General features: G+C 69.9%; 51 protein-coding genes, 1 pseudogene and 3 riboswitches (1 of these 55 cut by a window edge). Of the genes and pseudogenes, 19 read left to right on the forward strand and 33 right to left on the reverse strand.

The window, feature by feature from the left end:
- Nucleotides 1–88: 88 nt before the first annotated feature.
- Nucleotides 89–1,834 (reverse strand): proline--tRNA ligase, encoded by a 1,746-nt coding sequence (locus MOQ72_RS16870; protein WP_242184643.1) that lies wholly within the window; start codon nt 1,832–1,834, stop codon nt 89–91.
- Between the two features lie 125 nt (nt 1,835–1,959).
- On the opposite strand from MOQ72_RS16870, the gene MOQ72_RS16875 reads away from it, so the two are divergent.
- From MOQ72_RS16875 to MOQ72_RS16895, 5 genes are all read left to right on the forward strand, one after another.
- A complete protein-coding gene (locus MOQ72_RS16875; protein ID WP_242184645.1) occupies nt 1,960–2,310 on the forward strand; it encodes a VOC family protein in 351 nt (116 codons plus the stop codon).
- A gap of 75 nt (nt 2,311–2,385) precedes the next feature.
- A complete protein-coding gene (locus MOQ72_RS16880) occupies nt 2,386–3,684 on the forward strand; it encodes a cytochrome P450 (RefSeq protein ID WP_242184646.1) in 1,299 nt (432 codons plus the stop codon).
- A gap of 131 nt (nt 3,685–3,815) precedes the next feature.
- Entirely contained in the window at nt 3,816–4,559 is a 744-nt protein-coding gene (yaaA, locus tag MOQ72_RS16885; RefSeq protein ID WP_242184647.1) for a peroxide stress protein YaaA, read from the forward strand.
- Nucleotides 4,560–4,946: 387 nt separating this feature from the next.
- A complete protein-coding gene (locus tag MOQ72_RS16890) occupies nt 4,947–5,804 on the forward strand; it encodes a serine protein kinase RIO (protein WP_242184793.1) in 858 nt (285 codons plus the stop codon).
- Between the two features lie 414 nt (nt 5,805–6,218).
- Nucleotides 6,219–7,844: a DEAD/DEAH box helicase gene (locus MOQ72_RS16895; RefSeq protein WP_242184794.1), complete on the forward strand. Its 1,626-nt coding sequence runs from the start codon at nt 6,219–6,221 to the stop codon at nt 7,842–7,844.
- A gap of 312 nt (nt 7,845–8,156) precedes the next feature.
- On the opposite strand, the gene cobA is transcribed toward MOQ72_RS16895, so the two are convergent.
- From cobA to MOQ72_RS16915, 4 genes are read right to left on the reverse strand one after another with little or no spacing between them, the layout of a single operon-like run.
- Entirely contained in the window at nt 8,157–9,371 is a 1,215-nt protein-coding gene (cobA, locus tag MOQ72_RS16900) for a uroporphyrinogen-III C-methyltransferase (RefSeq protein ID WP_242184648.1), read from the reverse strand.
- Complete coding sequence (locus MOQ72_RS16905; RefSeq protein ID WP_242184649.1) at nt 9,352–10,263, reverse strand: sirohydrochlorin chelatase; 912 nt, start codon at nt 10,261–10,263, stop codon at nt 9,352–9,354. Before MOQ72_RS16905 ends, cobA begins: the two co-directional genes overlap by 20 nt.
- The gene (locus MOQ72_RS16910; protein WP_242184650.1) at nt 10,260–10,877 is read right to left on the reverse strand and encodes a precorrin-8X methylmutase; all 618 of its coding nucleotides are present in this window, start codon (nt 10,875–10,877) and stop codon (nt 10,260–10,262) included. The genes MOQ72_RS16905 and MOQ72_RS16910 overlap by 4 nt, the downstream gene beginning before the upstream one ends.
- 43 nt (nt 10,878–10,920) lie before the next feature.
- Nucleotides 10,921–11,973 (reverse strand): HoxN/HupN/NixA family nickel/cobalt transporter, encoded by a 1,053-nt coding sequence (locus tag MOQ72_RS16915; RefSeq protein ID WP_242184652.1) that lies wholly within the window; start codon nt 11,971–11,973, stop codon nt 10,921–10,923.
- Between the two features lie 77 nt (nt 11,974–12,050).
- A riboswitch (cobalamin riboswitch) is annotated at nt 12,051–12,175 on the reverse strand.
- 487 nt (nt 12,176–12,662) lie between these two features.
- Here MOQ72_RS16915 and MOQ72_RS16920 point away from each other — a divergent pair.
- Nucleotides 12,663–12,932 (forward strand): DUF1876 domain-containing protein, encoded by a 270-nt coding sequence (locus MOQ72_RS16920; RefSeq protein ID WP_242184653.1) that lies wholly within the window; start codon nt 12,663–12,665, stop codon nt 12,930–12,932.
- A 43-nt stretch (nt 12,933–12,975) separates the two neighbouring features.
- Here the strand turns inward: MOQ72_RS16920 and MOQ72_RS16925 are convergent, their stop codons facing one another.
- On the reverse strand, nt 12,976–13,830 hold the full coding sequence (locus tag MOQ72_RS16925; RefSeq protein WP_242184654.1) for a LysR family transcriptional regulator: 855 nt from the start codon (nt 13,828–13,830) through the stop codon (nt 12,976–12,978).
- A 91-nt stretch (nt 13,831–13,921) separates the two neighbouring features.
- Between MOQ72_RS16925 and MOQ72_RS16930 the strand changes: the two genes are divergently transcribed.
- A complete protein-coding gene (locus MOQ72_RS16930; RefSeq protein WP_242184655.1) occupies nt 13,922–14,827 on the forward strand; it encodes a DMT family transporter in 906 nt (301 codons plus the stop codon).
- A 51-nt stretch (nt 14,828–14,878) separates the two neighbouring features.
- Here MOQ72_RS16930 and MOQ72_RS16935 read toward each other — a convergent pair whose 3' ends face one another.
- Nucleotides 14,879–15,580, reverse strand: a complete 702-nt coding sequence (locus MOQ72_RS16935) for a TMEM175 family protein (protein WP_242184656.1) — start codon at nt 15,578–15,580, stop codon at nt 14,879–14,881.
- A gap of 253 nt (nt 15,581–15,833) precedes the next feature.
- Nucleotides 15,834–16,496: a hydrolase gene (locus MOQ72_RS16940; RefSeq protein WP_242184657.1), complete on the reverse strand. Its 663-nt coding sequence runs from the start codon at nt 16,494–16,496 to the stop codon at nt 15,834–15,836.
- Between the two features lie 119 nt (nt 16,497–16,615).
- Here MOQ72_RS16940 and MOQ72_RS16945 point away from each other — a divergent pair, with 119 nt between their 5' ends.
- On the forward strand, nt 16,616–16,984 hold the full coding sequence (locus tag MOQ72_RS16945; RefSeq protein WP_242184658.1) for a winged helix-turn-helix transcriptional regulator: 369 nt from the start codon (nt 16,616–16,618) through the stop codon (nt 16,982–16,984).
- A gap of 60 nt (nt 16,985–17,044) precedes the next feature.
- Here MOQ72_RS16945 and MOQ72_RS16950 read toward each other — a convergent pair whose 3' ends face one another.
- The 9 genes from MOQ72_RS16950 to cobO form a co-directional block, all read right to left on the reverse strand.
- Nucleotides 17,045–18,475, reverse strand: coding sequence for a pyridoxal-dependent decarboxylase (locus MOQ72_RS16950; RefSeq protein WP_242184796.1), 1,431 nt, complete (start codon nt 18,473–18,475; stop codon nt 17,045–17,047).
- 180 nt (nt 18,476–18,655) lie between these two features.
- Nucleotides 18,656–18,859 carry a DUF362 domain-containing protein gene (locus tag MOQ72_RS16955; protein WP_242184659.1) on the reverse strand — a complete coding sequence of 68 codons (204 nt, stop codon included), beginning with the start codon at nt 18,857–18,859 and terminating at the stop codon, nt 18,656–18,658.
- A complete protein-coding gene (gene cobJ, locus MOQ72_RS16960) occupies nt 18,849–20,603 on the reverse strand; it encodes a precorrin-3B C(17)-methyltransferase (RefSeq protein ID WP_242184661.1) in 1,755 nt (584 codons plus the stop codon). The genes MOQ72_RS16955 and cobJ overlap by 11 nt, the downstream gene beginning before the upstream one ends.
- Before the next feature lie 268 nt (nt 20,604–20,871).
- On the reverse strand, nt 20,872–22,074 hold the full coding sequence (gene cbiE / locus MOQ72_RS16965) for a precorrin-6y C5,15-methyltransferase (decarboxylating) subunit CbiE (protein WP_242184663.1): 1,203 nt from the start codon (nt 22,072–22,074) through the stop codon (nt 20,872–20,874).
- The gene (locus tag MOQ72_RS16970) at nt 22,059–23,225 is read right to left on the reverse strand and encodes a cobalt-precorrin-5B (C(1))-methyltransferase (RefSeq protein WP_242184664.1); all 1,167 of its coding nucleotides are present in this window, start codon (nt 23,223–23,225) and stop codon (nt 22,059–22,061) included. Before MOQ72_RS16970 ends, cbiE begins: the two co-directional genes overlap by 16 nt.
- A complete protein-coding gene (gene cobM, locus MOQ72_RS16975) occupies nt 23,209–24,519 on the reverse strand; it encodes a precorrin-4 C(11)-methyltransferase (RefSeq protein WP_242184665.1) in 1,311 nt (436 codons plus the stop codon). Before cobM ends, MOQ72_RS16970 begins: the two co-directional genes overlap by 17 nt.
- Nucleotides 24,513–25,250 (reverse strand): precorrin-2 C(20)-methyltransferase, encoded by a 738-nt coding sequence (cobI, locus tag MOQ72_RS16980; protein ID WP_242184666.1) that lies wholly within the window; start codon nt 25,248–25,250, stop codon nt 24,513–24,515. The genes cobM and cobI overlap by 7 nt, the downstream gene beginning before the upstream one ends.
- Nucleotides 25,250–26,626: a cobyrinic acid a,c-diamide synthase CobB gene (locus tag MOQ72_RS16985; protein ID WP_242184668.1), complete on the reverse strand. Its 1,377-nt coding sequence runs from the start codon at nt 26,624–26,626 to the stop codon at nt 25,250–25,252. The genes cobI and MOQ72_RS16985 overlap by 1 nt, the downstream gene beginning before the upstream one ends.
- A gap of 50 nt (nt 26,627–26,676) precedes the next feature.
- On the reverse strand, nt 26,677–27,291 hold the full coding sequence (gene cobO / locus MOQ72_RS16990; protein WP_242184670.1) for a cob(I)yrinic acid a,c-diamide adenosyltransferase: 615 nt from the start codon (nt 27,289–27,291) through the stop codon (nt 26,677–26,679).
- Nucleotides 27,292–27,481: 190 nt separating this feature from the next.
- Between cobO and MOQ72_RS16995 the strand changes: the two genes are divergently transcribed.
- The gene (locus MOQ72_RS16995; protein WP_242184671.1) at nt 27,482–28,639 is read left to right on the forward strand and encodes an MFS transporter; all 1,158 of its coding nucleotides are present in this window, start codon (nt 27,482–27,484) and stop codon (nt 28,637–28,639) included.
- A gap of 299 nt (nt 28,640–28,938) precedes the next feature.
- Here the strand turns inward: MOQ72_RS16995 and MOQ72_RS17000 are convergent, their stop codons facing one another.
- The 3 genes and pseudogenes from MOQ72_RS17000 to MOQ72_RS17010 all read right to left on the reverse strand — a co-directional run bounded on the left by MOQ72_RS17000 (nt 28,939) and on the right by MOQ72_RS17010 (nt 32,670).
- On the reverse strand, nt 28,939–30,948 hold the full coding sequence (locus tag MOQ72_RS17000) for a putative cobaltochelatase (protein ID WP_242184672.1): 2,010 nt from the start codon (nt 30,946–30,948) through the stop codon (nt 28,939–28,941).
- A gap of 55 nt (nt 30,949–31,003) precedes the next feature.
- A riboswitch (cobalamin riboswitch) is annotated at nt 31,004–31,128 on the reverse strand.
- A gap of 174 nt (nt 31,129–31,302) precedes the next feature.
- Nucleotides 31,303–31,683: pseudogene (locus tag MOQ72_RS17005) on the reverse strand (GNAT family N-acetyltransferase); the annotation flags it as partial.
- A gap of 159 nt (nt 31,684–31,842) precedes the next feature.
- Nucleotides 31,843–32,670: a S1 family peptidase gene (locus tag MOQ72_RS17010; protein ID WP_242184673.1), complete on the reverse strand. Its 828-nt coding sequence runs from the start codon at nt 32,668–32,670 to the stop codon at nt 31,843–31,845.
- A 288-nt stretch (nt 32,671–32,958) separates the two neighbouring features.
- Between MOQ72_RS17010 and MOQ72_RS17015 the strand changes: the two genes are divergently transcribed.
- A complete protein-coding gene (locus tag MOQ72_RS17015; protein WP_242184674.1) occupies nt 32,959–33,591 on the forward strand; it encodes a LysE family translocator in 633 nt (210 codons plus the stop codon).
- On the opposite strand, the gene MOQ72_RS17020 is transcribed toward MOQ72_RS17015, so the two are convergent.
- Nucleotides 33,505–34,731, reverse strand: a complete 1,227-nt coding sequence (locus tag MOQ72_RS17020) for an MFS transporter (protein WP_242184675.1) — start codon at nt 34,729–34,731, stop codon at nt 33,505–33,507. The two genes, MOQ72_RS17015 and MOQ72_RS17020, sit on opposite strands and share 87 nt — an antisense overlap.
- Before the next feature lie 230 nt (nt 34,732–34,961).
- On the opposite strand from MOQ72_RS17020, the gene MOQ72_RS17025 reads away from it, so the two are divergent.
- Entirely contained in the window at nt 34,962–35,867 is a 906-nt protein-coding gene (locus MOQ72_RS17025) for a LysR family transcriptional regulator (protein WP_242184676.1), read from the forward strand.
- 50 nt (nt 35,868–35,917) lie between these two features.
- On the opposite strand, the gene MOQ72_RS17030 is transcribed toward MOQ72_RS17025, so the two are convergent.
- From MOQ72_RS17030 to MOQ72_RS17050, 5 genes are all read right to left on the reverse strand, one after another.
- Complete coding sequence (locus MOQ72_RS17030; protein WP_242184677.1) at nt 35,918–36,724, reverse strand: S1 family peptidase; 807 nt, start codon at nt 36,722–36,724, stop codon at nt 35,918–35,920.
- A gap of 253 nt (nt 36,725–36,977) precedes the next feature.
- Nucleotides 36,978–40,658 carry a cobaltochelatase subunit CobN gene (cobN, locus tag MOQ72_RS17035; RefSeq protein ID WP_242184678.1) on the reverse strand — a complete coding sequence of 1,227 codons (3,681 nt, stop codon included), beginning with the start codon at nt 40,656–40,658 and terminating at the stop codon, nt 36,978–36,980.
- A 48-nt stretch (nt 40,659–40,706) separates the two neighbouring features.
- Nucleotides 40,707–40,840, reverse strand: a riboswitch (cobalamin riboswitch).
- Between the two features lie 106 nt (nt 40,841–40,946).
- Entirely contained in the window at nt 40,947–41,858 is a 912-nt protein-coding gene (locus MOQ72_RS17040) for an NAD(P)-dependent oxidoreductase (RefSeq protein WP_242184680.1), read from the reverse strand.
- Between the two features lie 2 nt (nt 41,859–41,860).
- Nucleotides 41,861–42,472, reverse strand: coding sequence for a bifunctional 4-hydroxy-2-oxoglutarate aldolase/2-dehydro-3-deoxy-phosphogluconate aldolase (locus tag MOQ72_RS17045; RefSeq protein WP_242184681.1), 612 nt, complete (start codon nt 42,470–42,472; stop codon nt 41,861–41,863).
- A gap of 11 nt (nt 42,473–42,483) precedes the next feature.
- The gene (locus tag MOQ72_RS17050) at nt 42,484–43,467 is read right to left on the reverse strand and encodes a sugar kinase (protein WP_242184682.1); all 984 of its coding nucleotides are present in this window, start codon (nt 43,465–43,467) and stop codon (nt 42,484–42,486) included.
- Between the two features lie 440 nt (nt 43,468–43,907).
- On the opposite strand from MOQ72_RS17050, the gene MOQ72_RS17055 reads away from it, so the two are divergent.
- The 3 genes from MOQ72_RS17055 to MOQ72_RS17065 all read left to right on the forward strand — a co-directional run bounded on the left by MOQ72_RS17055 (nt 43,908) and on the right by MOQ72_RS17065 (nt 47,080).
- Nucleotides 43,908–44,453, forward strand: a complete 546-nt coding sequence (locus tag MOQ72_RS17055; protein ID WP_242184683.1) for a YbhB/YbcL family Raf kinase inhibitor-like protein — start codon at nt 43,908–43,910, stop codon at nt 44,451–44,453.
- 189 nt (nt 44,454–44,642) lie between these two features.
- Entirely contained in the window at nt 44,643–45,668 is a 1,026-nt protein-coding gene (locus MOQ72_RS17060; protein WP_242184684.1) for a VanZ family protein, read from the forward strand.
- A 14-nt stretch (nt 45,669–45,682) separates the two neighbouring features.
- A complete protein-coding gene (locus tag MOQ72_RS17065; protein ID WP_242184685.1) occupies nt 45,683–47,080 on the forward strand; it encodes a mycothione reductase in 1,398 nt (465 codons plus the stop codon).
- A gap of 70 nt (nt 47,081–47,150) precedes the next feature.
- Here MOQ72_RS17065 and MOQ72_RS17070 read toward each other — a convergent pair whose 3' ends face one another.
- Complete coding sequence (locus MOQ72_RS17070; RefSeq protein ID WP_242184686.1) at nt 47,151–48,452, reverse strand: CynX/NimT family MFS transporter; 1,302 nt, start codon at nt 48,450–48,452, stop codon at nt 47,151–47,153.
- 49 nt (nt 48,453–48,501) lie between these two features.
- Between MOQ72_RS17070 and MOQ72_RS17075 the strand changes: the two genes are divergently transcribed.
- The gene (locus MOQ72_RS17075) at nt 48,502–49,197 is read left to right on the forward strand and encodes a FadR/GntR family transcriptional regulator (protein ID WP_242184689.1); all 696 of its coding nucleotides are present in this window, start codon (nt 48,502–48,504) and stop codon (nt 49,195–49,197) included.
- Here MOQ72_RS17075 and MOQ72_RS17080 read toward each other — a convergent pair.
- Together MOQ72_RS17080 and MOQ72_RS17085 are read right to left on the reverse strand one after the other, a co-directional pair.
- Nucleotides 49,173–49,415, reverse strand: a complete 243-nt coding sequence (locus MOQ72_RS17080) for a type II toxin-antitoxin system Phd/YefM family antitoxin (RefSeq protein ID WP_242184691.1) — start codon at nt 49,413–49,415, stop codon at nt 49,173–49,175. The genes MOQ72_RS17075 and MOQ72_RS17080 overlap by 25 nt on opposite strands.
- A gap of 18 nt (nt 49,416–49,433) precedes the next feature.
- Entirely contained in the window at nt 49,434–50,966 is a 1,533-nt protein-coding gene (locus MOQ72_RS17085) for a cobyric acid synthase (protein ID WP_242184693.1), read from the reverse strand.
- Between the two features lie 118 nt (nt 50,967–51,084).
- On the opposite strand from MOQ72_RS17085, the gene MOQ72_RS17090 reads away from it, so the two are divergent.
- The 4 genes from MOQ72_RS17090 to MOQ72_RS17105 are packed head-to-tail and all read left to right on the forward strand — an operon-like array spanning nt 51,085 to nt 53,547.
- Nucleotides 51,085–51,522 carry a YbaB/EbfC family nucleoid-associated protein gene (locus tag MOQ72_RS17090; protein ID WP_242184694.1) on the forward strand — a complete coding sequence of 146 codons (438 nt, stop codon included), beginning with the start codon at nt 51,085–51,087 and terminating at the stop codon, nt 51,520–51,522.
- On the forward strand, nt 51,519–51,839 hold the full coding sequence (locus tag MOQ72_RS17095) for a type VII secretion target (protein ID WP_242184695.1): 321 nt from the start codon (nt 51,519–51,521) through the stop codon (nt 51,837–51,839). Before MOQ72_RS17090 ends, MOQ72_RS17095 begins: the two co-directional genes overlap by 4 nt.
- Nucleotides 51,823–52,926 (forward strand): WXG100 family type VII secretion target, encoded by a 1,104-nt coding sequence (locus MOQ72_RS17100; RefSeq protein ID WP_242184696.1) that lies wholly within the window; start codon nt 51,823–51,825, stop codon nt 52,924–52,926. Before MOQ72_RS17095 ends, MOQ72_RS17100 begins: the two co-directional genes overlap by 17 nt.
- Nucleotides 52,927–52,935: 9 nt before the next feature.
- Nucleotides 52,936–53,547: a DUF6346 domain-containing protein gene (locus tag MOQ72_RS17105; RefSeq protein WP_242184697.1), complete on the forward strand. Its 612-nt coding sequence runs from the start codon at nt 52,936–52,938 to the stop codon at nt 53,545–53,547.
- Between the two features lie 328 nt (nt 53,548–53,875).
- On the opposite strand, the gene map is transcribed toward MOQ72_RS17105, so the two are convergent.
- The 4 genes from map to MOQ72_RS17125 all read right to left on the reverse strand — a co-directional run.
- Nucleotides 53,876–54,733: a type I methionyl aminopeptidase gene (gene map / locus MOQ72_RS17110; RefSeq protein ID WP_242184698.1), complete on the reverse strand. Its 858-nt coding sequence runs from the start codon at nt 54,731–54,733 to the stop codon at nt 53,876–53,878.
- A gap of 211 nt (nt 54,734–54,944) precedes the next feature.
- Nucleotides 54,945–55,337, reverse strand: coding sequence for a type II toxin-antitoxin system VapC family toxin (locus MOQ72_RS17115; protein ID WP_242184699.1), 393 nt, complete (start codon nt 55,335–55,337; stop codon nt 54,945–54,947).
- On the reverse strand, nt 55,334–55,606 hold the full coding sequence (locus tag MOQ72_RS17120) for a type II toxin-antitoxin system Phd/YefM family antitoxin (protein WP_242184700.1): 273 nt from the start codon (nt 55,604–55,606) through the stop codon (nt 55,334–55,336). Before MOQ72_RS17120 ends, MOQ72_RS17115 begins: the two co-directional genes overlap by 4 nt.
- Before the next feature lie 56 nt (nt 55,607–55,662).
- Nucleotides 55,663–56,764: the 3' portion of a penicillin-binding transpeptidase domain-containing protein gene (locus MOQ72_RS17125; RefSeq protein WP_242184701.1), read on the reverse strand. The gene runs 686 nt beyond the window's last position; the window shows 1,102 of its 1,788 coding nt (coding positions 687–1,788); its start codon lies beyond the right edge, outside the window — the gene reads right to left on this strand; the stop codon is at nt 55,663–55,665.

Consider the following 56,764-nt stretch of genomic DNA (forward strand, 5'->3'; position numbering starts at 1 on the left):
CCCCCCCCCCCCCCCCCCCCCCCCCCCCCCCCCCCCGCCCCCCCCCCCCCCCCCCCCCCCCCCCCCCCCCCCCCCCCACGACTCGGTGTCAGCCACGCACAACTTCGACGACGTGCGACACGGCGTTGTCGACCTCGATTTCGGCTCGGTCGCCGGAGCGCCGGTCGCGGACCTCGACGACTCCCTTGGTCAGGCCCTTGCCCACCACCAGGATCGTCGGCACGCCGAGGAGTTCGGCATCCGCGAACTTCACGCCGGGCGAGACCGTCCGGTCGTCGAGCATGACCTGCACGCCCGCCGCGTCGAGCTCGGCGGCGATGGCCTCAGCGCGCTCCCGGATGCTCTCGTCCTTGCCCGCGATGACCACGTGCACATCGGCGGGCGCCACCTCGCGCGGCCACACCAAGCCGAGGTCGTCGTGGCTCTGCTCGGCGATCACCGCGACCATCCGCGACACGCCGACGCCGTAGGAACCCATGGTGATCCGCTTCGGCTTGCCGTCCTGGCCGAGCGCGTCCAGCGAGAGCGCGTCGGCGTACTTGCGGCCGAGCTGGAAGATGTGGCCGATCTCGATGCCGCGCGCGGCGACCAGCGTGCCGTGGCCGTCCGGCGACGGGTCGCCCTCGCGGACCTCGGCGGCCTCGATGGTGCCGTCCGGGGTGAAGTCCCGGCCGCACAGCAGGTCCACCACGTGGTGGTCGGTCTTGTCCGCCCCGGTAACCCACGCCGTCCCGGTCACCACGCGCGGGTCGACCAGGTAGCGAACCCCGTTGTCCTGCAACGCCTTCGGACCGATGTAGCCCTTGACCAGGAACGGGTTGGCGGCGAAGTCGGATTCCTCCAGCAACGTCACTTCGGCGGGCGCCACCGAGGCCTCCAGCCGCTTCATGTCGACCTCGCGGTCGCCGGGCACCCCGACCGCCAGCAGGTCCCAGTCCTTGGCACCGGGCTTCCTGGTCTTGACCAGGACGTTCTTCAACGTGTCGGCCGCGCTGAACTTCCGGTCGGTGTTGGCGTTGAGGAAGTCGACCAGCGTTTCGATGGTGGGGGTGTTCGGGGTGTGGTGGACCTCGGCGGGCGCCCGACCCTCGATCGGCTCGGCAGGCGGCGCGGGGGTGATCACGGCCTCGACGTTTGCCGCGAAGTCCGATCCGGTGCTGCGGACGAAGGTGTCCTCGCCGGTCTCGCTCTCAGCGAGGAATTCCTCGGACGCCGAACCGCCCATCGCGCCGGAGGTGGCCGCGACGATCACGTAGCGCAGCCCGACCCGGTTGAAGATGCTGATGTAGGCGTCGCGGTGCAGCTGGTAGGAGGCGGCCAGGCCCGCGTCGTCGAGGTCGAAGGAATAGGAGTCCTTCATGACGAACTCGCGACCGCGCAGGATGCCCGCCCGCGGCCGCTCCTCGTCCCGGTACTTGGTCTGGATCTGGTACAGGATGACCGGGTAGTCCTTGTAGGAGCTGTACTCGCCCTTGACGGTCAGCGCGAACAGCTCCTCGTGCGTCGGACCGAGCAGGTAGTCCGCGCCCTTGCGGTCCTTCAGCCGGAACAGGTTCGGCCCGTACTCGGTCCAGCGGTTGGTCGCCTCGTAGGGCTCCTTGGGCAGCAGCGCGGGGAAGTGGATCTCCTGCGCGCCGATCGCGTTCATCTCCTCGCGCACGATCTCCTCGATCTTGCGCAGCACCCGCAGGCCCAGCGGCAGCCAGGAGTAGATGCCCGGCGCCACCCGGCGCACATAACCGGCGCGAACGAGCAGCTTGTGGCTCGGCACCTCGGCGTCGGCCGGATCCTCGCGCAGGGTACGCAGGAACAACGTCGACATCCTCGTGATCACGGCTGCTCGCTCCTCGTCCGGCAGGATTCGTCAACCGGCAGGGTAGCGACCCGCTCGTGGGCCGCTACCAGCGGATTACCCGCGCTGCCCGGCGGCTGTCGATGCTGGCGCATATCTTCCGGCCCATGGCACTCAGCATTGGCATGGTGACGATCGACTGCGCCGCGCCGCGGGCGTTGGCGGAGTTCTGGACGCGGGCCCTGGGGACTTCGATCGCCGTCGACGTCGGCGATTTCCTGATGCTCGCTCCCAACGAGGAGGCCGGGGTGGCGCTCGGGTTGCAGCGGGTGCCCGAACCCCGCACTGGGAAGAACCGGGTGCACCTGGACATGACCACCACCGATCGGCAGGCCGAGGTCCGTCGGCTCGTCGCGCTCGGCGCCACCGAATTGGGTGAACATGAGGCACCTGGTTTCGCGTGGACCGTGCTCGCGGACCCGGAGGGCAACGAATTCTGCGTCGCGACCGGCCAGTGAGCCGGATGGCCCATTGTCGCACCGCCGCGGGTGCGGTTACCTCGAAGTAGCACGCGCGTCGCGCAGGGGGTGTCGATGTCCGCCAAGCAGGCCCGCGCCGACCACGGCCGGTCGGCCGAACTCGGTCTTCGCCTGCGGTTGTGGGCGCAGGGGGCGATGACCTGGTTCTTCGCCAAGCGCGGCGACGCGATGGCGCGCACGTTGCAGGCCCCGTGGCGGGACGACCCGTACCCGCTCTACGCGCAGCTGCGCGCGCAGGGCCCGCTGGCCCGCAGCAAGCTCGGGGTCGTGGTCGCCACCACCCACCAGCTCTGCGACGAGGTGCTGCGGGACCGCCGGTTCGGGGTGCGCACCAGCGACGGCTCCTACGGAGACCCGACCGCCGCAGCCGTTGACCTGCAGCTTTCGTTGCTGGAACTCGACCCGCCGGACCACTCCCGGTTGCGGCGGCTGGCCGCCCCGGCCTTCCGGCCACGCCGCCTGGAGACCTACCGGGAACGCATCGCGGAGATCGCGCACGAACTGCTGGACCGGGCGGTCGAGCGGGGCGAGTTCGACGTGATCCGGGATTTCGCGGCGCCGCTGCCGATCCGGGTGATCTGCGAACTGCTCAAGCTGCCACCGCTGGACGCCGAGCGGCTGGCGCACCACGGCCGGGTGCTGGCCGGGGCGTTGGACGGCGTCCGCTCGGCTCGTCAGCTTCGGCAGATGCGGGAGTCGTTCGGCGAGCTCGACGCGCTGTTCACCGAGCTGATCGAACAGCGCCGCGCGGAGCCCGGCGAGGACATCGTCAGCGACCTGGTCGCCGCCCTCGACGACGACAAGCTCAGCGGCACCGAACTGGTGCAGATGTGCGACCTGCTGCTGGTCGCGGGTTTCGAGACGACGGTCAACCTGATCGGCAACGGCACCCATGCGCTGCTGAAGCACCCGGATCAGTGGGATCTGCTGCGCGCCGACCCGAACCTGGCCTCGGCGGTGGTCGAGGAGACGCTGCGGTGGGATCCGCCGGTTCAGATGACGATGCGGATCGCGCACGAGGACGTCGAATTGGCCGGACACCGGCTGGGGGCGGACACGGCGGTGCTGATGCTGCTGGCCTCGGCCGGGCGTGATCCGGCGGTGCACGGCGATCCGGACCGGTTCGACATCGCCCGCCCGGACCGCGGGGACCACCTCGCGTTCTCCTCCGGCATCCACTACTGCCTCGGCGCGCCGCTGGCCCGGATGGAAGCCGAGGTCGCGTTCCGCTGCCTGGCCACGCAGCTGCCCGACCTGCGGCGAGCGGGCGCGCCGGTCCCCCGACCGACGTCGATCATCCACGGCCTGTCCGCGCTGCCGGTCACCACCGACCGCACCCTCTCGCCCACCTGACTCTGCTGGCACCGCCGGGGTCGTGAGCGCGAAAACGGGCTCAGGCCGGTTTTCGCACTCACGACTGTTTCAGGTTCCGCTACCCGCACCGCCACGCAAACCACTGCTGAAACAGTCTCTAGGCTGGATGGGTGCTGGTTTTGCTTCCTCCTTCGGAAACCAAAGCTGTCGGTGGCGCTGGGGCTCCGCTGGACCTGGACGGCCTGTCACATCCGGAGTTGACGCCCACCAGGCGGAAGCTGATCGAGGCACTGTCCACTTTGGCCGACGACGTGCCCGCGAGCCTGACCGCGTTGGGTTTGTCGCAGCGCCAGGTGGAGGAGGTCGAGCGCAACGCCGAGCTCTGGGATTCGCCCACCGCTGCGGCGCTTGAGCGCTACACCGGTGTGCTCTACGACGCGCTCGACATCCGGACGCTGTCGGCGGCGGAACGAAGGCGGGCCGATGCCCGGCTAGCGGTCGCATCGGCGCTGTTCGGCCTGGTCCGCGGCACGGATGCGATTCCGGCCTACCGCCTGTCCGGCGGCAACTCGCTGCCCGGTCTGGGCACCCTGCGCAGGGTGTGGCGTCCGGTATTGGAGCCTGTGCTGGTCAAGACCGACGGGCTGCTGGTCGATCTGCGATCCGGCGCGTACGCAGCGCTGGCGAAGATCCCGAACGCCGTAGAGGTGCGGGTGCTGTCCGAGGACCCGACGGGCGAGCGGAAAGTCGTCAGCCACCACAACAAGTCGCACAAGGGGAAGCTGGCACGGGCGCTGGCCCGGTGCGACGACGAGCCCACCTCGGTCGAGGACGTCCTCGACGTCGCCAACGACGCGGGTCTGCGGGTGGAACGCGAGGCCGCCCGCAAGCTCTGCGTCGTCGTCGAAGCCTGACGGCCGATCGCCGGAAAAACCAGTTGCGGCCGGATGCGGTGATTCAGCACACTTCGGTCGACGAGTTGGCACAGCGCAGGAATGAGTGGAGGGAGGTTCGCCGTGGTGACCGTTGCGACGGATGTGCGCGTGCGTTTTCCGCGCGAGAACACCCGAACCCGCATCCCTCCGCCAGCCGCGCGCTGAGACCTGTCTTCGATCTTTTCGTAGCGGCGCAGCTACGCAGAACAGGCTCTGAAAACCGGTGCCCCGGCGGAGGTCTCGCTTGAGGAGCACTCGATCTTGTCTGCGTACGAAGAGTACGACCCTGATTTCATCCGAACCACCAAGCCGAACAAGAACCGCAAGCAGGCGCAGCCGAAACGGCGACGGTTCGATGACGAGCCGATGCGTCGCGGCCGACTCACCGAAGAAGAACGCGAGCGGCTCGCCGCGCTGCGCGACGAACCCGTACCACAACCGCTGCCCGATGATGCCGACCGCTGGTCCACGTGGGACACCGGGGAACGAGGTCCCCGGCCGCACCCGCGTTGGCTGGTGACCGAGTTGGCCGCGGTCGACCACGAATTGGGGGTCCTCAAAACCGGCAAGGAAGCTGACGTGCACCTGCTGCGCCGGTCGATACCCGGCGGGAATTCCTGCCTGCTCGCGGCGAAGCGGTACCGGGACGGCGATCACCGGATGTTCCAGCGCGACGCCGGTTACTTGGAAGGGCGGCGGATGCGCAAGTCCCGAGAAATGCGGGCGATGCGGCAGCGCACCTCGTTCGGCCGCGGCATGATCGCGCAGCAGTGGGCCGTGGCGGAATTCGGCGTGCTGTCGGCGCTGTGGGCGGCCGGTGCCCCGGTTCCCTACCCCGTGCAACGCGTCGGCACCGAGGTGCTGCTGGAATTCCTCGGCACTCCCGACGGCACGGCGGCACCACGCCTCGCGGCGCTGCGGCCCGAGCCGGACGAACTCGACGAACTTTGGTCGCAGCTCGTCGAGGCGCTGGTGGTGTTGGCCGAACAGGGGCTCACCCACGGCGACCTGTCCGCGTACAACGTGCTGGTGCACGAAGGCCAACTGATGTTGATCGATCTGCCGCAGGCAGTCGATCTCGTCGCGAATCCGCAGGGTGTCACCTATCTACGGCGTGATGTGCACAACATCGCGGACTGGTTCCGCGCTCGCGGCGCGGACGAACACCGGACAGACCCGGAGGAACTCACGATCCTCCTTGCAACCGCTGGAAATCTGATGTGACCGCCGTCTCAGAATTTGGCTCCGCACTCGCGTTGCTCTGCGGCGCGAGTGGCGGGCCCCTGCTTTTCCTGTCTCGGTCCGGGATCCCGAAATCATGTGCCAGACCCCTGAAAACCCGCGACAGTGCCGGTTTCGAGGATGGGCCAAGTGGCTGCGCCGCTTAAAAAATCCAGGGATGAGCACTCAGCGCCCAGTCTGCCGGTCGCAGGCCGGACATCGCGGCCCTGCTCGATCGGCTAGACTCGGCGTTGAACCGGTCGGCAAACGACCGACCACCCGCGAGTCGATGGACTCGCGATCCATCCATCGGCGCCGATGCGTCGGGCTCGTCCTCGTGATCGCACGCGGTCTTCCGCGAAGCCTCCCCGTGACGTGCCAACTTCCGGGAGCTCCTTCGTGCCAACCAGTTCCGCCATGCCCGCGCGCCCATCCCGACGGCCGCGCAAACGCCGCACCCAACCGCAGCCGACACCGAAGCGCAGCCTGTTCGACGAGGTCGGCGTCACGGCCGTCGATCCGGCGCCGTTCAGCGAACTCGGCCTGCCCGAACGGCTGGTGCGCGCCCTGGCCGACGACGGGATGGTCGAAGCGTTCCCGATCCAGGCGGCCACCATTCCGGACGCGTTGACCGGCCGCGATGTGCTGGGCCGCGGCCAAACCGGATCCGGCAAGACGCTGGCGTTCGGACTGCCGCTGCTCGCGATGCAACAGTCCAGCGCCCGCCCGTTGCACCCGCGCGGGCTCGTGCTGGTGCCCACCCGCGAACTGGCCGTCCAGGTCACGGACGCCCTCAAACCCCTGGCCAAGACACTCGGCCGGTACGTCCGGGAAGTCGTCGGCGGCACCTCGTTCACGCGGCAAGCCGATACGCTGCGCCGGGGTGTGGACGTCCTGGTCGCGACGCCGGGTCGACTGGCCGACCACGTGCGCCAAGGCACCTGCGTGCTGTCCGAAGTGGAGCGCACCGCAATCGACGAAGCCGACCAGATGGCCGACATGGGATTCCTGCCGCAGGTCCGCGAACTGCTCGACCTGGTGCCCGCCGACGGCCAGCGCCTGCTGTTCTCCGCGACGCTGGACGGCGACGTGGACAAGCTCGTCGAGCGCTACCTGACCAACCCTGTGGTGCACTCGCTGGCGCCTTCGGCGGCCAGTGTGGACAGCATGGAACACCACCAACTCCTGGTGTCCGCAGCGGAAAAACAAGCTGTGCTGGCCCGGATCGCGGCCCGCGAGGGGCGCACGATCATGTTCGTGCGCACCAAGCACCACGCCGACCGGTTAGCGAAGAAGCTGCGCACGGTCGGGATTCGTGCCGGGGCGCTGCACGGCGGCAAAGCGCAGAACGTGCGAACCCGCATCCTCGACGAGTTCAAAGACGGCACGACCGGAACGTTGGTGGCCACCAACGTGGCCGCGCGCGGCATCCATGTCGACGACGTGAGCCTCGTGGTGCACGTCGAGCCACCGGCCGACCCCAAGGACTACCTGCACCGAGCAGGACGCACGGCCCGCGCCGGAGCCGCCGGAACCGTCGTGACGCTCGTCACCGAAGACCAGCGACAGGCATTCCGCACCCTGGCCGCTCAGGCGGGGGTAACGGCCACGACCACCACCGTCAGCCCGGAAGACGCCGAACTCGCCCGCCTGACCGGAGCCCGCGAACCCGATGGCATCGCCATCGCCGAGCCGAAGCGGCGCGAAGCCCCACGCGGTCGCGGCGAAGCGACGCGGAGTCGCGGCGCGAATCAGCAAAGCCGGAGCGCGGAGCGCCCGGGGCACGAAGTGCCCCGGGGCCGCAGAGCGCAAGGGCCGGGGCGCGAGCCCGGCGAACCCCGGAGGGGCCGCAGGCCGCTCCGGGCGGAGCGCGGCAGCGGCGGTCACGACGGCCGACGCGGAGCGGAGGCCGACGGCCGGAGCGCAGCGACGGGCAGCGGAGAGCACAGCGGCCGTGGCGCGCAGCGCCCGTCAGGGCGCGGTGCTCGGGGAAGCCGCGGAGCCCGCAACGGTCGCGACGGGATGCGCCGCGACCGCGCCTAACCCAATCGGTTAGGAGTGAAGGGCACCTTTCACCGAATTAGAGGGTGCGCGGATTGGCTTGCGTGGCGGTGCGGGTAGCGGAACCTCAGAGGTCTTCTCGCTGTGGGATCCCCGACATCATGTATGCCGATACACCACGTCGGGGCTGTCCTCGCGGGGAGAACCCCAGAGGGGTGGGCCGCCGTGAACCCGCGGCGGCGCAAGCTGCGAGGGTGGGAGGAAGCGGCTGACGCCGCTTGCCTGACGACCCCCTCGACATGCCCAATCCGCGCGAGTTCATAGTTGGTAGAAGGTGCCCTTCACTCGGAAAAATCAGGGGTTCTTCAGGGCTGCGACGGGGCCTACGACGATCACCGCCGGGGGTTTGATGTCGTTGGTGCGGACGTCTTCGGCGACCGTCGCGAGGGTGGTGCGCAGGGAGCGCTGGCCGCTGGTGGTGCCTTCCTGGATCACCGCCACCGGGGTGTCCGCTGGACGCCCGTTCTTCACCAGGACCTCAGCGAAGGCTTCGATGCGCTGCACCGCCATGAGCAGTACGAGGGTGCCGCGCAGTCGGGCCAGCGCCGTCCAGTCCACCAAGGACTTTTCGTCGTCGGGCGCGACATGTCCGGAGACGACCACCACCTCGTGTGCCACACCGCGGTGCGTCACCGGCACGTCGGCGACCGCCGGGACGGCGAACGCGCTGGTCACGCCAGGCACGACAGTGACAGGCACGCCCGCTTCGGCGCAGGCCAGCAGCTCCTCGAAGCCCCGGCCGAACACGTACGGATCGCCGCCCTTGAGCCGGGCCACGAACTTGCCCGCCCGCACGTTGTCGATCAGCGTGCGGTTGATGACCTCCTGGTTGGCCGCCCGTCCGTAGGGGATCTTGGACGCGTCGACCACCTCGACGTGCGACCCCAACTCCTCCAGCAACTCGCGCGGCGCCAGGTGATCGGTGATCACCACGTCCGCCTTGGCCAGCAGCCGACGTCCGCGCACCGTGATCAGGTCCGGTGCACCAGGCCCGCCACCGATCAACGCCACCCCCGGCGCCGGTGGCTCCGCGTGCTCGTCGACGACACCGGACTGCAACGCCTCCAGCAGCGCGTCCCGCACCGCCGCGCTCCGCCGCGGCTTGCCGCCCGCGAGCACTCCGAGCAGCAGCCCGTCGTGCTCCGCCACCGCGGGCGTCACCACGCTCCCTTCGGTCGCGCGGTCCGACCGCACGCAGAACACCCGGCGCCGCTGCGCTTCCGCGCCGACCGCGGTGTTCACCGCGTCGTCCGACGCGGCTGCCACCGCGTACCAGGCTCCGTCCAGGTCGCCGTCGCGGTACCCGCGCTGGCTCCAGGTGATCTCCCCGGCGTCGGCTAGCGCCTCCACCGCCGGGGTCGCCGCCGGTGCGATGACCTCGACCGCTGCTCCGGCGCTGATCAGCCGGGGTAGCCGCCGTTGCGCGACGGTGCCCGCGCCGACCACGACGACCCGGCGGCCGGTGAGGTCGAGTCCGGCGAGGTAGTGCTTATCGGATTGAGTGGCCATGTGCGTGTCCGTGTCCGTGCCCGTGACCGTGTCCGGTCGGATCGTCGGGGTGGTGGTGCGGTGTCTGCGGTGCGCCCAGTTTGTCCTCGAAACCCGGCAGCAGCACCCGGTACGCGCAGGTGTCGCAGTTCATCCGGATGTCGCCGTGCAGGGCCTCGTGGTAGCGCTCCACGACGAGGTCGACCAGGGCGTCGCAGTCTCCCAAGTATCCGGCGACGCGGACGTCGATGTCCGGCGCGGCACTCGCGTACTCGCGGGCCTGCGTGACGACGCGCTGCGGCAGCACGCCGTCGAACAGGAAGTACGGGGCGACCACGATCCGCTTCGCCCCGAGTTTGCGGGCACGTTCCAGCCCACCGGGAACGTCCGGCGGTGCCAGGGAGATGAATGCGGTCTCCACCGTGTCGAAACCGCAGGTCTCCTGCAAGAGCCGTGAGACCTTGCACACTTCGGCGTTGGCGTCCGGGTCGGTGGAGCCGCGACCGACGAGCACCACTGCGGTGTCGGCCCACTCGGCGCGCGGCGCCACGGCGTCGATCCGCTCGGCCAACAGGTCCAGCAGGATCGGGTGCGGTCCCAGCGGGCGGCCGAACACGAACGACGTGCCGTGGTGGCGGCGCACTTCCCGTTCCAGCGCCGCCGGGATGTCGCCCTTGCCGTGCCCGGCGGCGACCAGCACCAGTGGCACAGCGGCCATCCGGCGATGTCCCTGCTTGGCAAGCTCGCCCCAGGCTTCGGTGACCGCAGGGGCGGACAGTTCGATGAACCCACCTGCGCTGTCGACACCGGCGGCCGACATCCGACTGTGCAGCCGGTGGAGGAACGCGTGGAACTCCGCCACCCCGTTCTCGTCCACCGTGCCGTGGCCCACGACCAGCAGCGGTTCGGTCACCGGTCACCTCCAGCTTCTGCCCAGTAGAGCAGGGCGTTGATCGCGGCGGCGGCGATGGCCGCGCCACCGCGTTCGGTCAGGGTGCTCACGGCCGGTAGACCGCTGCGGCGCAGCGCGGCTTTGGCGTCGACAGCACCGACGAAGCCGACTGGGACGCCGACGACCAGCGCCGGGTTCAGCCGACCGGCCGCGGCCAGGCGGATCAGCTCGAACAGCGCGGTCGGCGCGTTGCCGATCGCCCACACCGCGCCGTCGGAGTGTTCTTCGGCGGCCAGCCGGATGCCCGCCGCCGAGCGGGTCAGGCCCGTTTCCGCGGCGAGTTCGGCGATACCGGGCCGGTCCAGGCCGATCTCGGTGGGCCGTGCGGTGATACCGGCCGCGACCATGCGCACATCGGTGATAAGCGGTGCATCGTCGAGCAGCGCCGCACGGCCGGTCCGCAGCGCGGCTTCGTCGGCGACGATCTCGCCCGTCCAGCTCGGGTCGGCGGTGGTGTGCACGACGCGCTCGACGACTGCCCTGGTCAGCGGCGGAAACCGGGCGAAATCCGCTCTGCGCCGCATGATCCGGTAGGACTCGGTCTCGATCGGGTGCACATCACGTCTGGAGCTCATACGGGCACCATCTCCCCGCGAGGAATCCCGGCAACACCGTCGCTCATCTGACTTCCGGTTCCTCCCGAGTGGTGAGCTTCCACCACAGCGCCGCGCCGCCCCAGACCGCCAGGAACAGTCCGAGGGTCAGGTAGCCGAGCAGTTCGAACTGATCGCCCAACGCCGCGATCCCGTCCAGGAACGACAATCCGCGCTCAGCCAACAGTCCACATAGGACAACAAAGGCAACTACGACGGCGAGACCGACGGTCAGCGCCGTGGTCGTCACGTTCACCCACAGCCGCCGCAACGGCCGCGCCAACGACCAAGTGTAGGCGCGGGACATCAGCATGCCGTCCACACTGTCCACTGTGCACATTCCGGCGGCGAACAGCAGCGGCAGGCTCAACACCGCGACCGCGGACAGGTGCTCGGTCGGCGACACCATGGCGAGCACGGTGATCTCGGTGGCCGTCTGCATGCCGAGGCCGAACAGCAGGCCGATCCCGAACAGGTGCCAGGAGCGGCCGATGTTGCGCATCCTCCCGCGCAGCAGCCGGGCGAGCAGGCCGCGTCGACCGAGGACGAGTTCGACCTCGGTTTCGTCGACCGCGCCACGCCGAGCTTGGCGCAGCAGCCGCAGGGCATCGCGCAGCACGAACGCGTTGAGCACGGCCAGCGTGCTGAGCACGGCGATCACGATCAGGTCCACGACCGTCGACACCTGCACTCCGGCGTTCTCGGCCCACTGCTGCGCGGCGGGTCCGGCGATGAACGCCACCGCGACCGCGAGGAACAGCACGACGCTGGCGTGCCCCAATGCGAACCACAAGCCCGTCGACACCGGGCGTCGACCGCGCTGCATCAGCAGCCGCGTCGCATCGTCGATCACCGCGACGTGATCGGCGTCGAATCCGTGCCGCAGGCCGAGCAGGTACGCCGTGGTACCTGCGGCGGCCAACCCGCCAACCGCGCTGAACTCGTGCTGTTGCAGCAGGTAGGCACTCCAACCCGCCAAGTGGAGTGCTCCGACCGCGGCCAGCACGACCGCTGCTTTCCGGCGCTCCGCAGCGCCCCAACCGGCGCGCAGCCGGTCCGATTCGGCATCCCAAGACATGGGATCTCCGACCTCCTGGGTTTCCCGCCCGAGGGGCTCGGTGTCCGCACGCCGCGGCGCGGCGCGGGGCCGACGCGCAGTCTCCTGACTCCCGGATCGACGTGGGGCCCCGGCCTTCCAGCTGCTGGCAGCCGTGGCAACGGGTGGGGTCCACTCCCCGGTCACAGTGGCGGGACCGTCCCGGATTCGCACCGGGTTCCTGCACTGTCGGCGGCCGTATCCTTCCCTGCCCCGCAAGCCTTGGTCAACTCGGTGAATTCGATCACGCTCGGAAAGCGGTGGTCCGCCCGCGCAGCGGAGCCTCGGCGAGCGCGGCGATTTCGCGAGAAATCGCCAACTCCGCCGCCCGCACGGACGAGCCCGAGCACTGACTCTTGGCTTGAGCCTTGACGTTTCGAGCCCCATGTCCGCCAGGCGACATGGCGCCCCCAGATCCCCGGATGAGCGGGTTGATCTTTTCCGGGGTCAACCCCAGTGACTCCCCGGCACTCCAGCCTTGAAGCCTTGGAGCGAACGAAACCACGGAGGAACATCGCGCTCGCGGGCGAGCTGCACCGTCCGACCCTTCCACCGATACCCCGGATGGGGGAATGTGGCTCTTTCGCCGCTGTGGTCGGCCAGCGCATTCTTGGGTTACGGCGACCTCAACGGCCTGCCGGAACGCGGGCTGACCAGGACAGGAGGCGACCATGAACGAGACCCATACGATCACGTTGAACCTGCAGGTCGTGGAGGCGGGCGCGAAGACCACCGCCGACGTCGGCTTCACCACTCCGAGCGGTCAGGCGCTGCACGGCCACGGCACCGCGCGACGCCATCCGGACGACCCGGAGGTACCGCAGATCGGCGACGAGATCGCGATCGCGCGCGCCCTGTTCGAACTGGCGCACAAACTGCTCGACAGCGCGGCCCAGGACATCGGCGAACGCCTGCACCGCCGCGTGCACCTACCCGCCTGACGACGTCATGAGCGCGTAGCCCGGCTCCAGCCAGGTTGCGCGCTCACGACTGCGCGGCGAGCACTTCGCGGACCGTTTTCGCCGCCACATCGGCGAGATCGGCAGGCAGTCCTGGGCGGACCCGGACGCGCAGCGGAGCCGGTTCGAGTTGGGGGAGGTCGTCGCGGGCCACGAGTCCTTCCAGGCGCGGCTTCACCGAAGGCAGCAGCGTCACGCCGAGCCCGGCTCGCGCGGCCGCCAGCACCCCGGCCAAATCCGCCGCCTCGCACACCAGATCGGGTTGCCGCCCAAGCGTGGTCACCGCATCGACCGCGAGTCTTCGCATGATGCAGGGCTCGTCGAAAACGACCATCGGCAACGGTTCGTCAGGTCCCGGCGGAACCCAGTCGGGCGCGGCGAACCAGTCCAGCCCGAGGTGACCGGCGTCCCGGCTGCGCCCGCCGGTGGACCGGTCGATCAGCAGCGCGACGTCGATGCTGGCCCGGTCGACCGCATCCGCCAGCCGCGCGGTGCGGTCCAGCCGGAACCGCACTTCGCGCGTGGGCAGGGCCGCCCGCAGCCGGGTCGCCAATTCGGGCAGGAACCGATCGGCGGCGTGCTCGGTGGACCCGAAGACGAGCGTGCGCCGCTCCTCCGCACCCAGGCGGCGCAGCGCCTCGTCGTGCGCGTCGAGAACGCGCCGCGCCTCGGCCAGCAGGGTTTCTCCGTCGGGGGTGAACCGGGCCTGCCGTCCTTCGCGGACGACCAACTTCCGGTCCAGCACCCGCTCCAGCTTGCGCACGTGCTGGCTGACCGCGGACTGGGTCAGGCACAGCGCCGCCGCGGCCCGGTGGAACCCACCACATTCGGCGACCGCGACCAGGCTGCGCAGGGCGACGACGTCCAACACCGCGCTCATGCCGTCAGCATAAACCGATCACAAATCAAAATCGATCGCGATTACTTATCGTCGTTGGACGCGGCTGGTGGCGGGCGACAAGTCTGGAGCCATGAAGAGCGCGAGTTCGATCCCGCTGTCGTTGGCAGTGCCGATCGTGTTCATCTGGGCGAGTGGATTCCCCACCGGAGCGCTGGGCGTTGCCGCTGCGCCGCCGTTCCTGCTGACCGCTGTCCGACTGGCGCTCGCGGCACTGGTGCTCGCGGTGATCGCGCTGTGCTCACGCGCCAGGTGGCCGAGCGCGAAGCTGGTCGGCCACACCGCGATCGGCGGGATCCTCACGTACGGCATGCAGTTCGCTGGTTGCTACGGAGGGCTGAGCGCCGGGGTTCCGGCGTCGGTGACCGCGCTGGTGATCGCGATGAACCCGGTGCTCACCGCGGCGCTCGCCGCATCGCTGCTGCGGGAGCGGCTGAGCCGGATCCGCGTGGTGGGACTCGTCCTCGGCGTGCTCGCGGTGGTCATCACGTTGGGCGACCAGGTCCGTGCCGAGGGGACTCTGAATCCGGGGATCTTCCTCACCTTGCTGGGACTTCTGGGGTTCTCCGCAGGTGGCCTCTACCAGCAGCGGTACTGCGTCGGAGTCGATGTCCGGGCCGGCGGCGCGGTGCAGTCCGCAGCAGCCGCACTGGCCGTCGGCGTGCTCGCGCTGTTCGAACACGGGCACGTCACGCACTGGGCGCAGGCCACGGCAGTGCTGCTGTGGCTGGTTCTGGCGGGGTCGGTGGTCGGGACCGCGTGCTACCTGCGGGCGGTCGCCGTCGGCGGCGCTAGCCGGACGAGCGCGCTGTTCAGCGCCGTGCCGCCGGTCTCCGCACTGCTGGCTTGGCCATTGCTCGGCGAGATCCCGTCGATCGGTGCCTTGATCGGCATCGCGCTCGGCGCGGTGGCGTGCGTGCTCGGCACCCGGTCCGACCCGCTCCGCCAAGCGGATCGCCAGCCCGTGGCAACCTCCTGAGCTACGACTCCAGGTGTGCCAGCCAATCCACAGCCGACTCTCCCAGCCCGCTCACCTGCTCTGATGACGGACGCGGGGCAGTCCTTCGCTGGTGACGAAGTAGAAAACTGGCAGCAGCAGAAACACGCCCAGCGCGATGGCTGGGTGCGTGAACCAGCCAAGCGCGCCGCCGAGTGCGTAACCGATCACGCCAGCGGAAGAACGCAGTCGGCCGTGGCGGATGTAGCGCTCATCATTCCGACTCGTCAGCAGGCCGGGATTGCGGGCGAGATGCGTGTGGACCCACAACCAGCTCGCGCACATGGCTGCGGCGATCAGCGCGTACAGGGCGACGGCGGTTCGCGCGTCCGCGCCGACGGGGTCGGATTGCACGGCTTCGGAGACAACCGCGGTGGGGAAGGCCAGTGCAGCAGTTGTCAGCAGCAGCGTGAGATTGGCTGCGTGCAGACCGCGGTCGACGGTGCGGATGCGCGTGAAGGTCTGGTGGTGGTTCAGCCAGATCACCCCGATGTAGGCGAACGAGGTGACGTATCCGAGGTACACGGGCCACTGATGCCACAGGGCGGGTAGCAATTGGCCGGTGGAGTGCGGTGGGGTGCGCATCTCCAAGGCCAGGATCGTGATGGCGATGGCGAACACCCCGTCGCTGAACGCCTCAACCCTACCGGTGCCCGTGCGGGCAAAACCTTCCTCACCGCGTCGCTCCGATGAGGGGCCGCCGCGCGAGTCGGGATCTGGCGCGTCTGCTGTCATGCCACCTCCGCTTTCGGGTACGTGATCGAAAAGCGGCCCGCCCGCGGGTCTTCTGCACCCACGCTCTCACCGGCGAACCGGTCCTCGCCTAGGACCCGTGCACCATCGAACTCGCCATGCGTGGTCGTATGTCGGCCCGACGATCCCGCCCTCAGCCTGCGTCCGACCCGCGCGATCCGACCAGCTTCCTCCCCCCGACGGCGCGATGCCCTGCGATGTCGCAGGGCATCGCGCCGCGGACCAGCAGGCGGAGTCACTTCTTGGCGAACCCCGCACGCACGTAGTTGACGCCCTGTCCCCAGGCACCTAGGTGCTCGCTGACGATGTCGTTGACGGCGTCATAGGTGTCCACACGGGCCCAGTCACGCTGCAGTTCGGACAGCACGCTCGCGGTGCTGACGGGAACGACGCCCTTCTGGGACATCCGTACGATCGCGGCCTCGTGCGCCGCGGTGCTAGATCCCGCGGAGGCGTCGATGACGGCGAAGACCTCGTAACCCGCCTCGGTCGCGGACAGCGCTGGGAAGGTCAGGCAGACCTCGGTCCACAGACCGGCCATCAACAGGCGGCGCCGACCGGTGGCCTCAACCGCGGCCCGAAAAGCTCCGTCCTGCCACGCGTTGATGTAGGAGCGGTCGATGACCTCGACGTCCGGCAGGGCACGCGTGATCTCCGGGATCACCGGTCCGGCGAAGGTCTCGGCGGCAATGGAGCTCAGCACGGTGGGGACGTTGAACACCTTGGCCGTTTTGACGAGGGTGGCCACGTTGTTCACCAAGGTCTGAGGGTCAGCGCTGCGAGCCCCGAAGATCATCTGGGGCTGGTGGTCGATGAGCACGAGAGCGGTGTCTTCGGGGGTGAACAGGCTGGCGATGGCACTGTCAGGCAGGTCCGGCAGGGTGCTGCTGGCGACCATGGATACCTCTCTGCACGTTTGGAGATTATGCTAGCGACTTTCTTCAAGAAAGTGGCTAGCTGAAATTAACACGCTCGTGTTCCTACATGCAAGCCGCTATCCATTGGTAAGCTGCGGGCATGGCCGCGTACGAGCCTGACTTCTGCCCCCGCTACCACCGGACCGTTGAGATGATCGGCCGCCGGTGGGCCGGGGTGATCCTGCGTGAACTGCTCCGGGGAGCGACGCGCTTCCGGCAGATCGGCGACGCCATCCCCGACATCACCGACAAGCTGCTCTCGGAACGGCTGAAGGGCTTCGAGAGCGAAGGCATCGTCGAACGCCGCGTACTCCCAACCACTCCCGTGACCATCGAGTACCGGCTCACCGAAAAGGGCCGCGCCCTGGAGGCAGCTGTTCGAGAGATCTCGTCGTGGGCAGAGACGTGGCTGCCCGCCGAAGGTGAACCGGATGCGGTTGTGGCCGACGAGAAACGATCCGCTGGCTGACCCGGCGCGCTGATCCCACCTCGCATCGGGCGCTGCAGGCCCTGCGCCGCCGCCGAGCGGTCAGCCCAGCGCCTCCTGGATGCGCTTCCAGGCCGCTAGCACGTGGCGACGCTCGGTCTGCGGCGAGCCGATCGCCAGCCTCAGCACCGTCTTCCCGTCCACTTTGGTGTGCGTCAGGTACAGCTCACCGGCGTCGTTCAGCGACTCCATCAGCCGATATGTCCGGTCGTTGGCGTCCTCGGCGGACAGCTGGGGGAACAGCGGCCGGAAGCAGACCAGCCCCAGCGGATGCGGTTCCAGGAGCTCGAAGCGCGGGTCGTCGCGGACCCAGTCGGCGAACTCCTGCGCGAGTCCCACGCTGCCGCGGATGTGCTCGCGCAGCCCGGCCGCGCCGTACCAGCGCAGCACCGACCACAGCTTCAACGCCCGGAACCGGCGGCCCAGCGGCACCTGCCAATCCCGGTAGTCGATCACTTCGCCCGATGCGGTAGCCGGGTTGCGCAGGTATTCGGGCAGGATCGACAGCGCGTCGATCATGGGCCGCCGGTCGGCCATCCAAAGCACGCTGCAGTCGAAGTTGGTCAGCAGCCACTTGTGCGCGTTGGTGCAGTAGGAGTCGGCGAACTCGGCCACGCCGTCGTTGATCCAGCGCAGCTCCGGGCAAACCGCCGCGACTCCCGCGTACGCCGCGTCCACGTGCAACCAGACGCCGCGCTCCCGGCAAACCTCGCCGACCGCGCGGACCGGGTCGATCGCGGTCGTCGAGGTGGTGCCGATGGTCGCGCACACCAGGGTGGGCACCGCGCCCGCGGCGACGTCGTCGGCGATCAGGGCGTCGAGGTGCCCAGGGTCCATCCCGAGGGTGTTCGGGTCGACGTCGACGATGCGGACGTTGTCCGCGCCGACGCCCACCATCCGGGCCGCCCGCTCCAGGGACGAGTGGGTGTGCTCGGAGACGTAGAGGGTGTGGCGGCGGGTGATCCCCTGGTTGGCGACCTGCCCGTCGCTGACCCGCTGCAATGCCGCGAGGCAGGCGACCAGCGCGGCGCTTGACGCCGAATCCTGGATCACGCCACCGCCGACCGCGTCGGTGCGGAAGTGCTCGGGCAGGCCGAGCAGCTCGGCCAGCCAGTCCACCACGACGGTCTCCAGTTCGGTGCAGGCCGGGCTGGTCGCCCACACCATGCCCTGCACGCCGAGTCCGCTGGAGAGCAGATCGCCGAGGATGGCCGGGCCGCTGGCGTTCGCCGGGAAGTAGGCGAAGAAGTTCGGGTGCTGCCAGTGCGTGACACCCGGCACCAGCACCGATTCGAGGTCGCTGAGCACCCGCTCGAACGGCTCCCCCTGCTCCGGCGGGTGCGCCGGGAGCTGCGCCCGGACCTGTCCCGGCCGCACCTGGGACCGCACGGGATGGGACTCGATACCGGCGTAGTAGTCGGCGATCCAGTCGACGACCTGCTTGCCGAACTCCCGGAACTCCTCCGGCGACATGTGCCCGCTCATCACCCCCAGCGTCGCACGACCCACCACCCAAAACCAGAACCCCCGCTCGGGGTGACGCCAACCGGAGCGAAGGACACCTTCGACCGACATACCCGGTCAAAGGTGCCCTTCACTCCTCACCTGAACGGGGTCGTGAGTGGGTAGCCGGGTTGGAGGCCGGTTGTGCACTCACGAGCGGTGGTGGATTTGCGGGGGTAGCAGGTCGATGGCGTCGGCTGGGCAGATCTCTACGCACTCCCCGCAGGTCGTGCACTTCTCGGCCAGGACCACCGGGCGGCCCGGACCGGGGCGCAGGGCGTGTTCCGGGCAGGTCAGCAGGCAGGCTCCGCAGGCCGTGCAGGCCGCCGAGATCACCAGCGGATCAGGGGGCATCCGTGGCCATCCACCGGTAGCCCCGCGGCGTCACCATCCGGTGACAGACCACAGTGGACTGCGACGATCCGACGAGGACCGTGGTGAACATGTCCACCTCGGCCGGGTCGAATTCCCCGATCGGGGCGCACCACACCCGCTGACCGGCGCGGCTGGCCTGGCGCACCGCGCCGACCGGGGTGGTCGCCGGGCGGTGCTCGGCCAGGATCTCCAGGGCGCGGCCGAGTTGCCAGTCCCGCTGCGCGGAACGCGGGTTGTAGAAGCACACCACCAGATCACCCTCGGCAGCGGCCCGAACGCGGCACTCGATGACCTCCCACGGCGTGTGCAGGTCGGACAGGCTGATCAGCGCGTGGTCGTGCCCGAGCGGCGCACCCAGCAGGGCAGACGCCGCCAGCGCCGCGGTCACGCCGGGCACGCCGACGACCTCGATGTCCACGTCGGCCCGCTCCAACGCCGGGCTCGCCATCGCGTACACCCCGGCGTCGCCGGAGCCGATCAACGCCACCGCGCGACCCTCACGGGCCAGCGCCACCGCTTCGGCGGCACGGGCTTCCTCGGCGCCGAGCCCGGTGGCTCGCACTTCGGTGCCGGGTCGCAGCAGGTGCCCGACCTGGTCGAGGTACTGGTCCAGGCCGACCACGACGGAGGCGCGGCGCAGCTCGGCATCCGCGCGCGGCGTGCGCAGGTCGGCTGCTCCCGGCCCGATGCCGACGATCGCCAGCCGCCCGCGGGGCCGGATGCGAGCCGCCGCGACGGTCACGTTGTCGCCCTTGATCTTGGGCGCGACCAGCTCGACCGGCGCCCCGTGGGCCAGTTCGCCAGCCGCGTGCAGCGCTGCGGCTTCCGCGACGCTGGGCGTGCCGACCTCGGCGCGCACCACTTCGCTCGGGTTGGGGACCTCGATATCAGCCAATGTCTGCGCCGGGTAGGTCAGCAGCGCCAGCTCCTCGGCCCCGCCGGAGTGCCAGAAGCCCAGGTCCTGCACGGCTTCCAGGATGCCGTCCTCGTCTGCCTTGAGGTCGACGCTGGCGACCGCGCGGATCGCCCGCGGGTCCAGGCCGTGCTCGCGGTCCAGCCGGGCGATCGTCTCGGTCACGGCGGTGCGCGATACGCCACGCGCGGATCCGACGCCCACCACCAGGGTGCGCGGGATGAGCCGCAGCGTCCGCTCCTCTTCCTCCGCCGGTCGCCGATCGTCGATCACGACCGTCCACAGTGGCATCTCGACGTCCGGGGCGACGTTGTCCGGAAGCGCGGGGAGCGGGAAGCCGTGCGGGTTGACCAGGCGGACCGGCAGGCCGTCGAGGATCGCGACGCCGCAGGCCGCCAGGTCACCGTCCACAGTGGCGTCGAGCTGGTCGGCGAGCTCGTCCAGCGGGGTGGTGCCGGTGCTGTCGGTGGCGGTGGTGACCACCGGTTGGCAGCCGAGCACGTCGGCGACCTGCTCGGCGAGCGCGTTCGCACCGCCCGCGTGGCCGCCGACCAGCGCGATCGCGAAGCGGCGCGCCTCGTCCACGCAGACCACGCCTGGGTCGGTGTGCTTGTCCCGCAGCAGCGGCGCGACCAGGCGCACCGCCGCGCCGCTGGCCAGGAAGAACACCGCCGCATCCAGGTGGTCCCACAGGCGGCGCACGGCCGAGCCGATCGGGCCGTCGGCGACCACCGCGTCCGGCCCCAGCCGTCCGGCCAGCTCGGCGGCGGCCCGCCGCCCCGCCGCGGTCACCGCGAACAGACCGATCACTGCAACTCTCCTACCTCGTCGACTCTTCTCGCACGCCGCTGATTCCGGCGAGCGCGTGCGCCGGGCCGGGTCGAATCACGATCCCGGCGAAATCGCCAAACCACCCTAACGCCACGCCAGGCCGTGCCAGTCCCAGGCGAAGCCCACCGGCACACCGCACTCCCGACTTCAGTCCCGATACCGCGCGACACCCGACCACAGCGCGTGACCCCACCCACCTGGAGGGCGAGGACGTGCAGGCCCTCACTCCGGAAGCCGGGCGTTGGGGTCACCGCGGCTTCTTGTAGCCCGAAATCAGGACCACCGGGTTGGCCGCCTCCAAACGGGCGGCGCCGTCGGGCAGTTCCGCCAGCCGGGCAGCCGACAGTTGCACTCCGTCGAGCTCGTAGTCCGCCGCGCGCAGCGCGTCGCGGGTGGGCGCGACCCGATCCAGCGCCGCCAGCGCCACCACGATGCGGGTGGCTCCCGCGTGCGCGCACGCGGTGACGACCTCGGTGCCGCCGCCACCGACGAAGATCGCGTCGGGCCTGGGCAGGTTGCGCAGCGCTTGCGGCGCGGCCCCCTCCTCGATCCGCACATCCACGCCGTGGCTGGCCGCGTTGGTGATCAGCCGCACCACCTGCGCCTCGTCGGACTCGACCGCGATCGTCGCCGCGCCCATCCGGGCGCATTCCACCGCGACCGAACCGGAGCCCGCGCCGACGTCCCAGACCAGCGTGCCCGGCCGGGGCGCGAGCTTGGCCAGCGCCACCGCCCGCACCTCCGCCTTGGTGATCATGCCGTCTCGGTGCGAGAACTCGTCCTCGGACAGCGCCCAACCGCTGGCCGGGGGCACCGGCTCGCCACCGGCGATCCAGCCGCGGTGCGGCACGTCGTCGAGTTCCGCCAGGCACAGCACGATGTTCGGCTCGTGCCAGCTGCGCTTCGCCGCCTCGGCCGGTTCGACGGTGACCACCGACTCGTTCGGCCCGCCGAGGTCCTCGGCGACGATCATGGTGCGCCGCCAACCTTCCAGCCCGGAGCCGATCTGGGCCGGGCCCGCCTTCGGCGCGGTCAGCACCACCACGGCCGGTCGCGCCCGGCAGACGTTGATCGCCTGGGTGAGGTCGCGGCCGTGCGCGCTGACCACCACCACGTCGTCCCAGGAGCGGCCGACGCGCGCCATCAGCTGCTGCACGCTGGAGGTCGAGGGCAGCACCGTGCACCGGATGCCGCGTTCGCGCAGCGCGCGGACCGCGCCGAAGAAGCCGGGATCGCCGGAGGCCAGCACCACGCCGCACTCCTCGCCGGACAGCGCGGACAGCGCGTTGAGCGCGGGTTCCAGCGGCCCCAGTTCGAGCTTGCGCGCGTGCTCCGGCGCATGGGCTTCGAGGTGCCGCTTGCCGCCCACCACGAGCCGCGCCGCCTCCAGCACTTCGGCGCTGCCCTTCGGCAGGTCGCCACCATCGACCCCGATCACCGTGACTGCCACTTCACCCACCTCGCCTCGGTGGCCGCCACCACGTGTTCGCCCTGGAAGTCCACCATCGCGACCCGAACACGCAGCCGACGGCCGCATTCCTCGCTGAACCGCTCCAATACTGCTGCCACCTGCTCGCACAGCCGGTGCGCACACGCCGTGAGCAGCCCACTGCGCTGCCAGAGTTCGTAGGCCCGGCGGGCGGTCGCGGCCTGTGCGATCTCGGCGACCTGCGCCGGGTCCCCGCCGAACTCGGCGGTCAGCCGGCCGAGCAGCGCGGTGTCCACTTTGGATCTCGTGTAGTGCGTCATCACGACGCCGGAGGCCAGCTTGGTCAGCTTCCCGATCATGCCGATGAACACGACCTCGTCCAACCCGTGTTCGACAGCGCGCCGCAGGGCCGCACCGGTGAAGTCGCCGACCTCGATGAACGCCACCTCGGGTTCGTCCGGCAGCAGCCGCATCGCGGCCTTCTCGGTGCGTCCGCCGGTGGACAGCACCGCGACCCGGCCGCCCTGCGCGGCGAGCACGGATACTGCCTGCTCGACGCTGGACCGCCACGACGCGGTGGAGAACGGCCGCACGATGCCGGTGGTGCCGAGGATCGAGATGCCGCCGAAGATGCCCAACCGCCGGTTGGTGGTCTTGTAGGCCATCTTCTCGCCGCCGGGCACGGTGATCGTGACATCCGCGCCGCGCTCGCCGAGCGCTTCGCGCACCGCGGTGGTGATCATCTCGCGGGGCACCGGGTTGATGGCCGGACCGCCCACCTCCAGGCCGAGGCCCGGCTTGGTCACGACGCCGACCCCCTCGCCGCCGTGCAGCACGACCTCGCCGTCCTCGCGGGCGGTGACCGCGACGGTCAGCCGCGCGCCGTGCGTGACGTCGGGATCGTCGCCCGCGTCCTTGACGACGACGGCCGTCGCGGGCTCGACCCACCCGGAATCCACCTGGAAGCGGCGGTACCGGCCATCCGGGAACGGAATGTCCACTGTGGCCGGGAGCAGTCCGGTGGCCAACAGCTCGGCGGCCGCCCTTGCCGCCGCGGCCGAGCACGCGCCGGTGGTGAACCCGGTGCGCAGCGCCTTGGGCCGGACCTTCGCGGTGCGCGGCAGATCCGGCTCGCGCAACGGCGGCTGCGCCTCGTTACTCGCCCTGCTCATCCGGCTTCGCCGCGGACTTGCGCTTCGCGGTCGGCTTCGCCTTCGGGGCTGCCGCCCGCTTCGCCGTTGACTTCGTCGCCGCCGTGTTCTTGGCCCGCTTCGCGGGAGCCGCCTTCGCGGTGGCTCGGGCGGTCGTGGTGCGCGCCGCCGAGGTCCGCCTCGGCTTCGCCTCCTCGACGCTCTCCTCGACCGGAGGCTGAGCGGTGCTTTCGGCCGCCTCATCCGGGCGAGAATCCGGTTCAACCGCCGCGACGGCACCTTCGGGGCGGGAGTCGCCCGGAACCGGCATCGCGTCGTCGGCGAACAGCTGCGACTGCGCCGCGTCGACCCTGCGGACTGGGATCGAGCGGTTCGCCGTGTTCCGCGTCGCTGCTCGCGCGCTCTCCTGCCAGTCGCGCACCGCCCACCAGGCGACGTCGGAATCACGCAACTGGGCGCCTTCTCCCGAGTCGTCGGTGCGGGGGTTGCCGATCCGACGGCGCGGGATGGTCGGCCGCTCGGCCCGCAACGCGCGGCGCGCGGCCGGGTCGGCACGGCGGTAGGTGTGGAAGTGCCCGGCGTGGTACAGGTGCGAGCGGGTGCCGCCGCTGTTGAGCCCCTTGCCGACGATGAACAGCGTGTGCCGCCACAACTTGTGCTTCTTGACGGTCTTCTCCAGTTCGGCGAGCGTGGTGCGCAGCAGCAGTTCGTCGGGCCAGGTGACCTTGTAGGCCACCAGGACCGGGGTGTCGTCGGGGTAGCCGCCAGCACGCAGTTCCTCGACGAGCTGACCGGTGCGCGCGGCGGAGAGGAACAGCGCCATCGTGGTGCCGTGCTTGGCGAACTCGCGCACCTTCTCACCTTCGGGCATCGGCGTCTTGCCACCCTCCAGCCGGGTCAGCACCAGCGACTGGGCGACCTCCGGCACGGTGAGCTCCCGCCCGACGGCGGCCGCAGCCGCCGAGAACGCTGGAACGCCGGGCACGATCTCGACTTCCAGGTTCATCCGCGCGCACGCGTCGTACTGCTCCTGGACCGCGCCCCACAGCGACGGGTCGCCGGAGTGCACGCGGGCGACCTTGAGCTTGTCCCGTTCGGCCCGCCGGTAGATCTCCAGTGCCTGCTCGTGGGTCAGCCGGGAGGAGTCGACCAGTTCGGCGTCGCTGCGCGCGTGTTCCTGGATGCATTCCGGGGCGACCAGGCTCGCGGCCCACACCACGACATCGGCTTCGGCGATGCGCCGGGCGCCGCGGACCGTGATCAGGTCGGCCGCGCCGGGTCCGGCACCGATGAACGAAATCCGGCCAGTCACCATTGCTCTCCTCTTCCGCCACGGCGTGGCAGCACCACCACAGTGGACAAGTAGGGCGCATCGTCCACTTCAGACACATCGGACAGTGGCAACACCCGCGCGTCCGGCGTGCCCAGGTGCTCGGCGTAGACCGAGCGCTCCAGGGCTCCGCTTTCGACGATCGCGTCGCGCAGCTCGCCGAGCCGCCGACCACCTTTGTAGGCAACGACCGTACCGCGTGCGCGCAACGCCTCCCGCAGCACCGTCACGTCCCGCATCGCGGGTATCACGGTCAGTGATTCCGCACCTTCGACCAGCGCTATCCCGGCCTGCGCGGCAGTCGCCTGCATGGCGGTGATCCCCGGCACGGTGGCCAGTTCAACCTCGGGCAACAACTCGACAACGGTTGCCGCGAGATAGCTGAAGGTCGAATAGACCGCGGGATCTCCGAGCGTGGCGAAAACCACGCTGCCACCGTCCTCGCGCAACCGCTTCGCAACCACTTCGGCGGCGTCGTCCCAGTGCCTGCGCCGCCGGTCCTGCGGGCCGTCGACCGGATCGGCCAAGGCGAACACCAGTCGCCGCACGCGCTCGTCGTCCCCCAGGTGCGCTCGGACGACGGCTTCCGCGCGGCCCTGCTCATCAGCGGACAGCACCGGCACGAACACCGTGCCAGCCGCACGGATCTCGCGCAGTGCGGCCAAAGTCAGCATCTCCGGATCGCCGGGGCCGACCCCGACACCGACGAGTCTCATCACGCGCACCTCGCCACGAACCGTTCGACCGCGCCGGGTTGACCGGCCGGATGGGTGTGCAGGTAGGAGGCGTGCACGCCGCCTTCGACATATCCCTCGGCGCGGTGCCCGCCACCATCGCCGCGCCAGTGCCACGCGGGCTGCAGCCCCTGCTCGGGTGCCAAGACGGTGCGGTGGAATTCGTGCCCGCGCACGCGTGCTCCTGCCGCGAAGAGGACTGAATCGGCGGCGGACACGGCGTCGCGGTAACCGAGCGTCAGCCGCGGCGCCATCTCCGCCCGCGCCTTGAGCACGCCGCACAACGGGTGCCCGTCCAGTTCCTCGGCCAGGTACAGCAGTCCGCCGCACTCCGCGTGGATCGGCGCTCCACGGCTGGCCAACGCCGTGATCTCCTTGCACAGCGCGGAATTCGCGGACAGCTCGGCGACGTGCTGTTCGGGGAAGCCGCCCGGCAGCACCAGCCCGGCGGTGCGTTCCGGCAGCCGCTCGTCGCGCAACGGGTCGAGCACCGCGACTTCGGCACCGGCCGCTTCGAGCAATTCGACGTGCTCCGCGTAGGCGAAGGTGAACGCGCGCCCGCCCGCCACCGCGACGACCGGGTTCGCCTGCGGCTCGACCTCGTCGCGCGGATCCCAGACCGGACCGGGCAGTTCGGGAGCCGAGCCGGCGAGTCGGACGACCGCGTCGAGATCGACCGACCGGGCGACGATGTCAGCCATCCTGTCGACGGCACGAGTGGCCTCGTCGCCGTGCTCGGCGGCGGTGACGAGACCGAGGTGCCGGGATGGCACGGCGAGGTCGTCGGTGCGCGGGATGACGCCGAGAACCGGAAGGCCCGCGTGTTCCGCCGCGTCGCGGAGCACCTGCTCGTGCCGCTGGGAACCGACCCGGTTGAGGATCACGCCGCTGACCCGGATTTCCGGACGGTAGCTGCGAAAACCGTGCAGCAGTGCGGCGAGGCTGTGGCTTTGCCCGGTGGCGTCGACGACCAGCAGCACCGGTGCGTGCAGCAGCTGCGCGACATGCGCGGTGGATCCGAAGGCGATCTCACCGCCGGGTCCGATGCGCCCGTCGAACAGCCCCATCACACCTTCCACAATGGCCAGATCGGCGCCCGTGGCGCCGTGCCGGAACAGCGCGGCGACGCGTTCTTCGCCGACCAGCACGGGATCGAGGTTGCGGGCCGGGCGGCCAGCGGCGAGCCGGTGGTAGCCGGGGTCGATGTAGTCCGGGCCGACCTTGCCGGGCGCGACGGCGGTCCCCCGGCGCCGCAGCGCGCCGAGCAGCCCGGTCACCACAGTCGTCTTCCCCTGCCCGGACGCGGGCGCCGCGACGATCAACCGCGGGTACCCGATCGGGTGCGCAGTGAAGGGCACCTTTGACCGACTATGCCGGTCGAAGGTGCCCTTCACTCCGGGATCACCCGTTACCACTCGATGCCCTTTTGGCCTTTTTGGCCGGTGTCCATTGGGTGTTTGATCTTGGTGGTTTGCATGACCAGGTCGGCGGCGTTGATCAGTGGTTGTGGGGCGTGGCGGCCGGTGATCACGACGTGCTGGTGTCCTGGGCGGTTGCGCAGGGTTTCGACGACTTCCTCGACGTCTACCCAGCCCCAGTGCAGGGGGTAGCTGAACTCGTCCAGCACGTAGAGGCCGTGGCGCTGTTCGCCGATCCGGCGGGCGATCTCCCGCCAGCCCTCCAGGGCCGCGGCGGCGTGGTCGTCCTCGGTGCCCTTCTTGCGGGCCCACGACCAGCCCTCGCCCATCTTGTGCCACTCGACCGGGCCACCCTCGCCGGTCTCGTCGTGCAGCCGCCCCAAGGCGCGGAACGCCGCCTCCTCGCCGACCCGCCACTTGGCGGACTTGACGAACTGGAACACGCCGATCGACCAACCCTGGTTCCAGCCGCGCAGCGCCAGCCCGAACGCCGCGGTCGACTTGCCCTTCATCTCGCCGGTGTGCACCACGACCAGCGGTCGGTTGCGGCGCTGGCGGGTGGTCAGGCCGTCTTCCGGCACTGTCGACGGCTGTCCTTGAGGCATGTCCCGACCCTAACCAACGCCCTCGTGAGCAGCGGTGGCCGTCCTTGCGACCGGTTCCGCTACCCGCACCTCCACGCAAACCACCTCTGAAACAGTCTTCCGGACGCTGAGGGTGGTCAACTTCACTGCGGGCTGGATCGGTGCGGTCGGCGAACATAGACGGGCGTCCCAATTCCACTGGAGCCGCCTGATGCCGACCAGACCACCGCTGCTGCTGTCCTTCGCCACGCTGATCTCCAACTTCGACCGCTTCGCGGTCACACCGATGCTGGTGCTGATCGCGCTCGGCCTGCACGTGCCGCTGGCCGCCGTGGTAACCGCCGCCAGCGGCTACTTCCTCGCCTACGGCCTTTCCCAGCCGCTGTGGGGACTGCTGTCGGACCGCTACGGCCGCCTGCCGGTCATGCGCGGCACGCTGATCGGCGCGGCGGTGGCGGGCCTCGTGTCCGCGCTGGCGCCGAACCTGCCGGTGCTGATCGCGGCCCGGGTGATCGCCGGTGCCTGCATGGGCGCTGTCGTTCCCGCGTCGCTGACCTACGTTGGCGACACGGTGCCGCAGCAACACCGCCAAGGGGCGCTGTCGGACCTGATGGCGGCCTCAGCACTGGGTACCGGCCTGGCGACCGCGGTCGGCGGACTCCTGGCGGGTCTGGTGGACTGGCGTTCGGTTTTCGCGCTTCCGGCGATCTGCGCCGCGGGGTGCGCGGTCCTGCTCCGCAGGCTGTCGGAGCCGGAGCGCGCCCAGGCCGAAGGCGTGCGCAAGAACCTGATGGCGGTGTTGACCAACCGTTGGGCGTTGCTGGTCTTCGGGTTGGTCTTCGTCGAGGGCGCCGTGCTGCTGGGCACCATGACCTTCCTCGCCACCGCCCTGGTGCACGAAGGCGTCGATGTCGTCGTGGCCGGTTTTGCCACCGCTACCTACGGCATCGGGGTGTGGGTGTCGTCCCGGCTGGTCAAGACGCTGGGGCGGTCGCTGGCGGTCTGGCAGCTGATCGCGATCGGCGGCACCGCGATGTCGCTCGGCTACCTGGTCGTGACCGCCGACGCCAACATCGTGACGGTGGTGATCACGGCACTGCTGCTCGGCGGCGGCTGGTCGTTCATGCACTCGTCGTTGCAGACCTGGGTCACCTCAGTGGCGCCGGAGGCCAGGGGCACGGCCGTGGCGCTGTTCGCCTCGGCGCTGTTCCTCGGTAGCGCGATCGCCTCGGCGGCCGCCGGTCCGTTCGCCGAGCGCGGCTCGTTCACGCTGGTGTTCGGCGTCGCCGCGGGCGTTGCGGTGCCCCTGGTGATCGCGGCTGCCGTCTGCCGCCACCGGTACCAGCGCCGCACCCTGGTAGCTGGATGATGCGTGCCGACCCGCCAGGCCAATCCACTGTGGACGATCATCTGGAAGCCCAGTCGGGGCCATTGCGTGACACGCGTCCTGGAAAACCGTCTTCCGCTGGTCAACTGGTGCAAGAACGGCGGGGGACGGCGGCTTGGAAACCCGAAAAAGAGCCCCCGCACTCAACCGGCCTGGGGGTCGCTGGGAGCGCGGGGGCACTTTGGAAGTCCACCCCTGGGGGTCAGGTGGACGGCAGTCACCGTACCAATCAGTAGGCTGGTTCTGTACTCGCAACGTCCGATCTCGTAACCAAAACGAAATCAAGCGGCGCGCGGCCGATCGGCCTGGACAGCGCGTACCACTCCGGCCACGTTGTCCGCCGAGAGCTCCGCCAAACGCAGGCAGGGACCGCCCAGTGCGGCGGCCAGCCGGACGGCCAACCCGAGCCGAACCGGACCATCTTCGCAATCCACCACAACAGACGCCACGTTCGTTTCAGCGAGCAGCCCCGCCGACCGCAGTGCGTCGTCGACCGCACGCTGCGCCCGAAGCCGTCCGACGACTTCGGAATCCACCGGAACAGTGGCCTTTCCATCGGTCAGCAGCACCACCAACGCCCGACGCTGCGGATCCCGCACCCGCTCGCGTTGCACCACTCGACGCACCCGCAACAGCCCGTCGGCGAGCGGTGTGCGACCGCCGGTGCGCAGCTGGCGCATCCGCGCAACAGCAATGTCCACAGAGGACGTAGGCGGCAACGCGAGCTCCGCGGAGTCACCGCGGAAGGTGATCACGCCGACCTTGTCGCGCCGCTGGTACGCATCGCGCAGCAGGGACACCACCGCGCCGCTGACCGCCGACATCCGCTGGCGGGCGGCCATCGACCCGGACGCGTCCACCGCGAACAGCACCAGGTTCCCCTCGCGCCCTTCCCGCACGGCCCGCCGCAGGTCATCCCGCCGCAGCAGCAAGCCGGGACCGCTGCGCCCACGCGCGATCTGCCGCGGAGCCGCCGCGGCCAAGGTGGCCGACAGGTGCACACCATGACCATCCACAGTGGACGAACGCGTCACCCGGCCGCTACGCGTCCGGGACCGCGACCGCCGTCCCGGCGTGCCCTCGCCGAGCCCCGACACCTCCAGCAACCGCGCCCGGAACGCGGGCGCTGGCGCGCCCGCTGGACGCTCCGCGGGCGCGCGGCCGTCGCTGCGTTCCTCCGCGCCGTCCGATCCTCCGGAAGGCTCCGTCGGCCCCTCCGGCGGCGCACCGCCGCCATCCGGGCCCTCCGGAGGCTCGTCGTCCCCGTCGTCGGCGTGCTCCGCCGCCTCCGCCAGGGCCTGTTGCAGCTGGTCTTCGGCCATGCCGGGCTCGTCGAACGGGTCGCGGCGGCGCCGGTGCGGTAGGGCGAGCCGGGCGGCCGCTTCGACATCCGATTCGGCGACCGCGTCCGCACCGCGCCATGCGGCATGTGCAACGGCAGTGCGCGCCAACACCAGGTCCGCGCGCATGCCGTCGACGTCGAATGCCGCGCACAGCGCGGAAATCCGGCGCAGTTCGGCGTCCGGCAGGAGCACCGAGCCGACCCGGCTGCTCGCGGCCGAGATCCGCGCTGCCAGTTCGGCGTCGGCCTCGGCCCATCGCGCGGCGAACCCGGCCGGATCCGCTTCGAAGGCCAACCGCCGCCGCACCACCTCTGTCCTGGTCCCGACCTCGCGGGACGCCGCGACGTGCACGGTGAGCCCGAACCGGTCGAGCAGTTGCGGCCGCAGCTCGCCCTCCTCCGGATTCATGGTGCCCACCAACAGGAACGACGCCGCGTGCGACACCGAGACGCCCTCCCGCTCGACGTGCGCGCGCCCCATCGCCGCCGCGTCCAGCAGCAGGTCCACGAGGTGGTCGTGCAGCAGGTTCACCTCGTCGACGTAGAGCACCCCGCGGTGCGCGGCGGCGAGCAGGCCCGGTTGGAAGGCGCGGACTCCTTCGGTCAAGGCGCGTTCCAGGTCCAGCGAGCCGATCAGGCGGTCCTCGGTCGCGCCTACCGGGAGTTCGACGAGCTGAGCGGGCCGTTGCGTCGCGGCGGAGTCGTGCGGGCCATCCGGGCACTGCGGGTCGGGATCACGAGGCGCACACCCGAAACGGCAGTCCGCCACCACTTCCAGCGGTGGCAGCAGCGACGCCAGAGCACGCACCACGGTCGATTTCGCGGTGCCCTTCTCCCCTCGGACCAGCACCCCGCCGATACGCGGGTGCACGGCGTTGAGCAGCAGCGCGAGCCGGAGGTCGTCGTGGCCCACGACGGCGGAGAAGGGGAAGCGCGGGGCAGCGGTCATGCCTGGAGTTCCTTCCTCGGGGTTCGGACGCCCCGGTGGCGGGAACAAGGGGCCGCAGTGTCCTGACTCCCGGATCACCGCTGTCCTCCGGCCTTCCCAGGTCACCCCGGTGGCTCGCGGGGGAGGACAGCTCCCCGGTCACAGTGGCGCCGACCGTGCCGGATTCCCACCGGCTTCCTGGCGCACCCCTTGCGTTCGGATCAACGTGCATCGTCGCAGAACACGATCAGCGGACCAACCGGCCGGCACGTGATTAAGCCCCCGTTCCGGAAGGCGCTCCGCGCATGCGGGCCCTGGAGCCGCTTCGGGCGGAGTTGCCGATTTAGCGCGAAATCGGCCCGCGCACAAGGGTCGACGCGGCTCGCGGCGCATGTCGATGTGCGGGATGCCGTCTTCCAGGTATTCGTCGCCGTCTTCGACGAAGCCGAAGGTGCGGTAGAAATCAGCCGCGTAGGTCTGCGCGGCGAGCACGACCGGCGAATGCTGCACTTCCGCGACGGCGGCGCGCATCAGCTTGCGGGCCAGCCCCAGCCCGCGCGCACCCTTCGCGGTGCAGACCCGGCCGATCCGGTAGGTGCCGTCGGGGTCCTCCAGCAGCCGCAGGTAACCCAGCACGTAGCCGTCGGCCGAGTCGATCCAGAAGTGCCGGGTGGTCTCCTCCAGGTCGCGACCGTCCAGCTCCGGGTACGGACACTCCTGCTCGACCACGAACACGTCGACGCGCAGACGCAGCATCCGGTAGAAGTCACCGGCATCCAGGTCTGCCGTGTAAGCGCGGTGGACAGCGGTCGCGAGCGGCTGAAGGGTCACTCTTCCCTGGATACCACAGCCGCGCCGCAAAACCCGCACTCACCAGCACCGGAAGTAGTCAACACCACTCCGGACGGCCACCGGCTACCGCTGCGCCGACAATTCCGCGACGTAACTGGCCAGCCGGGTGTAGACGCCCGGGGTGCCGGGACGACCGCAGCCGGTGCCGTAGGAGACCACGCCGATCAGGCGGCCGTCGGCGACGATCGGCCCCCCGGAGTCCCCTGCGCAGGCGTCGCTACCGCCTTCCGGGACTCCGGCGCAGAACATGCTCCGGGCGTCGAAGTTCGGGTAGGCCGCCCGGCAGGCGTCGTCGGTGTTGATCGGGACGTCCACCGAGCGCAGCGTGTCCGAGGGCGGCCCCGATTCGCTCGTCTTGCCCCAGCCGAAGACCCGAGCCACCGTGCCCGGCTGGTAGGGCGCGGTCTCGTCCGGACCGACCGTGGCCAGCGGGCGCTGCGGCATCGGCGTTCGCAGGGTCAGGACCGCGATGTCGTCGCCGTGCACGTAGTCCTGGTAGTCGGGGTGGGTCCAGATCCGCTCGACCTCGCCGATCACACCTTGGTCGGTGCGCAGGTCGGTGCGCCCCGCGATCGTGCGAACTTCCGCCGGGTTGCGCTGCCCGCCGGTGATCGGATCCACGGTGCAATGCGCGGCCGTGATGACCTTGACCGGGCTGACCAGGGTGCCGCCGCAGAACTGGCGACCGTGGTGATCGGCCAGGGCCACCACCCAGGGTGCGTCATCCGTGGTGGCGTCCGAACCGCCGAGCACCCGTGCTTCGGGCTGTCCTTCGGCACTCGCCGCCACCGGGTGCATCCCGGCCAGCGCCGTCACGGCGCTGGTGACGACCAGTCGCAACAGCGCACCACCGCGAGTCGCTCCGGTCCTGCGATCACTGCCACGCCCCACGTCGCGCCTCCACCTGTATCGGATCTTGCCGACGGCACACCGTAGTCACCCGGATCCAGGAACATCACGAGGCACAACTCACACCAAAGCAGGAAAAAATTTCGTTAAGATGGATTTCAACGGGAAATCTTGCAGAGTAGGTCGCGTTCGGCAACCACTCATCCTTCCCGATCTGAGGCGGACCCGGAGCGCACACAGCGCCCGGGTCAACGACCTGCCCTGAACAGGTGACAGATCTACCCCTGATCAAGTGATCACTGCCGCGTGCCGTCGCGAAGGAGGATTGCTGTGCCCTTGGACCTGACGCCGTTGCCCGCCTTCCTGTTGGCCAGCACGGTGGTCATCCTCACCCCCGGCGTGGACACCTTCCTGCTGCTGCGCGCCTCGCTGACCGCCGGTCGCCGGGCCGGGTTGTGCGCGCTGGCCGGGATCCACACCGCGAGCATCGTGCAGGTGGCACTGGTGATCTCCGGGCTCGGCGCGCTGATCACCAGCCAACCGGCCGTGCTGTCCACGTTGAAGTGGATCGGCGCCGCCTACCTGGGCTACCTCGCCGCGACGATCCTGCGCGGGCTGTGGCTGACCAGGAAGGAATCCGCCGAGGGCGCGCTCACGACGCCCTCTGCCGACCCGGCGAACCCCTACCTGCGCGGGCTGTTGAGCAACCTCACGAACCCGAAGATGCTGCTGTTCAGCCTGGCTTTCCTGCCGCAGTTCGTTGGCACAGCGGCACGACCGGCCCTGCAACTGGTGCTGCTCGGCGCGGTCTTCCTGGTGCTCGCCGCGCTCTGGGAACTCACGATCGTGCTCGGTGCGGCCCGCATCGCCGACCGGCTACAGCACCCCCGCGTCGCGAAGTCGCTGGACGTGATCAGCGCGTCGGCGCTGCTGACCATCTCGGTCGGCCTGGTCGCGAGCTGACACCGCGACGCAGGTCAGCAGCGCCAGCCCGACCAGCACCACCAGCAGCACCGGTGCCGCGACGAAGTTCGCCAGCAGGCTGAACGCGAACGGGGCGCAGAAGCCGACGTAGGCGACCGACCAGAACACCGCGGTCAGCCGGGCCAAAGTGGACGGTGCCGCGATGCGGCCGACCACGGTCAGGCAGAACGTCGCGCAGAACCCGTAACCGGTGCCGAGCAGGAGATCGGCGAACAGCGCCAACCCCGGCTGCGCCCACCACACCGCGATGGCCGCCAACGCGAGCCCGGCGGCCATCGCGAGCAGCCCGACGACGGCCGGTGCCCGCTCACCGCGCCGCGCGACCCGCCGCGCCAGCGGCTGGACGACCGCCCCGAAACCCGGCGTGATCAGCGTCGCGACCCCCGCGTAGACGATCTCGAATCCGGGCAGATCCGCAGTGACCAGACCGGGCAGCACACCGAAGGCCACTGTCGGCCTGACGAAAACCCACGGCGCGACCGGCACCACCAACTGCCGGAACCGCGGATCCCGAATGCCGCTGCCACGCGGCCCGCGCGCAACCTCACGCGGTCGCGTCTCCGGGCACGCCCGCGCGAGCGCCAGGCCCGCGACGCACAGCACCAGATGCGGAAAGTAGGCGTTGACCAGCGGATTCGGCCCCCATTGCGCGATCAGGGCGGAAACCAGGCCGCTCACGCTGAACCCGATCGACAGCAGCACCCCGGCCCGGCGAGCGCCCACGCCGTCCTCGGCCGCGGTGCCGAACGGCGGGTGCGACAGATCGCGGACCCACGCGCTGCCCGCGGCCAGGACCGCGCCCGTGCTCACCCCGCTCAGCAGTCGGCCCACCGCCAACCAAGGCGCGGCGATCACCCCTGCCATCAGCGCGGCTGTTCCCGCCGCGCTGATCACGATGGCGCCGAAGACGACGGGCCGCCGACCGCGCTGATCGGCCAGCGGTCCACCCAGCAGCAGACCGGGCAGCAGCCCGACCACGTAGAGCGCGAACATCCCGGTGGCCGTCCGTTCGGACAGCCCGAGTTCGGCCTGGTACGCCCCGAGCAGCGAGGAAAACTGGTTCGCGCCCCACCCCGCCGCGGTCAGCAGGAACGCCGCCGATAACCACTTGTTCCGCACTGCGTCGTTGTATGCCGGGTGATCTCCTCGCGGCACCAGCCGTTCAGAACTCGTGAACGCGGGCCGTGATTTTCGCCTCGCACCACACCAACCGCGCTTCCGCATCGCGGAACCGAATCCCGCATTCGGCTGAAACCTAGTACGGTATGCCCGGTTTCGCGCTCCCAATCTCAGGCATCTGCGGAAACGCGCGCCACGCCCGCCTTGGCAGGTGTTCGTAGGCTGCGGGTATGGATCTGCGGCGGTTGGCGTCCTTCCTCGCAGTGGCCGAGGAAGGCCACTTCGGGCGCGCCGCCGAACGCCTGTACCGGTCACCGGCTTCGGTCACGGCGCACATCAAGCAGCTGGAGCGCGAACTCGGCACCCGGCTGTTCGATCGCGCCCCTGTCCGGCTCACCCCGGCCGGTGAGCGGTTGGTCCGGCACGCGCGATCACTGCTGGCCGCGGCCGATGCCGCGATCGCGGACGTCGCCGACGTCGGTGCCGCGACCACGCTGCGAGTCGGGATCATGGGCCACGGCTCCGCCGAACTCACCCCCGCGACGGTGCGGGCATTTCAGCGCGCACACCCGGAAATCCCGGTCGAACTCGTCGCGCTGGACTTCACCGAACACGTGTCCGCGCTGGTTCAGCACCGGGTCGACGCGGCCTTCGTGCGGCCCGCCCCGGACGACGACCGGATCACCGTGGAGGTGCTGACCACCGAGCGGCGGATCGTGGTGGTCCCCGCGTCGTGGGAACTCGCCGATGCCCCGGCGGTGCGGCTGGCGGACATCCTCGAACTGCCCTACATCCGCGTCCCGGAGCACACCCCGCGCCAGTTCACCGACTACCTGTACTTCGCCGGAGCACGCGGCGGACTCTCGCCACGTCGCAGCCGTGATCACGGCGTCACCCCGCACGAAGTCCTCGCCGCCGCGGCCGCCGGGCACGGCGCGGGCTCCGCGCTGGAATCCTTCCAGCGCTACTACTCCTGGCCGGGCACGGTGTGCGTACCGGTGCTGGACGCGCCTTGGGAGCACAGCGTGCTGGCCACCCGAGCGGGCGATCGGAACCCGGCAGTGCGCATGTTCCGCTCGCTGGCCACCCGACTGGCCCGGGAACTCGGCCCGCAGTTTCGGCTGGCACCCGCATGACACGGCCGGGGCGCTCCAGCAGCGCCCCGGCCGTTGCGGTTCGGCAAGCTTCAGGACCCCAGTTGTGCCTGGACATCGTCGTGGTACGTGGACACCCTCGTGTAGATGCCCGGCGCGTTCGGCCGGGCGCAGCCGTTGCCGGTGGAGACGATCCCGACCAGCTTGTTCTCGACCACCAGCGGTCCGCCGGAATCACCCTGGCAGCTGTCCACACCGCCTTGCGGGAATCCGGCGCACACCATCGCATCCGCCTTGTACTGCGGATACGCCTTCTGGCACTCCTGATCGCTGACCAGCGGCACCTCGGCCTTCTGCAAGATGTCCGATGCCTGGCCCCCTTCGGCAGTGGCACCCCAACCGAGCACCGTGGAGGTCTTCCCGGCCTGGTACAGCGCACCGTCGTCCTTGGACGCCACCGCCAGCGGCTCCTGCGGCAGTTGCTGGTCCAGGGTCAACACGGCGACATCAGCGCCGCTGTTGGCGTTCTGGTAGGCCGGGTGCACCCAGATGCCGGTCACCTTGGCGATCTTGCCGTCGGTGGCCTGCTTGCTCTCCCGCCCGGCGACGACCTGGACCGCCTCCGGCTTCTCCCCGTTGACGCAGTGGGCGGCGGTGACGATCTTGTTCGCCTTGCCGATCGTGCCCCCGCAGAACTGGTTGCCCTGGCTGTCGGTCAGGTACACCACCCACGGGTGTTCGGCGATCTTGGCTGGCTGGCCACCCACGATGGGCGGCGCCTTGGTCTCCGACGAGTCGGGGTCCGCAGCGTTCGCCGTCGTGGTCAGCAGGCCCGACGACAGGGTCGCCGCCGCCAGCAGTCCGGCCATCGACCACATCCGGCGCCGTGTGTCCGCCATCTCGTTGCCTCCTCCCCCGGAGCCATCCGGCACGCCGTAGTTCGACCCGCCGCCTCCGGCTCGTCCAAAGTGTCCCTGAGAAAGAGGATCACAACCCGTTTTCAGATACACCTGGACCAATCAGCGCAACCCGATCGGGTGGAATAACAGCACATTTACCACCCGATCGGCCTACCTGGAGTGTCCAAACAGGACTTCCGTGCCGATGAGTGGAGCTACTGGTGGGAACAGGTACTTCCACGCATGCGGCGGGTCAGTCCTCCAACTGGCCTTCCAGCTCCAGGTAGACCGCGCGCAGATCGTCGAGGGTGGCCTGGTCGGGGTCGGCCCACAGGCCGCGGTCGGCTGCTTCCAGCAGTCGCTCGGTCATGCCGCGCAACGCCCACGGATTGGACTGGCGCAGGAACTGCTGCACCTGGTCGTCGAACACGTAGGACTCGGCCAGCTTCGCGTACATCCAGTCGTCGACCACGCCAGCGGTGGCATCGAAGCCGAACAGGTAGTCCACTGTGGCCGCCAGTTCGAACGCGCCCTTGTAACCGTGCCGCTGCATTGCCGAGATCCACTTCGGGTTGACCACGCGGGCCCGGAAGACGCGCTTGGTCTCCTCACCCAACGTCCGGGTCTTGACCGCGTGCGGCACTGCCGAGTCGCCGACGTAGGCGGCCGGGTTCTGCCCGGCCAGGGCCCGCACCATCGCGACCATGCCGCCGTGGTACTGGAAGTAGTCGTCGGAATCGGCGATGTCGTGCTCGCGGGTGTCGACGTTCTTCGCCGCGACCTGGATGCGGCGGAACGCCGACTCCATGTCGGTGCGCGCCGCCCGGCCGTCCAGCCCGCGCCCGTAGGCGTAGCCGCCCCAGGTCGCGTACACCTCGGCGAGATCGGCGTCGCTGCGCCAGTTCCGGGCGTCGATCAGCGGCAGCAGACCCGCGCCGTAGGCGCCCGGTTTGGAACCGAAGATGCGCGTGGAGGCACGCCGGTCGTCGCCGTGCTCGCCCAGGTCGGCGCGGTAGTGCGCGGCGACGTAGTTGTCCTCGTCGGGCTCGTCCAACGCGGCCACGGTCCGCACCGCGTCGTCGATCAGCGCCACCACGTGCGGGAAGGCGTCGCGGAAGAAACCGGAGATGCGGACCACCACGTCGATGCGCGGGCGGCCCAACTCCGCCACCGGCACCACCTCGAAGCCGGTCACCCGACGCGAGGCGTCGTCCCACACCGGGCGGCAGCCCAGCAGCCACAGCACCTCGCCGAGGTCGTCGCCCTGGGTGCGCATCGCGGAGGTGCCCCACACCGTCAGCCCGACCGACCTCGGGTAGTCGCCGGTGTCCGCGCGGTGCCGCGCCAGCAGCGACTCGGCCAGCGCCGAGCCGACCTCGAAGGCGTTGCGGGACGGGATGGCCTTCGGGTCAACCGAGTAGAAGTTGCGGCCGGTGGGCAGCACCGAGATCAGCCCGCGGGTCGGCGACCCGGACGGACCGGCCGGGACGAAGCCACCGTCCAGCGCGTGCACGAGGTGCTCGACCTCCTCGGTGGTCCGAGCCAGCCGGGGCACGACCTCGGCGCAGGCGAAACGCAGCACCCGCACCACCGGGTCCACCGCGGCACCGAACACCTCGGCGACCACGGCCTGGGCTTGCCCGGCCTGCCACCCCGACTCGGCCAGCGCGGTGATCAGCTTGCGCGCCAAGGATTCCAGCAGGTCGACCGCATCCGATGCGGACGCGGCCGGGCCCTCGACGAGCTGCGTCAACGTGCTCGGCACGGCCACCTTGGCGCCCGGCTCGGCCAGCAACGCCTGCTCATCTAGTCCGAAGTGGACGGACAGGGCGGCGCGCAGGCCGGGCAGCGCGCCGACGGTTCCGCCGAAGACCTGCCGGGCGCGCAGGATCGCGAGCACGTCGTTGACCAGCTCGTCGTCCTGCGGCGCGCGGCCCAGGATGTGCAGGCCGTCGCGGATCTGCACATCCTTGATCTCGCACAGGTAGCCATCGACGTGCAGCACGAAGTCGTCGAAGGAAGCCGCGTCCGGCTGGTCCTCCTGGTGCAGGTCGTGGTGCAGCTCGGCGGAAGTGACCAGCTCCCAGATCTGGCTGCGCAGCGTGGGTTTCTTGTCCGGGTCGAGGTCGGCGACGATGGCGTACTCGTCGAGCAACTGCTCCAGCTTGGCGATGTCGCCGTAGGTGTCCGCGCGGGCCATCGGCGGGATCATGTGGTCGACCACCACGGCGTGCCCCCGGCGCTTGGCCTGGGTGCCCTCGCCGGGATCGTTGACGATGAACGGGTAGATCAGCGGGAGCTCGCCCAGCACCGCGTCCGGGGCGCAGTCGGCGGCCAGCCCCAGGCCCTTGCCCGGCAGCCATTCCAGGGTGCCGTGCTTGCCCAGGTGGATCACCGCGTGCGCGCCGAACTCCTCGGCCAACCACCGGTAGGCGGCCAGGTACTGGTGCGACGGCGGCAGGTCCGGATCGTGGTAGATCGCGATCGGGTTCTCCCCGAAGCCGCGCGGCGGCTGGATCATCAGCACCACGTTGCCGAAGCGCAGCGCCGCGACGTACATCGAGCCCTCGTCATCGACGTAGAGGCTGCCCGGCGGCTCGCCCCAATGCTCGGTCATCGCCGCCCGCAACGATTCCGGCAGCGCGTCGAACCATTCGCGGTAGCGCGTGGCGGGCACGGTGATCGCTGCCTGGGACATCTGGTCCTCGGTCAGCCACTCGACGTCATGTCCGCCTGCCGCGATCAGCCGGTGGATCAGGCGGTCACCGTCCAAACCCGACACATCCAGTCCGCCGAGGTCGTAGCCAATGGCCGCCAGCTCGCGCAGCAGCACGACCGCCGATGCTGGCGTGTCCAGACCGACGGCGTTGCCGACGCGGGAATGCTTGGTCGGATAGGACGAGAGGACCACGCCGAGCCGCTTGTCCTCGTTGCCGACGTGGCGCAGCCGGGCCAGTGACACCGCCGTGCCCGCGACGCGGCGCGCTCGCTCCGGATCGGCGACGTAGACCGGGATGCCGTCCGGACCGTTTTCCTTGAAGGAGAACGGAACGCTGATCAGCCGACCGTCGAACTCCGGGACCGCGACCTGCATCGCCGCGTCCATCGGCGACAGCGCCGCGTCGCTCGCCTCCCACACCGCACGGCTGGTGGTCAGGCACAGGCCCTGCAGCACGGGGATGTCGAGTTCGGCCAGCGCACCGGCGTCCCAGGAGTCCTCATCGCCACCCGCGCTCGCCTCCGCCGCGACCGCTCCGCCCGCCGCCAGCACTGTCGCCACCAGGGCATCGCAGTCGCTGAGCAGCGCGCGCAGACCGGCCGCGTCCGACAACCCGCGCAGCGAACCGCAGAACACCGGGACGGCGTTGGCACCAGCGCTTTCCACCTGGTCGGCGAGGGAATCCACGAACGCGGTGTTGCCCGCCAGGGCGTGGGCGCGGTAGAAGACGATGCCCACCGTCGGCCGGGACGGGTCGTGCGGGCGAACACCGTGGCGGCCGAACTCCGGCGTCTTCTCCGGCGCGGCGAAGCCCTCCCCGGTCAGCAGCACCGTGTCGGAGAGGAATCGGGCCAGTTGGGCGAGGTTGCCCGGACCACCTTCGACGAGGTAGGCCAACGCCTGCGTGGTGACGCCGGTGGGCACAGTGGACAGTGCCATCAGCTCGGCGTCCGGGGTGGCCTCGCCACCGAGCGCGACCGTCGGGATTCCGGCGGCCAGCACCGCGTCCAGGCCCTCCGACCAGGCCCGACGGCCGCCGAGCAGGCGGACCACTACGACGTCCACGCCGGTGAGCAGCTGCGGAACCTCTTCGGCGGCGACGCGGGCGGGGTTGGCGACCCGGTAGTCGGCGTCGGCGGCTCGGGCGGCCAGCAGATCGGTGTCCGCCGTGGACAGCAGCAGGACTCGGGTCGTTTCGCGGGCAGGCTCGCTCACGGTCGTCCTCTCTCGGGGTGCGCGCCCCGGTGGGGTCACGGCGGCAGGAGTGTCCTGGCTCCCGGATCACCGCAGGTCCCCGCCTTCCCACCCGAGCCGCCATCGCGGTCTGGGCAGTGGCTGGTTGGGGGCTGCTCCCCGGTCACAGTGGCGCGACCGCCCCGGATTCGCACCGGGTTCCTCCGCGACACCGCCGTCTGGCTCACGGCCATCCTAACGACAACCCGCCGCGCCCGAACTGTCGTGAGCGGCAATGGTCGTCATAACAGCCGCAACCACTCACGAAAGTCAGTAGCCCACCGCGCGGTCGACCACGCCCAGCAACGGCTCGCCTGCCAGCCGACGGCGGACGTTCTCCTCGACGCGCCGAGCCAGGGCCGGGATCAGCAACGACTTCGGGTTCGCCGAGTGCGGCGAAATGAGTGCCCGTGGGTGCTGGAACAGCGGATGTCCCTCCGGCAGCGGCTCCGGGTCCGTGACGTCCAGCGCCGCACCTCCGATGCGCTCCGCGTCCAGCGCCGCCACCAGCGCGTCGGTGTCGACCAGCGATCCGCGCGCGACGTTGATCAACCACGCGTCGGCCCGCATCCGGGACAGCGCATCGGCATCGATCAGCTTCGCGGTCTCGGCGGTCGCTGGCGCGGCGAGCACGACGAAGTCCGACTCGGCGAGCAGCTGGCGCACCCCGGCGATGTCGTCGGCCGCCCAGGTCCAGGCCGCTGCGTCCACCGGTTTGCCGGACCGGTTGACCGCGAGCACCCGAACCCCGAAGGGCCGCAGCAGCTCGATCAACGCCCGCCCGATGCCACCTGCACCGATGATCCCCACCGTGGCGCCGAACAGGCCGCGCATGCCCTCCGGATGCGCCCAGCGCTCGGCCCGCGCCATCACGTTCAGCCGTCGCGCTCCGGCCAGCATCAGGCCGAGCGTGTGCTCGGCGACGGTCTGGGCGTAGGTACCCGCAGCCGAGGTGAAGGTGATGCCGTCGCGCAATGCGCCAGCGGCCACCCACGACTCGATACCGGCCGAGGGAAGTTGCACCCACTCCAGGCCGGGGTGGTCGAACTCGGCGAACTGCGCGGGCTTGCCGCCGTACCAGACCAGCGCGGTGGACTCGGCGACCGGGCTCAGCTCGGCCCCCGCCGCGACGACGGCCGCCGCCAGCTCGGGCGGTGCGACCGGACCAATGTGGACCTTCACGTCTACTCCGTCTCGGATGAGCGCTTCTCGACCAACTTCGCCAAGGCAGGCAGTTGCTCGGCATCCTCCAGCGCCGAACCGACCGCCACCACGGTGGCGCCGGCAGCGAGGAATTCCGGCGCGTTGTGCGAATTCATCCCACCGGTGGCCACCATCCGCAGACCCGGGAACGGTCCGAGCATCGCCCGGAACCAACCGGCGCCCAACTCAGCTGCCGGAAACGCCTTGACCCACGACAGCCCGAGCCGGTGCGCGCGCTGGATCTCGCTCGGAGTCGCGACGCCGGGCAGGTGCGGCAGGTCGAGTTCCGCGCTCAGCCGCACCACGTCGGCGTCCAGACCCGGCGCCACGGTGAACGCCGCGCCGAGCTCCTTGGCGGTGTGCAGCTGCTCGATGGTCACGACCGTCCCGGCACCCACCGGCCGCCCCCGCTCGGCGCCCGCCCGCACCGCCGCGCGCAGCGACGGTTCGGCTTGCTGGGTCTCGATCGGCACCTCGACCGCCTCGATGCCCAGATCCCACGCCCGCTCGGCCAGTTCGACGGTCCGCTGCGGGTCCATCCCGCGCAGGATCGCCATGACCGGGCCGGTCAAGAGCTTGTCGAAGAAACCCACGATCACTCCTACTAATCGGATGCTGCACCGCTGCCGAAGCTCAAGGTGCCCCACTGCTGCTCGTCGTAGCCGAGCCACTCCGCTACGGCGTCGCGCTTCGGCGGCGCCACGTGGTCCTCGGTGCTGAGCAGGCTGTGGGCGGCCAGGATGTGCCCGAGCCGCAGGCAGCGGACGCCGTCTTCGCCGCGCAGCATGCCGGAGAGGTATCCGGCTGCGAACGCGTCCCCGGCGCCCACCGGTTCGACCACGTCGACCTTCGGGGCTGGCACGACCACCGCGTCGACCCCCAGGGCGTAGGCGGCGTCGGCACCGTCCTTCACCACGACCGTACTCGGCTCATCCAGCAGTTTCCGCACGTCCGCAGCGGTTTCGACGCCCCAGAGGGTGGTCGCCTCGTCCAATCCGACGAACACCACGTCGGCGAGCTGGGCGAGTTCGCGCAGGCGCGGCCCGGCCTGCGCGACCGACCACAGCGCCGGGCGGTAGTTGACGTCGAAGGTGATCCGGGCGCGGCGTTGGCGGGTCAGCACTCGCCGCACGAGCCGGTCGCAGCCGTCGGACAGCGCGGAGGTGATGCCGCTGATGTGCAGCAACCGCGGCTCGTCGAGCAGTTCGTCAGCGAGGAAGTTCTCGTCCATTGTGGACGCGGCCGAGCCCGCTCGGTAGTAGTACACCTTGGTGCCCTGCGGGCCGGGGTCCTTGAAGTAGACGCCCGTCGGCGCGTCCGCGCGGACCTCCACCAGGCCGGTGTCCACCCCGGCGGCCGCGATGGCCGCGACCAGGCGGCGGCCGAGCGGATCGTCCCCGACCCGACTGGCCCAACCGACGCGGTGCCCGAGCGCGGCCAGGTGAATGGCCACATTGGACTCGGCACCACCGGCGGACAGGGTGAACGTCGGGGCCTGTTCGAGGGAAACCGGGGCGGCCGGGGCGACCAGCGACATCGTCTCCCCCAGGCACAACACCTCACGGGGGCCGCTGCTCGGCTCCGCCACGTTCGCCTCCTCGATCCCGCGCCGCATCGTCGGACGACAGCTTAACGACTCGACCCTGCGAAATACACATCCCCGTTGCACTATGTGCAATACACCTGTGCGGCGTTGGACACGTTGCGGATCCGATGTGCGCCGCGCGGGTGGCGAGCAGCTGACCCCTAGGTCTTTTTTTGATCTTGTCTTTGAAGCGGCGCCAGCCGCTTAGCCCACCTACGGCACTTGCACCGCCGCGGGTTCACGGTGCCCACCCCTCTGGGGTTCTCCCCGCGAGGACAGCCCCGACGCCGCGTATCGGACATACATGATGTCGGGGATCCCGGAGTCGAGATGACCTCTGGGGTTCCGCCACCCGCACCGCCACGCAAGACGAGTTCAAAGACAGGCTCTAGGCTGAGAATCCCGGTGATCACGTACAGACCCAGGAAATGGAGGATGCTCGCATGAGCTTGGAGCGCCCGATCGACCCGGACCCGTATTCGCTGCTGCCTGCGGTTCCGGCGTTCACCGTCACCTCCGACGATGTGACCGACGGGCAGCCGATGCCGCAGGCCCACGCCTTCGACGGCATGGGCGCCGACGGCCAGAACCACTCGCCCCAGCTGCGCTGGTCCGGTTTCCCGGAGAACACCAAGAGCTTCGCGGTGACCTGCTTCGACCCGGACGCGCCCATTCCGGGCGGTTTCTGGCACTGGATCCTGGTCGACGTGCCCGCCGACGTCACCGAGCTGGCCACCGACGCGGGCAACCGCGACGGGCGGGGCATCCCGGCCGGGTCCTTCCACGTGTCCAACGACTTCGGTGAGCGCGCCTTCGGCGGCGCCGCCCCGCCGCCCGGCGACCGGCCGCACCGCTACTACTTCGTGGTCCACGCCGTGGACACCGAGAAGCTCGGCGTGGACGAGAACGCCAGCCCGGCGGTGGTCAGCTTCAACCTGACCTTCCACACCCTCGCGCGGGCCGTCATCACGCCGACCTACCAGCGCTGACGAACCGGCGACTTCGCCGCATGCGGAACTAGTTCAAGGACAACCAGACGCCGAAGCCGTGCTCGTCCTGGTGCTTCCGGGACGGGCACGGCTTTTGTCCGCGCCAAGATCGCTCGATCGAGATGTATCTGAATCGTCCCCTCGCGCCTCTTTACATGCAGGGAGGTTTCGCGACTTCAGGAGATCGAGATGAGCGTGCTGCCGGGATCGTTGGCGGCGCTGGTCGCCACTGCGGTGGCCGCGCTGCTGTTCGCGCCGTTCGTCGCTGGTGAGCACCGGCGGCACGGCGAGCTCCGCGTGGGCATCGCGGTGCTGCGCTTCGCCGTCCTGCTCTACGCGATCGGCCTGTTCTGCTACGTCTTCCTGCCGTTGCCATCCGGCGCGACGTGCTTCGCTCCGCAGTGGCGACCGTTCGCCGGGCTGACCGACTCCGCGATGTTGGAGCAGTTCGCGTGCAACATCGCGCTCTTCGTCCCGCTGGGCGCGCTCGCGCGGCGCGGCTTACCCGCTGCGGCGCTGCTCGGATCGACGGCGTCGCTGGCCATCGAGCTGACCCAGCTCACCGGGATCTGGTTCGTCTACCCGTGCCCCTACCGGGTCTTCGATGTCGACGACGTCATCGCCAACACCATCGGCGCACTGCTCGGCGGCCTGTTCGCGCCGCTCCTGCGACGCCTGCCCTCCGGTGCCACCGGTCGTCCCGCCGCCGAACCGCGCCCGGTCACCGCCAACCGCCGACTGCTGGGCATGTGTTGCGACGTGCTGCTGCTGTGGTGGCTCGGCGTCGTCTGCGCTCGTGCGGCGGACATCGGCCTCCGACTGGCCCGCGCTGCTCCCACGCGCTGGTGGGAGGCAGCCGCGTTGTGGTTCGCCCCTGCCGTGTTGTTGCTGGTCGCGGCGCTGATCGGAAATGGCAGCTCGCTCGGCCAGCACGCGGTGGTGTTGCGGGCCCGAGCGCCGAACGGCCGCCCCGGAGCGGCTGCGGTGCTGTGCCGCTGGGCGGTCGGGACCGGCGGGCTCGCCCTGTCCCAGGGGGTGTGCCAGGTCGCGACGGGGGAACCGAATGCGGTGCTCGGGTTGCTGTGGTGCACCGCGCACGCCTGGGGTGTGACCAGTACCCGAGATCGCCGCGGAATCAGCGGGCTGCTCACCGGGTTGGAAGTCATCGACGCCCGACGAAGCCAGCGCGTGCCGACCGCGGCTCGCTCGATGTGAGGCAGGATGGACCAGTGCGGCATTTCGATCTGATCATCATCGGTACCGGTTCCGGCAACTCGATCATCGACGAGCGGTTCGCCGACTGGGACGTCGCCCTGGTCGAGAAGGGCATCGGCCCCAACGACGCCTACGGCGGCACGTGCCTGAACGTCGGCTGCATCCCGACGAAGATGTTCGTGCACACCGCCGATGTCGCCGGTTCCCCGGCCAGTGGCGCGAAGCTCGGCGTCGATCTCGAACTGCGCGACGTGCGCTGGCGCGACATCCGGGACCGGATCTTCGGCCGCATCGACGCGATCTCGGCCGGTGGCCGCCGCTACCGCGCTGAGGACAACCCGAACGTCACCCTCTACGAGGGCGTCGCCCGGTTCACCGGCGTCAAGCAGCTGAGGGTGGAAACCGCCGCCGGGCCCGAGGAGATCAACGCGGACCGCGTCGTGGTGGCGGCCGGTGGTCGTCCGTCGATCCCGGACATCCCCGGTCTGGACCAGGTCGACTACTACACCAGCGACACCGTGATGCGGCTCGACCGACTGCCCAGCCGGATGATCATCATGGGCACCGGGTTCGTCGGCGCGGAATTCGCGCACGTGTTCTCCTCGCTGGGCGTCGAGGTCACCATGATCGCCCGCTCCGGGCGCGTGCTGCGCGGGGAGGACGTCGACATCTCCAAGCGGTTCACCGAGCTCGCCGCCGGGCGGTGGGACCTGCGGTTGAACCGCAAGGAGATCGCGGTCGAGCGCGACGGCGAGCTGGTCCGCCTGCACCTGGAAGGGCCGGAGGGTGCCGAGGTGGTGTCGGCCGAGGCGCTGCTCATCGCGGTGGGCCGGGTGCCCAACACCGACCTGCTCGATGCCGCGGCCGGTGGGTTCGAACTCACCGCGGACGGCAAGATCAAGGCCGACGCGACCCAGCTGACCTCCGTCGATGGGGTCTGGGCATTGGGCGACATCAGCTCCGACTACGAGCTCAAGCACGTCGCCAACCACGAGATGCGCGTCGTGCAGCACAACCTGCTGCACCCCGAAGAGCCGATCGAGTCCGACCACCGGTTCGTGCCGCACGCGGTGTTCTCCTCGCCGCAGATCGCCTCGGTCGGTCTCACCGAGCAGGAGGCGGAGCGGCGCGGCGTCAACTACGTGACGTCGACCCAGGACTACGCGGGCATCGCCTACGGCTGGGCGATGGAGGACACCACCGGTTTCGCCAAACTGCTCGCCGACCCGGACACCGGCCAGCTCCTGGGCGCCCACATCATCGGCCCCCAAGCACCGACCCTGCTGCAGCCGCTGATCCAGGCGATGCACTTCGGCCTGGACGCCCGCACCATGGCCTGCGGCCAGTACTGGATCCACCCCGGCATGCCGGAACTGGTGGAAAACGCCCTGCTCAACCTGCCCCTGAAGTAACCCGGCCGGCGCGCTGCGCAATTTCGCGAGAAATTGCGCAGCTATCGCGGGACGGCGTTGCGATGGTGGGTCAGATCGTGCGGGGTCGACCGGCGATGACGCCGACGACCGCCTGGGCCGCGACGATCACCATGACCGCGATCAGCGATGCCGACCAGTCGCCGGTCGCGTCGTGCAGCACGCCGAACACGAACGGCCCGAAAGACGCGATCAGGTAACCGAGGCTCTGCGACATCGCGGACAGCACGGCGGTGTCGGCGGCGTTGGCGGTCCGCAGCGAGATGAGCACCAGCGCCAACGGGAAAGCGCAAATCCCGATCCCGATCGCCAGCGCCCACACCACCGGCGCGCTCAACGGCGCTAGCAGCAGCCCCAGCAACCCGATCAGGTTCAGCCCCGCGAGCCCGACGGCCCACATCGACTGGCTGCGCGTCTTGGTCACCAGCGGCGGCAGGATCATGTTGACCGGCACACCGATCAGCAACAACAACCCGAGCAGCAGGCCCGCGCTGGTGGCGTCCATCCCGGCGCCCTTGAACACCTCGGGCATCCAGCCCATCACGACGTAGGCGACCAACGACTGCATCGCGAAGTAGGCGGTGATCACCCACGCCAGTGGGCTGCGCAGCAGCGACCGCCGCGGGCCAGCCGAAACGGCGACCCGACGGCTGGAAGTGCGACGAGCCGTGGCGGGCACCCACACGCACAGCGCGGCCAGCGCGACAACAGCCCAGGTCGCCAGTGACAGCCGCCAACTACCAGTGGCGGAGTTCAGGTACGGCGTGAGCGCCGAACCGCTCGCGCCACCTGCGGCCATCGCGGTGGTGTAGAGCGCGGTGGCCATCCCGACCCGAGTCGGGAACGACTCCTTGACCACCACCGGGATCAGCACGTTGCACATCGCGATCGCGGCGCAGACCAGGACAGTCCCACCCAGCACCGCCCACGGGCCGTCGGTCACCCGCAGCAGCATGGCGGCGGTCAGCACGGCAAGCGACACACCGATGACCTTGTTGATGCCCATCCGCCTGGCCAGCAGCGGAGCACTGATGCCCGCAAGCCCGAAGCACAACGTTGGCACGGAGGTCACCACGCTCGCCCAGGTGCTGGACGCACCCAGCGAGTCGCGGACTTCGCCGAGCACCGACGCCAGGCTGGTGACTGCCGGGCGCATGTTCGCCGCCGCGAGCGCGACACCGGCGAGCAGCAGTCCGCCACCGGCCATCGCGATGTGCCGGTCGGGGAAGACCACCTCGGCCGCACCCTCGTTCTCGATCGAAAGTGCGTCCTCATGATCATCAGTGCGGGGGCGGGTGGCATCCTGGTCAGCCACACCGTCAGGGGCGTGCTGGGGTCGTGACTCGGTGGACATCGCGACCTAGTATGTCAAACGTAGGATGTTTGGACGAAAGGACCTGTCAGTGCCTTTGGTCACCGCCAAACGGACCGGACTGGTCGATCAGGTCATCGCCCAGATCCGGGAGCTCGTCTCGTCCGGGGAATGGCCGCTGGGCGGCAAGATCCCGCCCGAGACCGAGCTCGTGATCGCTCTCGGCGTCGGCCGCAACACCGTCCGCGAGGCGGTCCGCGCGCTTTCGCACGCCGGGCTGCTGGAAGTGCGCCAGGGCGACGGCACGTTCGTGCGCGCCACCAGCGAGATCTCCGGCGCGGTGCGCAAGCTCTGCGGCCCCGAACTGCGCCAGGTGCTGGAGGTCCGACGCGCGCTGGAAGTGGAGGGCGCGAGACTGGCCGCTCGGGCGCGAACCGAGGACGACCTGCGCGAACTGGAGATCTGCCTGGCCGCCCGCGATGCGGCGGTGCAGCGCCTGGACAGCGCCGAGGTCGTCACCACCGACGCCGAGTTCCACGCGCGGCTGGTCGCGGCTTCGCACAACCCGGTGCTGATCTCGTTGTACGAAGGGATCCGCGAAGCGGTGGCCTCCAGCGTGGCGACCACCTTCAACCCGGAGACCCCGCCGGAACAGCACATCTCGCACACCGAACTGCTGGCGGCAGTGCGCGACAGCGAGCCACGCCGAGCTGCCGAGGAAGCGGGCGCGTTCCTCGACGAACTGCTGGCCCAGATGGGGAGTCAGGCGGACGAGTCCGGCCAGTAGTCCGTTCCGACGTCGAACGCGTCTCCGGCGACCGGGGCGACCCACGCCGCCGCGATCACACCAGCGGCGAACCCACCGCTGGACCGGGGCTGCGCTGGTTGCAGCCACACCGACGGTGCGCCGAAGCGGGTGATCACGATCTCCTCCCCGGACTCGGCGCGGTCGAGCAGCTCCACCAGTCGCTCGCGGGCTTCATCAACGGAGAATTCGGCAGCCATGGCTCGACGTTACCCGGATCACACCGATCCTGGCAGCATTCCCGAGGACAGCCGCGGCAGCCCAGCGGGCACGCCGTGCTCCAACAGGCCGCGCAAGGCGTCGGTGTCCAGGTGTTTTTCCACCAGGTCCCCGAGCAGGTCCAGCTGCCTGCCGCGGACTTCGGCGAACACCGTGCCGTCGGCCGGTTCGAAGCCATCCCGCCCGGCGCGCAGCGCCGCCCAGCGCAGGAAGGCCCGCCGGAACGAGTCGTTCTCGAAAAGTCCGTGCCAGTGGGTACCGAGCACGGAGTCGGTCACCACGCCTTCGGTTTGCCCATCCGGCAAATCCACCAGCGGAGCCAGCTCTCCGCAGCGGACGGCGACGCCGTGGTGGATCTCGTAGCCCGTGACCGGTTCGCCGAAGGCAGTGCCGCACGGCCGGGCCAACGTCTTCAGCGGCGCGAACTCGATCTCCAGGTCGAGCAGGCCGAGCCCATCGACCGCCCCGGCGCCGGACTCGACCTCATCGACGATGCGCTGGGACAGCATCTGGAAACCGCCGCAAATCCCGGCTACCGGCCGTCCGGCGCTGACGTGCGCGCGGATCGCGTCTGCCAGACCGCTGCGGCGCAACCACGCCAGGTCCGCGACCGTCGACTTCGAGCCGGGCAACACGACCAGGTCGGCATCGGCCAGCCGCGAGGGCTCGGTGACGAACCGGACCGCGACGCCCGGCTCAGCAGCCAGCGCCTCGACGTCGGTGGCGTTGGAGATCCGAGGCAGCCTCGGCACCGCGACCCGCAACCATTGCCCGCCCTCCGGCGGGGCCGGTCGCCCGACCACACCATCGGCCACATAGGACAGTGAATCCTCGGCGTCCAACCACAGTTCCTCGGCCCACGGGAGCACGCCGTGCACCGGGCGGCCGGTCAGCGCGCGCAGCTGGTCCAGGCCGGGCTCCAGCAACGCCGGATCGCCGCGGAACTTGTTGATCAGGAACCCGGCCACCAGCGCCTGGTCAGCCGCGTCCAACAGCGCGAGGGTGCCGAAGAGCTGCGCGAACACCCCACCGCGATCGATGTCGCCGACCACCAGCACCGGCAGTCCAGCGGCTCGCGCCAGGCCCATGTTGGCGATGTCGTTGGCGCGCAGGTTGATCTCGGCGGGCGACCCGGCGCCCTCGCACACCACGTAGTCGTACTCCGCCCGCAAATCGTCCAATGTGGACACCACGGTGTCCAGCAGCGCGGCTTTGCGGTCCCGGTACGACATCGCGGTCACCTCGCCGGAGACCTGGCCGAGCACCACGACCTGCGAGCTGCGGTCGCTGCCGGGCTTGAGCAGCACCGGGTTGAACCGCACCGAAGGCTCGACGCCGCAAGCGGCGGCCTGCAACGCCTGCGCTCGGCCGATCTCACCGCCATCCGGCGTCACAACCGAGTTGTTGGACATGTTCTGCGCCTTGAACGGCGCAACCCGAGCACCACCGCGCGCCAACCACCGGCAAATCCCGGCGGTGACCACGCTCTTCCCGGCATCCGAAGTCGTCCCAGCGACCAACAACGCATTCACACGACGTTCCTATCGCATTCGACGACGTCTCCGGCAGAGTCCTCGAACCCGGCCACGTGCCGTGATCGACCCACTACTATGCCCGCTGTGTCCGTTCCCATCTTCAGAAAGGCGGGTCATGGATCCAGACGACTGGCTGACGCAGTACAACGCCAAACTCCAGAAGATCAAGGCGGACACTGATCGGGCGCAGAACGAGCTCGCGCAGGTCGGCGCCACCGCCACGTCCCGCGACGGGCAGATCACCGTGCGGGTCAACAGCAGCGGCGTGCTGGAGGACATCCAGTTCGGCAACGGCTTCCAGCACCCGAAACCGGACCAGGTCGCCGCGACGATCATGGAATGCGTCCGGCAGGCCCAGCGGCAGGCCGCGGGCCAGATGGTGGAGGTCATGCAGCAGTTCGTCGGCGACGGCGCGGCGCTGGACTTCGTCAAGAACAGCCTGCCGCACGGGTACGCCGGGGACGGCACCGACGAAACCCCGTCGCGACCTGCTGCGTCGGACAACCGCGACGACGACTTCGACGACAACAGCGGGGGGAGCTTCCTGCGATGAGCGACGACGGCTTCCGGGCCGACATACCGGTGATCAGCAAGCACAGCAACGAGGTGCAGGGCTTCGCCAGCCGGGTGGACAGCGCGAAGTCCGCGGCTCAGGCCAGTCTCGACAGCAACGCTTTCGGCATTTTCGGGCAGTTCCTCGCCACCCAGGCGATCAGCATCGCGGAGGACATGAAGGCGAACATCGAAAGCGGCGGGAAGGCGCTGGCATCGCTGCGGCAAGCACTCGACGACACCGCCAACGAGTACCAGCAGCGGGACCAGGAAAGCCTCCAGCACATCCAGGGGGTGCACGTTGACTTCGGCAGATAGCCTCCAGGTCACCGCCGCGGAATCGGCGAAGGAATCCGAGGCCAAAGGCACCGCCAACCCGATGAGCGGGGCTGGCGGGGCGGAGAACCTCGTCGGCACCGCCCAAGCGATCCAGAACGGCGACTGGGACTCCGCGGGCCTCAACGCCCTGGGCCTCGGCGTCGACATGGTCGGGTTGGCCGCCGACCCGCTCGGCACGCTGGCCAGCTGGGGCGTCGGCTGGCTGATCGAGAACGTCGAGTTCATCCGGGAACCGTTCGACGCGTTGATGGGCAACCCGGACGCCATCTCCGGCATGGCAAGCACCTGGGAGAACGTCGGCAAGGAGGTCAAGGCGGTCGCCCAGGAGTACGGCCAGACGGCGCAGGCCACCACCGGCTGGGAGGGCAAAGCCGGGGACGCCTACCGCAACCTGGGCGCCGACACCTCGAAGATGCTCGATGCGTTGGGCGAGGGCTGCAACGGCGTGAAGGGCGCGGTGGACGGCGCCGGGGTCGTGGTCGGCGCGGTGCGCGGCATCGTGCGGGACATGATCGCCGGTTGCATCGGCGAAATCATCGGCGCCGTCCTCAGGTGGGGCATCGCCGCCGCCTGCACCGCGGGCATCGCCGCGGGCGGTCTCATCGCCGACGCCATCCGGATCGCCCTCAAGTGGGCGGACAAGATCTCGGAGTGGATGAACAAGCTCGCCGACGTGCTCAAGAACCTTTCCAGCCACCTGGACAAGCTGGGCTCGGCGGGCAAGTCGATCCGGACCAAAGTGGACGGTTTCTTCGAGGGGCTGGCCAACCCGCCAGCGCTGCACGCGGTCAAGGTGCAGCCGAAGACGATCAGCGGTCAGCAGATCGACGACATCGCCTCGAATGCCACCACCGAAGGCGCCAGCAAGCTCAGCAACGCCTGGTCCGGGTTCAAAGCCGGAGGCGCCGAGTACAAACCGTTCGCCAGCGGAGACCTGCGCCCGGACATGGTGGTCGACATGGGACCCGACGGTGGCGCCAGCAAGTTCGGCTACGAGACGGTCAAGGAGACCGCGAAGCTCGACGACGGCGCCGACGCGGCGGAGAACTCCCAGGACGGGAAGTAGGCGATCGCCATGTGGAAGTCGGACAACCCGCTGGTCCGGTTGCTCCGGGTGCTGATCGGGCTGGGCATCGTGGCGGTCATCGGACTCACCGCGCTCACCATCGTGTTCTCCTTCCCGCGCAAGGCGGAGGTGTCGAACGCGACGGCGCGGGTGACCGCCTGCGAGGACACCGGCCCGATCACCCGCCGCGGTTTCGGGCACAACTGGAGCTGCACCGCGACGTTCCGGGACGACGAGACCGGTGAAACCTGGACCACCGACGTCGACATGAACCTGTTCGCCCCCGACGACGTCGGCAAGGACGTGCGGGTCGCGTGGAGCCACGGCGGCGGGCGAATCGTCACATCGGAAAACCGGGTGTACACGCCGCTGGAAGGGGTCTCCTCCGGCACCTACACGTTGATCGTCGTGGCGGTCGGTTTCACGACCTTCCTCCTCGGCCTGTGGATGCTCATCAAAGCGGTGGTGTGGGGCTTCACCCAAGAGGGCCAGCGGCGATTCTGGGACAAGTTCCACGGCGGCGCGGAGAAGAGGGCCGCGCAGAAGAAGAAGGACGAGGAGTTCTGGGCCCAGATCAAGCAAAATCGCGAACAACGCAAAGCTGCCCGACGCCGCAAGTAATCAGCGACTCGTCCAACACGTGAATTCGGATTCGCCTTAAATGCGCCCGGGTTGGCGCGGAGCCCAACGCAAGCCTCGTCAGGCAAGCGGCGAAGCCGCTTCCAGCGGTAAACCACCACCGCGACGAACAACTGAAGCCCAGCTGAGCCGCCGCAAGCGCCGAAGGCCCTTAGCCCACCCGCACAACCGACACCGCCGCGGGTTCTCAGAGGCATTCTCGCGAGGACAGCCCCGACGCCGCGTTGATCATACGTAAGTCGGGGATCCCGGAGTCGAGAATGCCTCTGAGGTTCCGCTACTCGCACCGCCACGCAAACGATATGCCTCATCAAGGCAAAGTGAGGATTTCGTTGCTTTCTTCGGTGATCAGGATCGTGTGCTCGAACTGGGCGGTCCAGCTCTTGTCCTTGGTGGTCACCGTCCAGCCGTCGTTCCACATGTCGTACTCGTGGGAACCGAGGGTGATCATCGGCTCGATGGTGAAGGTCATCCCCGGCTCCAGCACGGTCTGCACCGACGGCTCGTCGTAGTGCAGGATCACCAGTCCACTGTGGAACGAACGGCCGATGCCGTGCCCGGTGAAGTCGCGGACCACGCCGTAGCCGAACCGCTTGGCGTAGGACTCGATGACCCGGCCGATCACGTTGAGCTGGCGGCCCGGCTTGGCGGCCCTGATGCCGCGCATCAGCGCCTCGTGGGTGCGTTCCACCAGCAGCCGCGCCTCCTCGGAGACCGCACCGGCCAGGAACGTCGCGTTGGTGTCGCCGTGCACCCCGCCGATGAAGCCGGTGACGTCGACGTTGACGATGTCGCCGTCCTCGATCACGGTCGAGTCCGGGATGCCGTGGCAGATCACCTCGTTCAGCGAGGTGCAGGAGGATTTCGGGAAGCCCCGGTAACCCAGCGTCGACGGGTAGACGCCGTGGTCGCAGAAGAACTCGTGCACCACCGAGTCGACGTGATCGGTGGTCGCACCAGGCCGCACCGCCTTGCCCGCCTCGACCAGGGCCTGGGCGGCGAGCTTGCCCGCCACCCGCATCGCCTCGATGACCTCCGGCGGCTGCACGTAGGGATCGGTGTTGCGCTTGGGAGCCGGTTTGTCCACGTACTCGGGACGCTCGATGTGCGGTGGGACTGGACGACGCGGCGTTTGCACGCCTGGCTTCAACGGAGCTCGAACCGGCATGCCCCCCACTCTAACCGCGCCCCGAACACCACTGCCCGTGAGTGCGAAAGCACGCAAGGACGTGCGTGTTCCGGCCGGGCCGAGGGTGATCGGCAGGTTCGCAGCGGCGTTCTCGCGAGGACACCGGTGTCCTCGCGAGAACACCGCTGAGGTTCCGCTACCCGCACCGGCACGCGAACAAATCTCCGCGCCGAGCTGGAGCCGCTCACGCTCATGCGCCTGGTGAGGCGGTGGCCATACCAGCTTCCTCGGCTGCCGCCAGCAGCGCCGGGTCGTATGAGACGTAGGCGTGCAGGCCGTCCTTGATCTTGTAGGCGGAGGCGAGGTGGATGGCGTCCACCGGCCCGACAGCGCAGCGCAGCTCGGTGGCCGCGTCCAGCACGTCCTGCTTCACCGGCAGCTGGTCGATCTTCGACACGATGATCGACGCCAGGTCTTCGGCGGCCGGGCCGACCTCGCGGAAGGTGCGCAGCACGTCCACCTTCGACAACGCGCTGGTGACGCGGGGGTGCTCCCAGCGCTCGCGGATCCACTGGCTCAGCGCCTTGCTCTCCGGCTCGGGGGCGATCAACTTGATCAGCGCGGAGGAATCGAAGTAGATCAAAACCGCTCCTGTTCACGCCTGCGCAGCCGCCGGTCTGAGACGCTCGGGGTCGGCGCTGCTGGCAACGGTTCGGGGAACTCGCCGCCGTCGCCGGGCACCAGTTCTCCGGCGGCGACGAGTTCGTCGTACAGGGCTTGGTCACGCGTGGGCGGATTGAGCACCGCGACGGTCCGACCACGATCGGTCACCAGGATCGATTCCCCGGCGGCGACCCGCTTCAGGTACCGACTGGCGTTCTGCCGCAGCTCACGGATGCCGATCCGCTCCATGCGCTACAACGTAGCACAATGCTGACCGTAGGTGATCACCCGAACACGTGATGCGATCAGACGCCCGCCAGGAACCGCCGCGCCGCCTCGACGGCCGGTCCGGACGAACCCGCATCGGTCACCAGCACCGCGAAGGCCAGGTCGCCCCGGTAGCCGACGAACCAGCCGTGCGAATGGGTGCCGTCGCCGAACTGCGCGGTCCCGGTCTTGCCCCGGACATCGCCGGAGCCGTTCAGCGCCGTCGCGGTGCCCGCGGTGACCACCTCGCGCATCATCGCCCGGAGCTGGTCGAGCGCGGGCTGCGGTGGTGGTTGCGGGTTGGCGTCGGCCTTGGTCGGCACGCCTCGGATCAGCGTCGGCACCGGCAGCTGCCCCTTCGCCACCGAAGCCGTCACCAGCGCCATGCCGAACGGACTGGCCAGCACGGTGCCCTGCCCGATGCCGTTCTCCGCGCGCTGCACCACGCTGTCGGCGGGTGGCACCTTCCCGGTGATCGTGGTCGCACCGGACATGTCGAAGTCGACGCCGAGGCCGAGCCGCTGTGCCGCGTCGGGCAGCGCCTGTCCGGGCAGATCGACCGAAAGCTGTGCGAACGAGGTGTTGCAGGACCGCGCGAAAGCGGTGTGCAACGGCACCCTGCCCAGGTCGAACTCGTTGTCGTTGGGCAGCACCCGGCCGTCGAACGTCTTCTTCCCCGGGCAGTCCACCGGGGTGTTGATGTCGACCTTGCCGGACTCCAACCCCGCGGTCGCGGTCACCGTCTTGAACGTCGAGCCGGGCGGGTACTGGCCGGACAGCGCGACCGGGCCCTGCGCGTCGGCGGGAGCGTTCTGGGCGACTGCGAGCACCTCGCCGGTGGACGGCTGCAAGGCCATCAGCATCGCGGCCTGCGGCACCGGATCCACCGCCTGCTCGGCCGCCCGCTGCGCGCCGTCGCTGAGGGTCACGTTCGTCGTCGCGACCGGCCGCTCCGCGACGCTGTGCAGTTCGTTGGCCGGGTTGCCGGTCGCGTCGAGCGTGACGACACGCCACCCCGCGTTGGCCTCGACCTGCTCATCGACCTTGCGCGCCACGCCCGCGAGCACCTGGGTGCCGAGCCCGCGCTCGGCGGTGACCAGCCGCGTCTGGGCGGGGAAGCGCACGCCCGGCAGTTCGTAG

Source organism: Saccharopolyspora soli, from assembly GCF_022678645.1.
GTDB classification, from domain to species: domain Bacteria; phylum Actinomycetota; class Actinomycetes; order Mycobacteriales; family Pseudonocardiaceae; genus Saccharopolyspora; species Saccharopolyspora soli.

What these genes read in the sequence shown, in the direction of transcription:
- MOQ72_RS16925 (WP_242184654.1), bottom strand. Translation starts at nt 13,830, where the DNA reads ATGAGCGCGGTGTTGGACGTCGTCGCCCTGCGCAGCCTGGTCGCGGTC.
- MOQ72_RS16915 (WP_242184652.1), bottom strand. Translation starts at nt 11,973, where the DNA reads ATGTCTTGGGATGCCGAATCGGACCGGCTGCGCGCCGGTTGGGGCGCT.
- MOQ72_RS17060 (WP_242184684.1), top strand. Translation starts at nt 44,643, where the DNA reads ATGAGCGTGCTGCCGGGATCGTTGGCGGCGCTGGTCGCCACTGCGGTG.
- MOQ72_RS16945 (WP_242184658.1), top strand. Translation starts at nt 16,616, where the DNA reads ATGGCCGCGTACGAGCCTGACTTCTGCCCCCGCTACCACCGGACCGTT.
- MOQ72_RS16935 (WP_242184656.1), bottom strand. Translation starts at nt 15,580, where the DNA reads ATGACAGCAGACGCGCCAGATCCCGACTCGCGCGGCGGCCCCTCATCG.
- MOQ72_RS17000 (WP_242184672.1), bottom strand. Translation starts at nt 30,948, where the DNA reads ATGACCGCTGCCCCGCGCTTCCCCTTCTCCGCCGTCGTGGGCCACGAC.
- cobA (WP_242184648.1), bottom strand. Translation starts at nt 9,371, where the DNA reads ATGGCCACTCAATCCGATAAGCACTACCTCGCCGGACTCGACCTCACC.
- MOQ72_RS16880 (WP_242184646.1), top strand. Translation starts at nt 2,386, where the DNA reads ATGTCCGCCAAGCAGGCCCGCGCCGACCACGGCCGGTCGGCCGAACTC.
- MOQ72_RS17105 (WP_242184697.1), top strand. Translation starts at nt 52,936, where the DNA reads ATGTGGAAGTCGGACAACCCGCTGGTCCGGTTGCTCCGGGTGCTGATC.
- MOQ72_RS17120 (WP_242184700.1), bottom strand. Translation starts at nt 55,606, where the DNA reads ATGGAGCGGATCGGCATCCGTGAGCTGCGGCAGAACGCCAGTCGGTAC.
- MOQ72_RS16920 (WP_242184653.1), top strand. Translation starts at nt 12,663, where the DNA reads ATGAACGAGACCCATACGATCACGTTGAACCTGCAGGTCGTGGAGGCG.
- MOQ72_RS16955 (WP_242184659.1), bottom strand. Translation starts at nt 18,859, where the DNA reads ATGCCCCCTGATCCGCTGGTGATCTCGGCGGCCTGCACGGCCTGCGGA.
- MOQ72_RS17025 (WP_242184676.1), top strand. Translation starts at nt 34,962, where the DNA reads ATGGATCTGCGGCGGTTGGCGTCCTTCCTCGCAGTGGCCGAGGAAGGC.
- MOQ72_RS17095 (WP_242184695.1), top strand. Translation starts at nt 51,519, where the DNA reads ATGAGCGACGACGGCTTCCGGGCCGACATACCGGTGATCAGCAAGCAC.
- MOQ72_RS17055 (WP_242184683.1), top strand. Translation starts at nt 43,908, where the DNA reads ATGAGCTTGGAGCGCCCGATCGACCCGGACCCGTATTCGCTGCTGCCT.
- map (WP_242184698.1), bottom strand. Translation starts at nt 54,733, where the DNA reads ATGCCGGTTCGAGCTCCGTTGAAGCCAGGCGTGCAAACGCCGCGTCGT.
- MOQ72_RS16940 (WP_242184657.1), bottom strand. Translation starts at nt 16,496, where the DNA reads ATGGTCGCCAGCAGCACCCTGCCGGACCTGCCTGACAGTGCCATCGCC.
- MOQ72_RS16895 (WP_242184794.1), top strand. Translation starts at nt 6,219, where the DNA reads ATGCCCGCGCGCCCATCCCGACGGCCGCGCAAACGCCGCACCCAACCG.
- MOQ72_RS16970 (WP_242184664.1), bottom strand. Translation starts at nt 23,225, where the DNA reads ATGAGCAGGGCGAGTAACGAGGCGCAGCCGCCGTTGCGCGAGCCGGAT.
- MOQ72_RS17030 (WP_242184677.1), bottom strand. Translation starts at nt 36,724, where the DNA reads ATGGCGGACACACGGCGCCGGATGTGGTCGATGGCCGGACTGCTGGCG.
- cobO (WP_242184670.1), bottom strand. Translation starts at nt 27,291, where the DNA reads ATGCCTCAAGGACAGCCGTCGACAGTGCCGGAAGACGGCCTGACCACC.
- MOQ72_RS17090 (WP_242184694.1), top strand. Translation starts at nt 51,085, where the DNA reads ATGGATCCAGACGACTGGCTGACGCAGTACAACGCCAAACTCCAGAAG.
- MOQ72_RS16910 (WP_242184650.1), bottom strand. Translation starts at nt 10,877, where the DNA reads ATGAGCTCCAGACGTGATGTGCACCCGATCGAGACCGAGTCCTACCGG.
- MOQ72_RS16950 (WP_242184796.1), bottom strand. Translation starts at nt 18,475, where the DNA reads ATGTCGCCGGAGGAGTTCCGGGAGTTCGGCAAGCAGGTCGTCGACTGG.
- MOQ72_RS16890 (WP_242184793.1), top strand. Translation starts at nt 4,947, where the DNA reads ATGCGTCGCGGCCGACTCACCGAAGAAGAACGCGAGCGGCTCGCCGCG.
- MOQ72_RS17070 (WP_242184686.1), bottom strand. Translation starts at nt 48,452, where the DNA reads ATGTCCACCGAGTCACGACCCCAGCACGCCCCTGACGGTGTGGCTGAC.
- MOQ72_RS16930 (WP_242184655.1), top strand. Translation starts at nt 13,922, where the DNA reads ATGAAGAGCGCGAGTTCGATCCCGCTGTCGTTGGCAGTGCCGATCGTG.
- MOQ72_RS16995 (WP_242184671.1), top strand. Translation starts at nt 27,482, where the DNA reads ATGCCGACCAGACCACCGCTGCTGCTGTCCTTCGCCACGCTGATCTCC.
- MOQ72_RS17080 (WP_242184691.1), bottom strand. Translation starts at nt 49,415, where the DNA reads ATGGCTGCCGAATTCTCCGTTGATGAAGCCCGCGAGCGACTGGTGGAG.
- cobM (WP_242184665.1), bottom strand. Translation starts at nt 24,519, where the DNA reads ATGGTGACTGGCCGGATTTCGTTCATCGGTGCCGGACCCGGCGCGGCC.
- MOQ72_RS16875 (WP_242184645.1), top strand. Translation starts at nt 1,960, where the DNA reads ATGGCACTCAGCATTGGCATGGTGACGATCGACTGCGCCGCGCCGCGG.
- cobI (WP_242184666.1), bottom strand. Translation starts at nt 25,250, where the DNA reads ATGAGACTCGTCGGTGTCGGGGTCGGCCCCGGCGATCCGGAGATGCTG.